The following is a 57,671-nucleotide window of genomic DNA, read 5'->3' as shown; positions in this document are numbered from 1 at the left end:
AGCATGTTGCAAAGCTTGTAATACTGTTAATAATTTATCTGACTGCTTAGTTGAGATCCAAGCTAACAAGTTTGCACTGATAATACTGTTTTTAGGGCTGTCTGCGAAACGTATATACTCTTGTGAAAAAGGTACATCACTTTCTTTTTCAACAGATTTAATCGCGTTAAAACCAACACTACTACCACCATCATAGTTAGCGCAATGCCAAGCATGCACTTCCATTTCAGGAAAAGCGTCATCTAAAGCAACCACTAATGGTGTTGCAGCATAACTCCATGGGCAATGAGAGTCGTAAATAAAATATAATTCTGAGCTCATAAAACCTACCTTGTCGACGCTTTAAACGTCGAGTTCTAAATTAATTTGGGTACAACCTTTGGTACATTGCACGCCACTTTCGCCTTCACTTAATACCGTTAACGTTAACGCTTGTTGGCATTGATCACAAAGCACTTTTTGGCCCTTTGCAAGGCGTTTAATAACATTACGCTGTTGATTAAAAGAGTCAGCAGCGGTTTTATTTATTTGAGAAAAATCTATTTTAGTCATCTTAGCTATGCCAATCTGTTTTAGTTTCAATTTAACTTAACGTTCATTTAATGAATACGTTCACTTATAAAGTAGAGCCTTATAGATCCGTTCTTTATAGGCCTATTCTTTATAAATTTGTTCTTTAAAGATCTAAGTTAGCTAAACGTTTTGGTGCAACCAGACCATCATCATTCATTTGTCCAACGCCGATAAACGTTCGTTGTTCGCCAACAGTAATTCTAACAATGGTATTGTCTGGTGCGCCGAAGACTTGTACCGGTTGACCGTGCAATACGTAAGCACCCATTTCATCAGAAATGTTTACTTCAGGATAGTTTTTAACCGCTGTATCCATCTCTAGTAACAATGGATCTAATAAATCATAAGGGCTGACGTCTTCTTCTTTCGCTTTTTCTATTAATGCTTCTAGCTCATCGATAGTGATCATACGTTCGTAAGGGTAATCAGCAACCTGTGTACGGCGTAACATCGAGACATGTGCACCACAACCTAATAATTCGCCCAAATCATCAACAATAGTACGAATATAAGTCCCTTTACTCACATGGATATCTAAATCAATTTCATTGTCTTCAAAACGTAATTGGTTGATTTCATAAACTGTAATAGGACGCGCTGGACGATCAATTGTAATCCCTTCACGTGCATATTTATAAAGTGGCTTACCTTCAAATTTTAAGGCTGAATACATAGAGGGAACTTGTTCGATTTCACCACGAAAAGTATCAAGGGCAATATCAAGCTGTTCTTGAGTCACTGAAACAGGTTTCTCGCAAACCACATCACCTTGAGAATCACTGGTATCAGTTCTAACACCTAAAGTAGCGGTTACGGTATAACGCTTATCTGAGTCTAATAGAAATTGAGAGAACTTAGTCGCTTCACCTAAACAAACAGGTAACATACCAGTGGCTAATGGATCTAAAGCGCCGGTATGCCCTGCTTTTTGAGCAAAGAAAATTCGTTTTACACGTTGTAAGGCATGATTGGAACTGATGTCCGTAGGTTTATCTAATAGTACGATGCCATTAATCGGGCGACCCTTTCCACGTTTTGCCATTACTTCGCTTCCTCTTCTTCTGTTGCTTCTAGCGCTTCTTCTTCACGGCCAGCTTCTTTTAATTTAACTTTGTCATTTTTTACTGCGCCACTTACTAACTCTGAAATACGTAAACCTTCAGTCAGTGTTTCGTCAAAGCAAAAACGTACTTCAGGAACGATACGTAATTTCATTGCTTTACCCAGTAAACGACGGACGTAACCAGCAGCAGCATTTAAGCCTTTTAATGATTCATCATTTGTCTGTTCACCAACAGTAAAAAAGGTCACATATACCGTTGCATAAGCAAGGTCACGTGTAATATCAACGCCAGAAATGGTTACCATTCCAATACGTGGGTCTTTAACTTCTTGTTGTAAGATTCGAGCAAGTTCTTTTTGTACTTGCTGAGAAACTCGAGAAGCACGGCTATATTCTTTTGCCATTTGTAACTCCTAATCAGCGCAGGTTAAGCGCTGTTTTAAATGAGAATGGAGGCATAAGCCCCCATTCTTAATAGTTATTAAGATTTAAAATTAAAGAGTACGTTTTACTTCAATAATTTCAAATACTTCTATTTGGTCACCTACGCGTACGTCGTTGTAGTTCTTAACGCCGATACCACACTCAACACCGTTACGAACTTCAGTTGCGTCATCTTTAAAGCGACGTAGAGACTCAAGCACACCTTCGTAAATAACCACGTTTTCACGTAGAACACGAATTGGGTTGTTACGTTTGATAGTACCTTCAGTCACCATACAACCAGCGATTGCGCCGATCTTAGGAGATTTAAATACTTCACGTACGTCAGCAATACCTGTAATTTCTTGTTTGAATTCAGGTGCTAATAAACCACTCATTGCAGCACGAACTTCATCGATTAGATCGTAGATGATGCTGTAGTAACGTAATTCAACTGCTTCGTTATCAATTAATTTACGTGCACTTGCGTCAGCACGAACATTAAAGCCGATAACCAATGCGCCAGAAGCAGAAGCTAATGATGCGTCAGTCTCAGTAATACCACCAACACCACGACCGATGATGTTAACTTTAACTTCATCTGTAGATAGTTTGTTTAGTGAATCACAAATCGCTTCAAGTGAACCTTGTACATCAGACTTAAGTACAACATTAAGTTCAGATACTTCGCCTGCTTCCATGTTAGAGAACATGTTTTCAAGTTTAGCTTTCTGTTGACGAGCTAGTTTAATATCGCGGAATTTACCTTGACGGTATAATGCAACTTCACGTGCTTTCTTCTCATCTTTAACAACAGTCGCTTCATCACCGGCTTGTGGTACACCAGATAAACCCAATACTTCAACAGGGATAGAAGGACCAGCAGATTCAATTGGCTTACCGTTTTCGTCACGCATTGCACGAACACGTCCGTACTCAAGACCACAAAGTACGATGTCACCTTGTTTCAATTCACCTTGCTGTACTAGGATAGAAGCAACTGGACCACGACCTTTATCAAGACGAGATTCAATAACAACACCTGATGCAGGACCTGTTGAAACAGCTTCTAAATCTAACATTTCAGCTTGTAGTAAGATGCTATCTAATAATGCATCAACACCAGTACCTACTTTTGCAGATACGAATGAGAAGATGTTTTCACCACCCCATTCTTCTGAAATAACATCGTGTTGTGAAAGTTCAGTTTTAACACGGTCAAAATCTGCACCTTCTTTATCGATTTTATTCACAGCAACCATTAGCGGAACGCCAGCAGCTTTAGCATGTTGAATAGCTTCGATTGTTTGTGGCATAACACCATCATCAGCAGCAACAACTAGTACAACGATATCTGTCGCTTTAGCACCACGAGAACGCATTGACGTAAACGCCGCATGTCCAGGAGTATCTAGGAACGAGATCATACCTTTGTCAGTGTCTACATGGTAAGCACCGATATGTTGAGTAATACCACCGGCTTCACCGTCAGCAACTTTTGCACGACGAATGTAATCTAGTAATGAAGTTTTACCGTGGTCAACGTGACCCATGATAGTAACAACAGGTGCACGAGATGTTTTAGCGCCGCCTTGTTGTGCTTCTGCCATTACAGATTCTTCTAACTCATTTTCTTTCGTTAGAATTACTTTATGGCCCATTTCTTCAGCAACAATAGAGGCTGTTTCTTGGTCGATAACTTGGTTGATAGTTGCCATAGCACCCATCTTCATCATCGCTTTGATTACTTCAGTTGCTTTAACAGCCATTTTGTTAGCTAGTTCTGCTACTGAAATAGTTTCACCAATTTTAACGTCACGCTCAACTTTAGCAGCTGGTTTTTCAAATGCTTGTTGAAGTGCATGAGGCGTTGCTGTTGAACCTTTTTTACCACGACGGTTGTTACCGCGACGGTTATAAACAGTTTCAAGTGGCTTAGCCGCAGGTGCTTTTTTCTTTTTCTTACGGTGTGTTGGACCTTCCGCTTTTGTATCAACAGCATCTTCTGCTGCACGAGCTTCTGTTGATGTAGTTACATGGTAATCTGCACCTTCAGCTGCTTTACGGTCAGCTTCTTCTTTTGCCCAACGAGCTGCATTTTCTTCTGCTAATTTCTTAGCTAGTTCAGCTTGCTCAACAGCATCTTTCTCTGCTTTTGCTAACGCTTCAGTTTCTGCTTTTTTCAACAAATCAGCTTGTTCTTTTTCTAATTGAATTTGTTCATCTGTTTTAACAGATTTAGTCGTCGCTTGTTTTTGCTTATTAGCGGCTGCTGCTAATTTTGCTTTTTCTTCAGCTTCTTTCTTAGCTTCTAATTTTTCAGCTAGTACTTTTTCAGCTTGCGCTTTTTTAGCATCTAATTCAGCTTGAATTTTAGCTTCTTCAGCTTCTTTTACAGCTTGTTCTGCTGCTTTTTCTGCTTGAATCTCTTCATCAGAGCGCTTAACAAAAGTACGTTTTTTACGAACTTCAACATTAACAGCGTTTGATTGGCCTTTAACGTTTAACGTTGTTTTTGTTTTACGTTGTAAAGTCATTTTTTGTTTTTGCTCGCCACCATGTTGCTTTTGCAAATAAGTAGTTAGCTTTTCTTTTTCTTCAACGCTTACTTTGTCGCTAGCTTTTTTAGTAATACCTGCATCAGCAAACTGCTGAACTAACACATCTTCAGATTTGTTTAAGTCTTTAGCGAGGTCTTTTAATAGAATTTCTGACATTATTTATTTCTCCATACTGACGCTATTACGCATCTTCACTAAACCAGCAGATGTTACGAGCAGCCATAATTAATTCCGCTGCTTTTTCTGCATCTAGTTTTTCATCAATCTCTAGTAGATCATCAACAGCTTGTTCTGCTAAGTCTTCTAATGTAATCACACCTTTACTTGCTAATACAAATGCAAGGTGTGCCTCTAAGCCTTCAAGTGCTAATAGATCATCAGCAGGTTTTGCACCTTCAAGACTTTCTTCTTCAGCAAGGGCTTTTGTAGCTAGTACGTCTTTAGCACGAGTACGTAGCTCTTCAACCATATCTTCGTCAAAACCGTCAATCGCTAATAACTCTTCAGCAGGAACGTAAGCAATTTCTTCTAAAGAACTAAAACCTTCTTCCACTAATACACTAGCGAAGTCTTCATCAACTTCTAACGCAGACGTGAATAATGAAACGACACCATCAGCCTCAGCTTGATGCTTAGTTTTTAATTCAGCCACTGTCATTACATTTAATACCCAACCAGTTAGTTGAGATGCTAAACGAATGTTTTGACCGTTACGACCAATTGCTTGTGCTAAGTTTTCATCTTCTACAGCAATATCCATGCTGTGCGAATCTTCATCAACAACAATTGAAGCAACTTCAGCAGGTGCCATTGCATTAATTGCAAATTGCGCTGGATTCTCATCCCAAAGGATAATATCAACACGCTCACCGCCTAGTTCATTTGAAACAGCTTGAACACGAGCACCACGCATACCAACACAAGCACCGATTGGGTCAATACGTTGGTCGTTTGATTTCACCGCGATTTTAGCACGAGAACCTGGGTCACGAGCAGCACCCATTAAGTCAATCATCTCTTCAGCGATTTCAGGCACTTCTAGGCGGAATAACTCAACTAGTACTTCAGGTTGTGTACGCGTCATGAACAATTGTGCGCCACGAGCTTCAGGACGTACAGCAAATAATAAACCACGTAGACGATCGCCTGGACGGAAATTTTCACGAGGTAACATTTCGTCACGGAAAATAACCGCTTCAGCGTTGTTACCTAAGTCTAATAAAATGCTATCACGTGTCATACGTTTAACAACACCAGTGATTAACTCACCTTCTTTTTCTGCATACTGAGCAACAACTTGTGCACGTTCAGCTTCACGTACTTTTTGTACGATAACTTGTTTTGCAGTTTGTGTTGTGATTCGGTCAAATGTAACTGAATCGATTTCGTCTTCAATATATTCGCCAACTTTAATTTCAGGGCTATCGTATTGTGCAGCTTCAAACGTCATTTCTTTTGCAGGGTTTTCCATTTCTGAATCAACTTCTAATACTAACCAACGACGGAAAGTATCAAAGTGGCCCGTTTCACGGTCGATATCAACACGAACTTCAATTTCTAATTCATATTTCTTTTTAGTTGCAATAGACAGTGCACTTTCCAATGCTTCAAAAATTGCTTCTCTTGGTAAGCCTTTTTCATTTGAAACAGCTTCAACAACCAATAAAATTTCTTTATTATTCATTTTTAACGCCTTAATTAATCAAATTTTGGAACTATGTTCGCTTTCTGGATATTACTCAGCGCAAAGCGCTCTTCTTTACCCTCAACAGAAACGGAAATAATCTCACCGTCTACACTACTAATAACACCTTTCCATCTGCGGCGATTTTGAATCGGCATACGCAGTTGTATTTTTACTTCTTCGCCTATAAACGCGGCATATTGTGCTGCGTTAAATAACGGTCTTTCCATACCTGGAGACGATACTTCAAGTGTGTACTCGTTAGTGATTGGATCTTCAACATCCATAATAGCACTGACTTGACGACTCACTGCAGCACAGTCATCAACCAAAATACCTTCTTCTTGGTCAATATAAACACGTAATGTTGAGTGTTTACCTGCACGTACGTATTCAACTCCAACTAATTCATAGCCAAGGTCTTCCACACTTGGCGCTAACATTTCAGTTAGACGCTCTTCTAAACTTGCCAAATCTATCCCCTTTCAGAAACAAAAAAAGGGCATATAGCCCTATTTAAATAACAACTTATGTTTATTTTTGATAAACATAAGTTGTCAGTAAAACGTATTTAAAATCAAAACCAAATACGCAAATAACAAAAAAGCCCCAATAAATTGGAGCTTCATTCGTTTTGTTTGATTAAATCAAACAGATATTGCGATAGGAAACGACAATATCGAATGTGGTAAGGAGATAATGTTTCATCTCTTAAACTTACCTATAAAGTAATCAAAATCACTTTATAAACGGGTTGCGAGAGCAGGATTAAAAAACTTCCTACCTTCGCCTGTTTATTAAGAGCTGAGCCCGACGAGCTAAAAGCTCTATTAACAAACATAATGTGGTTGCGAGAGCAGGATTTGAACCTACGACCTTCGGGTTATGAGCCCGACGAGCTACCAGACTGCTCCATCTCGCGACTGTACTGCTATGTTTAAACATTAAATTCCACTAAAAAAATCAATACTCAAACTAAAATTTTTATCCATAAGTGCTATGCACTTGTTGCGAGAGCAGGATTTGAACCTACGGCCTTCGCCTTTTATCTACAAGAAGGAGCCCGTCGATTTACTTTACTAGACTGGCTCGATCTCGCGTCTGAACTATACGTTTAAATATTTAAATTAAACTTGCAATAAACATCTAAACTAAATCTTATCCAGGTGTAACAAACAATATTGAGGCTATCTATCTATTGTAACATTACACTTAGAGCGACTTTTTAATTGCTCTGATAACTGCAGCATTATAGCTAAAGTGTGATCTGAGCGCAATCAAAAAACCTAAATTGGTGCGGATAGAGAGACTTGAACTCTCACGGCCTAAGCCACAGCCCCCTCAAGGCTGCGTGTCTACCAATTCCACCATATCCGCTTTTTAAAAATATTACTCTGGGATTTGAGTAGAGGTATCAACTTCTACTGGAACTTCAGTAGTTTGTTCAATCGCTAAGTTTGAGAAATCTTCATTTACTGACACTTTATGTGTAGAAAGGTTACCTAGCACTAAACTCAGCACAAAAAATGCTAATGCTAAAATACCAGTAGTACGTGTCATGAAGTTACCAGAACCGCCTGCACCAAATACTGTGTTAGAAGCGCCAGAGCCAAATGATGCACCCATACCTGCTCCTTTACCTTGTTGGATTAAAACAAAACCAACTAAAATAATTGAAACAATTAAATAAACAACTAACAGCATCTCATACATATTTATATACCTAATTTAACTTGTTAAAACTTCATTTGCTCCCACAAAGAAGCGGACGAATACTACCCAATGCCAGTGCGGATCACAAGTTAATATTAAGACAATTTAGCCGCATCGACAGCTTCTTTACAAAACAGTATAAAAAACCATCAACCTACTGCGTTATATCGTCCTAATATTAATTGTTTCACTTTATATCATTGATTTTATAGTTTGCTTTAAGCAAACAATTATACTTTTACTTTACTCGCTAAAGACTTAGCGTAAGCAATTACTTTTTCTTCGCTTTCATCTGCTTCAACCATCACTCGGAAAACCGGCTCTGTCCCTGATTTTCTTAATAACACACGGCCACGGTCACCTAATAATGCTTCAATACGAGCTAATTCTGCCAATACATCTTCATCTTGCAAAGGATCAATTTCATTATTATAACGAATGCTTTCTAATATTTGAGGGTATTTACGCATGCCTTGACGTAAGTCATGTAAATTCATGCGACTCCCCTGCATTGCACTCATCACTTGTAAACCAGAAACAATACCGTCACCCGTTGCTAAATGATCAGCACAAATAACGTGTCCTGAATTTTCAGCACCAATACTCCATCCATTTTTCTTCATTAGTTCCATTACATGACGGTCACCAACATCTGAACGATCAAAAGGAATACCTAATGTTTTCAATGCTTGCTCTAACCCAAGGTTAGACATTTTAGTGCCAACAGCACCACCATTTAATGTGCCTTTACGTAACTTATCACGGGCAATGATATATAAAAGCTCATCACCATCAAGTACATAACCAGTATGGTCGACCATCATTACGCGGTCACCATCACCATCAAAAGCAATACCGAAATCAGCTTTTTCTTCTAAAACGCGAGCGGCAATAGCATCCATACTAGTTGCACCACAGTTTAAGTTGATGTTAATACCATTAGGCTCAACACCCATTGCAATAACTTCAGCACCTAGCTCACTAATAACAGAAGGCGCAATGTGGTAAGTCGCGCCATTAGCACAATCAACCACTATTTTCAGTCCTGTTAAATCATATTGTGATGGAAATGTACTCTTACAAAATTCAATGTAACGACCAGCAGCATCATTAACACGATAAGCTTTCCCCATCTCACTACTATCAACACATTTTAGTTCTTTATCAATTTCAGCTTCGATTTCTAGTTCTACTTTTTCAGACAATTTAATGCCTTCATCTGAGAAAAATTTAATACCGTTATCATAATATGGGTTATGCGATGCACTGATAACAATACCAGCAGTTGCACGGAAGGTATGAGTTAGATATGCAATCGCAGGCGTCGGCATTGGCCCCATTAATACAGGAATAACACCTGCTGAGGTTAACCCAGCTTGAAGAGCAGCTTCAAGCATGTAACCAGAAATACGAGGATCTTTACCGATTAACACTTTTTTATTACCTGACTTTGCTAATACACGACCCGCAGCCCAACCAAGTTTTAATGCAAACTCAGGTGTAATTAAAGACTCACCTACTTTGCCGCGAATACCATCGGTACCAAAATACTTTTTATTCATAATAAAAATCTTACCATCGTCAGAGATACCTTTTATGATTTAAAGGTATTTATTTGCTGTAATACTTTCATGACATCGACGGTTTCAGCGACATCATGAACACGAATTATTTTTGAGCCTTGCTGCATCGCAATCATTGCACCAGCTAGGCTTCCTGCTAAACGGTCATTTATATCACGATTTAGTAATTGACCAAACATTGATTTTCGAGAAACTCCGGTTAACACAGGAAAACCTAGCGATATAAATTGTTGTGTTGCATTCAATAAGTCAAAGTTATGTTGTAATGATTTACCAAACCCAAAACCTAAGTCGATAATAATATTCTCAGCTTTAATACCTGCTTTAATGCATTGCTCGGTACGTTCAATGAGAAAATGCCTTACCTCTGCAACCACATCGTGATAATCAGGCGCTGATTGCATGCTTCTCGGCTGACCTTGCATATGCATCAAACATACTGGCACATTGGCTTCAACAGCTGCATTTAATGCACCTTCTTCACGCAATGCCCTTACGTCATTAATAATATCAGCGCCTGCTTTAACGCCTTCTGTCATTACTATTTCTTTGCTGGTATCAATTGAAATCCAACAATCCAATTCATTTTTAATACGTTCAATAATAGGCACAACTCTATTGAGCTCTTCATTTAATAGAACATCCTCAGCACCGGGCCTTGTAGATTCGCCACCAATATCAATAATAGTGGCACCTTGTTCAACCATTTCTCTCGCATGTTTAAACGCATTATCTATTTGAGCATATTGCCCACCATCAGAAAACGAATCAGGCGTGACATTCAAAATTCCCATTATCTGAGGTTGATTGAGGTTAAGTGTTTTTTTTCCGCTAGTTAAAATCATTAATTTGCACTTTTATTGAATATAAATGTTCAAAATAAAGATTAAAAAAAACCTAAGCAAGCTTAGGTTTTTTTAGAGAACTAAAATAATATTTTATTTATTGTCTTTATCTTCATCAATCGAGGTTTCAGTCGTTTCCGCCACTTCTTTCACTTCAGGCTTTTCTGTCGTTTCAGTCTTTTCAGTCTTTTCAACGTCTACAACTTCTTCTGTTACCACTTTATCCGTGTTCACTTTATTTTTTTCTGGTCGAGCCATATTAATGTTAGATTTTTCTGGCTTAACCATATTGATCGCCGATTTTTTTTCTTTAAGTGACTCCATTTCTTTTTCATCATCCCAATCACTTGGAGGACGAACTGTCACACGCGCCATTAAGTCATCAACTTGATCTGCATCGATAGTTTCATATTTCATTAATGCTTCTTTCATCGCATGTAAAATATCAATATTATCCGTTAATAACTTATACGCACGTTGGTAATTATTATCGATAAAGACTTTTACTTCATCATCAATCACTTTACCGGTTTCATGCGACACAACATTAGAACGTAAACTACCTTGCTCACCAGTTAATAGAATTGGACCTAATTTTTCAGAGAAGCCCCATTCAGTTACCATTGCACGAGCAATTGCAGATGCTTGTTTAATATCCTGTGAAGCACCGGTTGATACTTTTTGAGCGCCATAAATCAGTTCTTCAGCAATACGACCGCCATAAGCAACTGAAATACTACTTTCCAACTCATCTTTGTTTTGTGAGATTTGGTCGCCTTCAGGTAAGAACTGAGTCACCCCTAATGCGCGGCCACGTGGAATAATAGTGACTTTATGAATTGGGTGATGCTGTGGTACTAATTTAGCAACAATTGCATGCCCTGCTTCATGGTAAGCCGTTGACTCTTTATCTTTAACCGTCATCACTAAGCTACGACGTTCTGAGCCCATTAATATTTTATCACGTGCTTGTTCAAAGTCTTCTTTTGATACTGTGCGTTTGTTACCACGAGCAGCAAACAATGCAGCTTCATTCACTAAGTTAGCTAAATCAGCACCTGAGAAGCCAGGTGTACCACGAGCTAATACAGTTGCTTTTACATCGTCTTCCAATGGAATTTTACGCATATGAACTTTTAATATCTGTTCACGGCCACGTACATCCGGCAGACCAACAACAACTTGGCGGTCAAAACGACCAGGACGTAATAATGCAGCATCTAATACATCAGGACGGTTAGTTGCGGCAATAACGATAATACCTTCATTACCTTCAAAACCATCCATTTCAACGAGCATTTGGTTTAACGTTTGTTCACGTTCATCATTACCGCCGCCCATACCTGCACCACGAGCACGACCTACTGCATCGATTTCATCGATAAAAATGATACAAGGCGCTGATTTTTTAGCTTGTTCGAACATATCACGAACACGAGAAGCACCAACACCAACAAACATTTCAACAAAATCAGAACCTGAAATTGAGAAGAATGGGACTTTAGCTTCACCAGCAATAGCTTTCGCTAATAATGTTTTACCGGTACCAGGAGGTCCGACCAACAAGATACCAGTTGGAATTCGACCACCTAACTTTTGGAATTTACTTGAATCTTTTAAGTATTCAACTAATTCAACAACATCCTCTTTTGCTTCGTCACAACCAGCAACATCAGCAAACGTTGTTTTGATTTGATCTTCACTCATTAATTTGGCTTTACTCTTGCCAAATGACATTGCGCCGCCTTTGCCACCGCCTTGCATATTACGCATGAAGAAGATCCAAACACCGATTAATAACAGCATTGGGAACCATGACACAAAAATAGACGCTAAGAAGCTTGTTTCTTCAGGTGGTGTACCTTCTACTTTTACGTCGTTTTTAATAAGGTAATTAACCAAATCTAAATCTGGCGCAGGAATATAAGTAACAAACGGTGTTTGATTACTTTTTAAACCTTTAATTTCTTGGCCATTAATTTGTACTTGTTGAATCAGTCCTTGGCTTACTTCTTTATTAAAACTGGTGTAGTCGATTTGTGATTTATTGGTATCGTCTGATCCAAAGCCTTGGAATAAAGACATTAAGACTACTGCGATGACTAACCACAATATCAGGTTTTTTGCCATATCGTTCAAGATGTAAACCTCATGTTAAAAATTAAAAGAATATAATGATAAAGCAGATTACTACAGTTTAAAACCAGTCGCCACTAAATAAACTTCTCGAGATCTCGCTCTTGAAGAATCTGGTTTTCTAGTTTTAACTGATTTGAATAATTTTCGTACCTCATTGATAAATGACTCATATTCAGCACCCATAAAGACTTTAACAATAAAGCTACCGTCTTTAACAAGCACATCACGACACATATCTAATGCCAACTCAACCAAATACATCGACTTAGGTTGATCAATACCAGTATTTCCGCTCATATTGGGCGCCATATCTGATAAAACAACATCGACTTTATTATCTCCAATACGTTGAAGTAATGCATTGAGGACCACTTCTTCTCGGAAATCACCTTGTAAAAAGTCAACTCCCGCAATGGAATCCATTGGTAAAATATCGCAAGCAATCACTTTGCCTTTCAATCCTACCTTGTCAACAGCCCATTGTGACCAACTCCCAGGTGCAGCGCCTAAATCGACTACCGTCATGCCTGAGCGTATTAGTTTATCTTTACCGTTTATTTCATCTAATTTAAAAACAGCACGAGAGCGTAACCCTTGTTTGTTTGCTTCTTTCACATAGAAATCATTTACATGCTCATGCATCCATCGTTTAGAACTGCCTGATGCACTTTTTTTAAGACGATTTGTACTGTCTGGTTTTGCCACAATGACTTCCTTAGTGAGCGAATATTAGGATAAATAATAATCTAAATAGTAAAGGTTAATATTTAAGGGTAGAATGAACTGTTTTCAACCCTTAATGAAAGATATTTGCATGAAATTATCAAACAAACAGAAACAATTTTTAAAAGGTTTAGCTCATCCCTTAAAACCAGTTGTATTACTGGGACAAAATGGCTTAACCGAAGGCGTATTAGCTGAGATCGAAAATGCTATTAGCTACCATGAATTAATTAAAGTAAAAATTGCGACCGATGATCGTGAAACTAAACAACTTATCATTGATGCAATTGTACGTGAAACTGAAGCGTTAGCGATTGCAAAAATTGGCCATATTGTTGTTCTGTATCGTCCAAGTGAAGCTAAAAAAATAGAATTACCACGTAAGTAACTTTACGTTTTAATCTTGTTTTACTAATAAAAAGCCCAGTTTATCTGGGCTTTTTATTACCTTTATTTTACTTCAACAAATAACAACTATTGAAGTAACGTAAGGATTTAATCAAATTAACAGGTATATTCTACTTTAATGATATCGTAATCAATAACGCCACCTGGTGTTGTAATTGAAATTTCATCATCTAATTTTTTGCCAATTAAGCCACGCGCAATCGGTGAATTAATTGAAATAAGATTCTTTTTAATATCAGATTCATCATCACCTACAATTTGGTAACTCACTTCTTCATCTGTTTCAGCATTAACAATCGTTACCGTTGAACCAAAGATTACTTTACCGTTATTTGCAATTTTGCTGACATCGATAATTTGTGCATTTGATAATTTTGCTTCGATATCTTGAATTCGACCTTCACAAAATCCTTGTTGTTCACGGGCTGCATGGTATTCAGCATTTTCTTTTAAATCACCATGTTCACGAGCTTCTGCAATAGCATGTACAATCTCAGGACGTTTTACTGTTTTTAACTGCTCTAATTCAGCACGTAAAATACCAGCGCCTTTTGCTGTCATTGGATATTGAGTCATTAACCATCACCTTATTCTGGAAACAATGTTTCACTAACTGTATTTACAAAAGCCGCTATTTTACGCTAGTTACTAAGATTAGTCATTGATTATAGAAAAAATGCTTTTTGTATTTGTATAAATTTGTTGTGCCACTACTTCCGAAGATTCTTTTCTTATTTGACACAATGCATCAAAAATAGTTTTTAAATGTAGAGGTGAGTTATTAGGTGTTAATTGCTGATAAACAGGCATATCTGGCGCATCTGTTTCTAATACAATACTTGTTAAAGGTAATCGGCTGACTGCGTTACGTGTTTTGTTAGCATTCGGATAAGTAATCACACCACCAATGCCTAATTTAAAACCTAATTTAATAAATTCATTGGCAATTTCTTCACTTCCTGAAAAAGCATGATAAACCCCACCGTAACTAAACTTGGTTTCTTTTAGTAATTGTAAAATGCGAGATTGCGTTTTAACCACATGTAAAATGACAGGTAATTGTAAGTCTTCGGCTATTGCTAATTGTGCTAAAAAAACACTTTCTTGGATCGCTAAATCTGTTTCAATTAACTTATCTAGCCCAATTTCCCCCAATGCCACACATCGCTTATCGTTCTGTTTAAGTGACTTAACCAACAACTCTTTTAATTGGCTTAAATGATCGCTTTCAAAATCAGTTAAGAAATGAGGATGAACACCTAACGCAAAATAAAGTTTATTTTTATGCTCTTTTAATTCAGTTTTCTTCTCTATGAGGTCGATTATTTCTGGCCAACGCTTAGCATCGGTTCCAGGAATGATCAGTTTATTAATGTTTACATCACTAAGCACTAAAAGTAAATTATCTTGCTCTGCTTTAAAGCAATCAAAATTAAAATGACAGTGACTATCAATAAACATATATAACCTCTTACTAAAAACGAATGAAATTGAATTTATAGGATCATTCTAAAACAATTCTCAGAAACAACTCAGAGTCTCAACATTATTTGCTAAGAGTTATTTACTAAGCGCTATTAATTCAAGAAAAGAGACGAGCAACATTTAGACTAAATAATAGCAATAAAAAAAGCGTCCGTAGACGCTTTAATATCCGTTTAAATATGCCTTTTAATTAGACAAAACGGGTATGACCTAACAAACAGTCGCTATTAATGTTCACGTGTTTTACGGAAACGAACATCAGGGTAACGCTCGATAGCTAAGTTTAAGTTAACCATAGTAGGCGCAACATACGTCAAGTTATTACTACCGTCTAATGCTAGGTTATCAAAGGCTTTTTTCTCGAATTCAGCCATTTTAATAGGATTTTCACAATCTACCCATAAAGCAGTTGCTACGCTGATACCTTCGTAAATAGCATCTACTTTATATTCAGATTTCAAGCGCTGTACAACCACTTCAAACTGAAGCACGCCAACGGCACCAACAATTAAATCATTGCTACGTAATGGGCGGAACACTTGTACAGCCCCCTCTTCAGATAGCTGCATTAACCCTTTTAACAATTGTTTTTGTTTTAGAGGATCTTTCAAACGAATACGACGGAACATTTCAGGTGCAAAGTTTGGAATCCCTGTAAACTTAAGCTCTTCACCTGTAGTAAAGGTATCACCGATCTGAATCGTACCGTGGTTATGTAAGCCAATAATATCACCAGAAAATGATTCTTCAGAAGCAGTACGGTCACCCGCCATAAAGGTAACAGCATCAGAAATACTAACCAGTTTACCAGTACGAACATGATGCATTTTCATGCCTTTTTCATACTTACCTGAGCACACTCGCATAAAGGCAATACGGTCACGATGTTTTGGATCCATATTAGCTTGAATTTTAAAAATGAAACCAGAGAATGTTTCTTCCGTTGGTTCAACAACACGTTGTACTGTTGCTCTTGGAAGCGGTTTTGGTGCCCATTCAACTAAACCATCTAATACATGGTCAACACCAAAGTTGCCTAACGCGGTACCAAAATAAACCGGCGTTAATTCACCCGCTAAAAATAACTCTTGGTCAAATTCATTAGAAGCGCCTAACACCAACTCCATTTCTTCACGTAAATCATCAGCGTGATTGGGCAGTGCTTTATCGACTTCAGGGTTATCTAACCCTTTAATGATGCGCACGTCTTGAATCGTATGTCCTTGACCTGATTCGTATAGAATCACTTCATCACGCAAGAGATGATAAACACCTTTAAACTCTTTACCCATGCCGATTGGCCAAGTAATTGGAGCACAAGCAATGTTCAGTACGTCTTCCACTTCATCCATTAAATCAACTGGATCACGTGTATCACGGTCACATTTATTCATGAAGGTAATAATAGGAGTATCACGTAAACGTGTTACTTCCATTAATTTAATAGTACGTTGCTCTACACCTTTTGCAGCGTCAATAACCATTAAGCATGAGTCAACAGCTGTTAACGTACGATAAGTATCTTCCGAGAAGTCTTCATGTCCTGGTGTATCTAACAGATTGACCAAACCATGTTTATAAGGAAATTGCATAACGGAAGTCGTGATAGAAATACCACGATCTTTTTCCATTTCCATCCAGTCAGATTTTGCATGTTGACCCGATTTTTTACCTTTTACAGTACCGGCTTTTTGTAATGCGTTTCCGAATAAAAGTACTTTTTCAGTAATCGTTGTTTTACCCGCATCAGGGTGAGATATGATTGCGAATGTACGTCTAGAGTTGACTGCTTCTAGGAATTTAGCGTCTGCCATATTTAGTTTTCTCTTTATATGTACACAAATATGCACACAATAGTTTTTCTACGAAATGAATGATTTATAAATTTGGCAGAACTATAGCAAATTGAGTTAATTAATTCATTTCCTATTATAAACTTCTGCTTCAATAAAGTTTAAATGAAGTATTAATTTAAACGCTAAGCTGTTACTAAGCCGCGCTCGCTAAAGCAAGTTTAACGGCAAAGCCAACAAATCCAATACCAACGCTTCCCCCTGAGATTGCACTCACTTTTTTACGCTTTTTAAAGCTTTCAGCCAAGGTTGAACCTGCATAAATTAATACAGCTAAATAAATTAAACTAAATGCTTGTATGGTTAGGGCCAAAATAAAAAATGGGATAGCAGGTTGAGGGTAGCTTGGGTCAACAAACTGAGCAAAAAAAGAAAGGAAAAATAAAATCGCTTTTGGATTTAATAAACTCACTAACAATGCTTTTCGAAAAGCTTGTACGCCCGTTGTTGTTTTTATTGCTACAGCTGCTTGTAAGTTTTTATCATCTAACTCGCGCCATGACTTAATTGCACCAGTAATTAAGTTATAACCAATGTAAATAAGATAGCCAGCTCCAGCGTATTTTATAAACATAAAAATGGCGGGATAAGTCGTAAGAATAGTAACCGCGCCTAAGGCCGTTGCTAAAATCAATAATGAATCGCCAATTAATACGGCAGCAACAGCAGCCCAACCAACACGGCGACCTTCCTGCGCAGAGAGAGCTAATACATATAATGAATTAGGACCTGGCAATAAGATAACGAATAAAGCCCCTATAAAATAGGTAACGTAATTAATAACACCAAAAGCTTCCATAATCCCTCTGCATTGTTGATTTAAGATAACTCTTTATCTAAATTTTCTATTTAAAGTAACTGTTTATTTAAAGTGGCCGTGTATTTAAAGTAGTCGTGTATTTAAAATAGTCGTGTATTTAACATTCAAATTACCCCATTCGCTTTTTATTTTCCAAACAGTTTTTTAAAGGTTTGAGCTTTATAGGTTTGAGCTTTTTAGGTTTTGGTTTTTTAGGCGCTAAAGTATCAGTGAAATTAATACAAATGTTTAACCAATTAGCCAGGTCTTGATCGCTATCAAATCCATTAGGCATGACATACACCATGGTTTTAATCGGTTTACCGGTAAAGCTCATTTCAGTAACATAAGGTTTAGCTAGACAGGAAGTATAATTTACAGCACCCACACGCGCTAACAATTTATCTCCAATAATGACACAACACATATTACCTGAAAGTAAAAAGCACAAACCACCGAACATTTTCTTTACAGTAAGATCATGTCGTTCAATGAAGTGTTCATACAGCCTCTCTTCCAACCCTCTATCATATGCCATAATGCTATTTCTCTACTTAACTTTTAAATAAACATTGGGTTGATGTAGTTCCATGAAAAGATCTGGAGAGTTTAAAGGTGTAAAGCCGAATTGTTGATAAAGACCATGCGCATCACTAGTCGCAAGCAACATTCTTCTTAGTCCTTGCAAATCAGGATACTCTATAATCGTTTTCACCAACCATTTACTTATCCCTTTGCCCCTATGCTTTTCCAAAACAAACACATCTGCTAAATAGGCAAAAGTAGCATAATCAGTGATCATACGAACAAAAGCAACTTGCTCCCCCGTACTTGTAAACACACCAAAAAATAATGAATTTTTTACTGCTTTTTCCATTACATCCCATGGTATACCTTTAGCCCAATATGAATTAGAAAGGTAACCATGTATTACAGATAAATCCATCTTTTTTGGATTGGAACTAATGCTATAACCTGAAACCATAATAGATCCTTAACAATATAAACAAGAGAAATATACAATCTAAGCTGTCAACTTATCGATGTAAAACATTACTCGCTGTTATTCATCATTACTTCCCTTTTATATCGCTTAAATTAGATTTACTTAAAAGGGATTGATTGTATGAGTTTACTTACTAACCCCCTCTATCCTTTAACACTATCGCTCCTTTAAAACTATCTACCCCACAACATTAAAATTTTATCTATTCCTATTTATCATCAATGTTATATTGTAAAAGTTACATTATAAAATGGTTACATTATAAAATCGGTTCAAAAAATCAGATTGTAAAGTTAGCTGTAAAAGTGACTGTAAAACATATCGCAAAATTAGACTTTCTAAAAACGCACTTAAATACGAGGCTAACAACATACTATGTTACTTGAAGGCATTGAAACTTTACTGGCACTTAGCCATGAAAAAACCATGAGCAAAGTCGGTAGCCAACTTTATATTAGTCAGTCAGCAGTCAGTAAACGTATTGCATTATTAGAAAAGAAACTAGGTAAAAAACTCATAATGCCTGAAGGACGCCATGTTCGTTTGACGCCAGCGGCAAATGAACTCATCGCCAACATTGGCCCTACTTTTCAAGAATTACAGGGGCAAATTTATGAACAACATGCTTTATTAGATAAGACTATTATCACACTTAATTGTTCAGAAACCTTAGTCGCAGGATACCTTGCAACTATGATGGGAGACTACTTTAAACATGATAGCGCGATTAGAATTAGTACAGATCATACGCCAAGAATTATAGAAAAAGTACAATCAGGTAAAGCCACTATTGGCTTTTGTGCTGGTCATTTACCGTCCCACCATGGGCTCAAGGCAATTTTTCTCTGGAAAGAACCTTTTGTATTAGTCAGCCAATCACCATTACAGATATTGCCAACGCAAGTCTTAACCAATGATTTATCAAACCCAGCTAACCGATATCAATTAGATATTTTATCTCAACTGGGTATTGAACCTTTAATGGAACTTGACTCTTACACTGCATCAGCTCAATTAGCACTAGGTGGAGTCGCTGCTGCATTAGTGCCACTTTCAATTGTTAAAGCATTAAAAATAGAAGAGCAATATTGCTTTAGTTTTGAACAGTTAAAACCTTTATTTCGTTCTGTTCATTTATGTTTACGCCCTAATACTTTTCATCATGAACGTGTTAAAAGATTGCTTGCAGCCATTGAGAGTGCTGTTCCCAAAGAAGTTTAGTCGCCATTGTCATCGACATAACAATCACTAACGGGCGAATAATTTTTTGACCATTACCTAATACGACTTTTGCACCCATACGTGCGCCAATAAATCCACCTACAGCCATCGTTAAGCCTAGTTCCCAAATAGGCAACCCAGCGAAAATAAAGAAAGTCAGTGCCGCAATATTAGAAGTAAAATTTAATACTTTCGTTCGAGCGGTTGCTGCCACTAAACCATAACGGCCTAATGCAACGAAACACACAGTGAAAATAGATCCTGTGCCTGGGCCTAAAAAACCATCGTAAAAACCAACACTTCCACCGATGATAAAAGCAAATGCAGCTTCTGACAGCTTAGGTTTATCATCCGGATGCGGTGTAATTGATGAAGAAAAAAGAAAATAACTTGAAATCGCAATCAAAATAACCGGAATAATACTCATTAAAATATCTGGATTGACATGCTGTACGACTTCAGCCCCGATTGCAGCACCAACAAAAGTACAAGCAATCGATAGCCACATTGTTTTTAATTGTACGGTTCCTGTTCGGATAAAATACCAACTAGCTGAAAAACTACCAAACGAGCTTTGTAATTTATTAGTGGCTAAAGCTTGTGCCGGTGGAATCCCTGCCGCTAATAATGCGGGTACTGTTAACAAACCTCCCCCGCCAGCCATAGCATCAATAAACCCAGCTAATGTTGCAACAACAACCAATAACGCCATGATCTCAAATGAGATTTCCATTCTTTTTCCTTAATAATAATGAATGGCGTGAATATAGCATTGCTATCATTTTGTCATGAGCAAAAGAAAGGAAATCAATATATTCCATATTTTCATGAATAATAAAAGAAACGATTCTTTTTGTTCATGAATTTGTTCTTCATTTTATATATTTGAACTTAGGTATTTATTAATTCGTTACGCTTTAAACAGCAATCGATTTCACTTCCTGTTAAAATAACCAAAATTATTTAATTAAGTGAGTTCCAATGAAATTATTAGTACGCAACCTTGCAAAAGCAACCACAGAAGAAAAGTTACTGACTTTATTTAAAGAGCACGGCAACGTTCAATCTTGTAACCTTGTTTTAGATAAAGATACAGGTACATCAAAAGGTTTTGCATTTGTTGAAATGCCAAAAGTAGGCGAAGCAAAAGCAGCCATTAAACAACTAAATGGTTACAAATTAGCAGGTAATTTAATACGTGTTAAAAAAGCAGAAGCTAAAAAAGGAGCTGAAGAAACAACAGAAGCAGTAGCAGAAGCTAAACCAGTTATTAAAGAGAAAAAAGCAGCTAAGAAAGCGCCAGTAAAAACTGAAGAAACATCTGAAATGGCTGATCCTGCAGTTGTTTGGGGTAAGGTAGAAGATTAATAAGTTGGATTTAGACTCAGTTTTAAAAAGGGATTATTCTAACTCAGACTTTTCTAGCTTGGTTTTTTCTAACTGAGCTTTCTCTAATTTAGTCGCTAATCTAGTAGTATAGTACTGGCGAGAAACTGAATCGAATCGATTTAAACAGAGCTGGTAGAAACCAGCACTGTTTACTTTCTTAAGGATCGATAATGCTTTATCGTATTCACTTTCAATGATTTCAACTTGTAGCTGCTTATCAGCTTGGCTACCTAACGTTGTCTCAGTGATCGTTAGTCGATGCATTTCATCATAATAATACGCCATTACTTTATCACCTGATTGGGTTGCTAGCGACTTGCAAACATCATAATTCGCTAATGCATTGCCCTTCGCTTTTAGTTCGATGTTATTTTTAACATCATCAAGAACCTCTGCGTACGTAGAAGTACACAAACAAAAAAGAATAAAGATAGTTAGGTATTTATGCATGATGATAAAGAAAAAGAGACTTCTAGCCTCTTTTTCTACTCCTCAACATTAAGCTAAGGCTTGTTCGAAATCTGCAATCAAATCAGCAGTATTTTCGATGCCAATTGAACAACGGATCATATTTTCGCTAATCCCCATTTCTTGACGCAACTGTAACCCCATTTCAAAATAAATCGTGGGAGCAACAGGCAATGCTAAAGTACGGTTATCACCTAAATGCGTTGCACTGATCACTAGGTTTAACTTATTCAAAAACTCACAGCAATCGATACCTTCGATTAAATCAAAGCTTAGCAATGCACCAAAACCACTGAAAAGCTGCTTAGCTCGCTCATGTTGAGGGTGTGCAGCTAAACCAGGATAATAAACTTTCGCTATTTTAGGGTGCCCTTGTAGCAATTCAGCTAATGCCATTGTATTAACGGCCTGGCGTTCCATACGTAATTCCATTGTTTCACTACCAACAGAGATAAGGTGTGCACCTTGAGAGCTTAAACACGCCCCCATATCACGTAAGCCTTTTTTCTTAATTTGGCTAATGCCCCATAAATTACTATCGCCTTTACGATAAGCAGGGAAGATATTTGAGTAGTTCTCCCAATCAAATAAACCTGTATCAGTAACAGAGCCTCCCATTGCGTTACCATGACCAGCAACATATTTAGATAATGAAGTCACAATTAAACTTGCTTTAACAGTATTAGCATCAAATAAGTAGCTTGAAGTAATTGTGTTATCAATAACATACACAAGGCCCTCTGCTTCACAGAAATCTCCGATTTCAGCTAACGCACTCACTTGTGTTACTGGATTCGCGATAGTTTCTACAAAGACCATTTTAGTATTGCTATTAAGTGCAGCGGTAACATCATTAATATCAGTCGCATCAACAAGTGTTACGTCAATACCATAGCCTTGTAAGGTTCCTAAAAGTGATGTCGTATTACCGAATAAGAATCGACTACAAATAAGGTGATCACCAGATTTTAAAAGCGTTAAAAAAGTGGCCACGATAGCGGACATACCACAGGAGAAAACAGCCGTTGCAACACCGTTATCCATTTTTTGAATTTTTTTACATAACGCATCTAAAGTCGGCGTAGAAGAACGTGCATAAGCATGCCCTGTCTGACCTTGAAATACATCAATCAGACCTTGTACATCTTCGAAGCCAAATGGCACTGAATTATGGATTGGTGCATGGACAGCACCAGCTTCTAGACCAAGTTTATGATCTGAATGCACTATTTTTGTCGTAAAACCTAACGCTGTCATTTAAATTCCCTGCTTTTATTCTCAATAATGATCGCTTTGATCTAAAATGTCGTAAATTTAACGTATTATGCCTAATCTGGATGGATTTAGCATTAGGTGTATTAAGGAAATAAATTGAAATCAAATATTTATAGTGTTTTGGTTTTTGCAATTGGATTAACTGTTTCATATTTAATTTCAGTTCAATTAACTCAAGAAGAAAAAATACTACAGCAAGAGCAGATTAAAACTGAAGGTAAAACGATCAGTTTTAATATTAGGCATAGTATCGAAAGTAACGCAGAACAAATCCAGTTATTAGTTAATCGTTGGCAGTCTATTGATGATATTAATAAAAATTGGCAAAGTGATACCGATGCATTAATGCGCATAAATCAATTTATAAAAACCATAAAGTTATTTCCTTTGATAGAAGAAATACAGTTTGATTTGCCAGATAATACTTTAATAAAATCGCACAGTAATATCGAAAGAAAAAGGCAGCTACGTGCTCGTCATCATTTACCAATGGATAGAGATGAAGTTATTTCTAGCTTTGTTTATGCTAGCCGAGCCTCTTATTCGCCAGATAATGAATTGGAAATGGAATTAAATTTACAATTCCCAATTATAATAGACAACATATTAGTGGCTTATGTAGAAGTGCCTTTAAATATAGGCAAACTATTACGTAACAAGCTCGATACTTATCAAATAACCAGCCATTTTTCATTATCTGAAAATGGTATTCCTCTGTTTAACTTTTTACCTGAAAAAATACATATTAATAAAATCACAGAGCAATTTACCTTAGCTATCTACGGTCAAGATTGGGAGTTAATGATTTGGTCTGAGACTTCACCTCATGAAAAGAATTTATTTATTATTTTAACTATTTTAATTTCTTTTCTTGCGGCTATATCAGTCAAACTATTAACTTTAAATATCATTTTGTATAAAAAAGATATCGACAATAATGACCAACTAAAACGTGTCGATGATGAATGTAAAAGTAGCCAAGCTAAACTCATTCAATCTAATAAGTTAGCTTCACTGGGAGAGATTGCAGCCGGTATTGCACATGAAATAAACCAACCGTTACAAGTTATTTGTATCCATACCGACATGTGCATGGATAATATTAATAACGGAAACTACCATTTAGTAGAAAATAGCTTTAAAGCCATCATGACTCAAAGTGAACGTATTGAAAGAATTGTTAAACAAGTAGGAAGTTTTGGACGAGATAGTGAGCTTGATAATTACCAACAAGAAGAACCAAATGACATTTTCAAAAATGTTATTTCAATCGTAATGAACCAATATAAACAAGATCAAGTTGAATTAAGACAAGTAATTCCACCTTCTCTCCCATCTCTATTTTGTAATAAAACACAAATAGAACAAGTACTCATTAACCTCTTAATTAATGCGAGAGATTCAGTAGAAACCTCTGAGAATAAAGTCGTCTTCTTTAAAGCTCACGTACAAGATCATAATTTATATATTCAGGTTTCAGACTCAGGTACAGGGATAGACCCAAACAAAGTTAATGACATTTTTACGCCTTTTTACACCACTAAACCATTAGGTAAAGGAACAGGATTAGGCTTATCTATTAGCTATTCGATTATTCATCAGCACAAAGGTGAAATTAAAGTATCTAGTGAAATTGGTCATGGCAGTATATTTACAGTGATACTCCCCTTTGAAAAACGTACAGTAGCGCGCATTTAAGCTTTTCTGATTCACGTTTAATACCTGTGCGAGCTTTGTATATATTTAGTATCCTTACCGTTCAAGGTGCTTTCTTTAGTCGTTAGCTTGGATTCCATCTATATCAAGGTGCAACATGTAATTTACGACGTCATCAGTATAAATTGCTTTAATCTCGTGCAAAGCATAAAAGCCCTTTAAAATGTCTTATACCGATTACACTAAATATGTTATCTAAATTTTGCACTGGAAAAACAGTTCAATTCAAGGCATAAATTGAGCCTTTCAAAGAATTAGCCAAAAAATGTTAATTATTTAATGGCTATTCCCTTTACGAAATTTACAACAAGGAAGTGGTCTGTTTTAACAAGTAGAATAGATAAGCTACTTATTGTGATTGGTATTAATAAGAGAACTAAAAATAATTTAAAACAGAGTCGCTTCTTTTTATGTATAAAGAAAGCTGTATCAATAAATAAAAAATAAAAGAGTTTTAATAAAAACACGTAATAACGTAAATACAGACAGAAGAGGCCATGAAGAATGAATAAAGGTTTTGTATTATTGCGTAGGTTTAACAGCGAAGCTGACTTGCAGTAAATATATTGTATATTTAAATTTTCTTTCAGGTATAAAAAAAGGCAAGTCAGTAACCTACCTTTTTTTCAATCAGAATGAGCAATAAATGCTCATCGAAGCAATATTAAAGAGCTACGATGTTTTCTGCTTGAGGACCTTTTTGACCTTGAGTAACAGTAAACTGTACTTTTTGGCCTTCAGCAAGAGTTTTAAAACCAGTGCTTGCGATAGCAGAGAAATGTGCGAAAACATCAGGACCGTTTTCTTGCTCGATGAAACCAAAACCTTTAGATTCGTTGAACCATTTAACTGTACCAGTAGTAGTAGACATGTTTATATCCTAATAAATTGAGTAATTAACCTTAAAAATTAAGGCAGTTGGCTAGAAGTGTTGCTATTACTTATGATGTATAGGATTCGGTACATTAATACGGAACAAAGTACATAAATATAAAACGAACTTTCAAGCTAAAAAATATTATATATAGGTTTAAAAAGGTGTCAACAGCTATTTAACTTAAATATAAAAAAAATATTAAATATATTAGTAAGTTAAAAATAACCTATTACTTATCATGCAGTTAAAATATAAATTTAATTTAATGATTAATAAATAAGTTGTTTTTTGCTATATTTAGACTTTAAAATGATGAGGTTAATATGAAGATTTGGATAGATGCAGATGCTTGTCCTGTAGCAGTAAGAGAGATGGTATTAAGAGCAAGTATGAGAACAAAAACCGAACTTATTTTTGTGGCTAACTCCCCTCTTCCGGTCAAAAGAACAACACTTGTTAAAACAGTTCAGGTCTCTCAAGGGTTTGATGTTGCTGACAATTACATTAGCCAACATGTTGAATTAACTGATCTTGTTATTACTCAAGATATTCCACTTGCTGCTGAACTTGTTGAGAAAGGTGTCATTGCACTTAATCCTCGTGGAGAACTATATACAGCGGACAATGTAAGGCAACGTTTAGCAATGCGAAATTTAGCAGAAGAATTACGAAGTGTAGGGCAAATAAGCGGAGGGCCGAACAAGTTTTCAGATAAAGATAAACAAAATTTTGCTAACTCTTTAGATAAGTGGCTGCAGAAAGCAAAAAGGTAGGCTTTAAGCCTACCTTTGGTTACTAGCTGACTGAGAGTTATATAATTCGCGTTTCAGCTTGTAGCTTCTGAGAGCGCGCTTCTTCAGCTTCTTTTTTCTTACGAGTATCACAAGGATCTGGACAATCACATTCTTTGTCTATCCCGACTGAAGCAAGTCCGCCACAGCTTCCGCCAATAGTTTTTTGGTTAACGATGTAACCAATGGCCATTGCAACAATAACTAATAAAAAAACAACAAACGTAGCTATAAAATAAATCATCACTTTTCCTCTGCAAAAAATTCTTCAAACTCAGGAGTGAAAGACTCAATAAATCCATCATCTTTTTTGGTCAACAAAAAGACCGGTTGATTAAGCTTAGTTGCAAATTCTAACCCATTTTCAGGTCCTAATACAGTAATTGCAGTCGCTAATGCATCTGCGACCATGCTGCTTTTATCAATAACCGTCACAGACACTAGTTTGTGATTGATTGGACGACCTGTTTGTGGGTCAATCGTATGTGAGTAACGAATACCTTCAGATTCAAAGTAATTACGATAATCACCTGATGTAGCAATTGCATTATTACCAATATGTAATAAGCGTTGTACATTTTGACCAAACTCAGGACGCTCTATCGCCAATGTCCAAGGGGCTTTATCTAGCTTAGTACCATTGGCACTTAATTCTCCACCAATATCCACTAAGTAGTTAGTAATGCCTTTATCATTTAAAAAACCAGCAATAACATCAACACCATAACCTTTCGCAATAGAAGATAAATCGACATATAACTCAGGTTTAGTTTTGATTAAACGATTACCTTCGACCGACAAATATTGACTGCCAATACGTTGCTTAGTACTTTCAATTAATGCAGCATCAGGTATTTTATTTGGTTTTTTATCTGGACCAAACCCCCATAGATTAACCAATGGTCCGACCGTTATATCGAAGGCACCATCGCTTTGCTGATAGACTTCAAGCGCTTTTGTAACCACTTTAATAGTGGCATCGGAGACAGCTAAAGAGTCTTTACTTTTATTAAATAAAGATAATTCAGAATTTGGACGGTAAGTAGACATTTGGTCATTAACTAACTCTAATTCTTGATCAATTAGAACTTGTAATGATTCGACTGATAGATCTTTGTTTTTAGACTGTTCACTAGACAACACATAAGTAACTTGATAATAAGTCCCCATGGTTTGTCCCTGAATTTGAAGTAGCTTCGATTCAGGTTTAGCGCACGATGAAATAAAAAAGGCTAGCCCTATTAAGGCTAGCCATTTAATTGATGATTTAATCATCAGGATTAACCACCGAAGTCATCAAGTAAGATGTTTTCGTCTTCTACGCCTAATTCTTTAAGCATAGCGATAACCGCTGCATTCATCACTGGAGGACCACACATGTAGAACTCACAATCTTCTGGTGCGTCATGATCTTTAAGGTAATTTTCAAATAATACATTATGAATAAAACCAGTGTAACCATCCCAATTGTCTTCCGCTTGTGGGTCACTTAATGCAACATGCCATTCGAAGTTTTCATTTTCAGCTGCAATCGCATCAAAATCTTCAACGTAGAACATTTCACGCTTAGATCGTGCACCGTACCAGAAACTCGCTTTACGCGTTGTTTTCAAACGACGGAATTGATCAAAGATATGTGAACGCATTGGCGCCATACCAGCACCACCACCAACAAATACCATTTCATTTTCAGTTTCTTTAGCAAAAAACTCACCAAATGGACCAGAAATAGTTACTTTATCACCAGCTTTTAAGCTAAAGATAAATGATGACATTTTACCACAAGGCAATGATAGGTCACGTGGAGGCGGCGTAGCAATACGCACGTTCAACATAATGATACCTTCTTCACCAGGATAGTTAGCCATTGAGTATGCACGAATAGTTTCTTCGTCAACTTTAGATTCTAAATCAAAGAATTTAAAGTGTTCCCAATCGCCACGATACTGTGCTTCAATATCAAAATCTTTATATTTGATATGGTGAGCAGGTGCTTCAATTTGAATGTAACCACCGGCTTTAAACGGTACAGATTCACCATCTGGGATTTGTAATTTAAGCTCTTTAATAAAAGTAGCTTCGTTACCATTAGAGATAACTTCACATTCCCATTTTTTAACGCCAAAGATTTCTTCTGGTAATTCAATCACCATGTCTTCTTTAACATTAACCTGACATGATAAACGTTCGCCTTCTTTTGCTTCACGTTTAGTAATGTGGTCAAGCTCAGTAGGTAGAATATCACCACCACCTGATTTGATTTTCACACGACACTGGCCACAAGTACCACCACCGCCACATGCAGAAGAAACAAATACACCAGCATTCGCTAATGCACCTAATAACTTACCACCTGCTTGGGTATTGATGCTTTTGTCTGCATCGTCATTAATAGAAATTGTAATATCACCCGTGCTTACAAGTTTTGCTTTTGCCGATAAAATAATAACGACTAACGCTAAAACGATAATTGTAAACATGGCAACGCCGAGAAAGATTTCCATCGACTTTTTCCTTGTTTTGAGAGGGAATAAATTCCCCCGAATTCATCTACGCTAAAACAGCAACGATTACAGTTGGATACCAGAAAATGACATAAAACCTAATGCCATTAGACCCGCTGTGATAAATGTAATACCTAAACCACGTAAACCATCTGGCACGTCAGAGTATTTCATTTTTTCGCGGATACCTGCTAATGCAACAATCGCTAGCGTCCAACCAATACCACTACCTACACCATAAACCGCTGACTCAAGTAAGTTATACTCACGTTGAACCATAAACGATACACCACCAAAGATGGCACAGTTAACAGTAATAAGTGGTAGGAATATACCAAGTGCTTGATACAAGGCAGGGAAATATTTATCTAATATCATTTCCAAAATTTGTACCAACGCAGCAATAACACCGATAAAGGTGATAAAGCCTAAGAAGCTTAAATCAGCGTCAGGAAAACCTGCCCAATCAAGCGCACCAGGTGCTAATAGGTTAAAGTAGATAATTTGGTTAGCAGGTACTGAAATACCTAATACCACGATTACCGCTACACCTAGACCCATTGATGTTTTAACTTTCTTAGAAACAGCAAGGAAAGTACACATGCCTAAGAAGAAAGCCAGTGCCATATTTTCAATGAAAATAGAACGCACAAATAAACTAAGATAATGTTCCATTCAAATTACTCCTTAGGCTCGACTTGTTCTGGTCTAATTGTTCGAATTGCCCAGATAACGCCACCAATAATAAAGAAGGCACTAGGAGGAAGTAATAATAAGCCATTACTTTGATACCAACCGCCATTTGAGATCAACGGTAAGATTTCAATGCCAAATAGAGCACCTGAACCAAACAATTCACGAACAGCACCCACTAAAACAAGTATCAGGCCGTAACCTAAACCATTACCTATGCCATCCATAAAGCTTGGAAAAGGTTTGTTTTTCATTGCAAATGCTTCAGCACGTCCCATTACGATACAGTTTGTAATGATCAGACCAACATAAACAGATAACTGTTTAGAGATGCCAAAAGCAAATGCTTTTAGTGCTTGGTCTACTACGATTACTAACGATGCAATAATAGCCATCTGTACGATGATACGTACGCTGTTAGGAATATAGTTACGTATTGACGAAATAAATAAGTTAGAGAACGCAGTAACAAACAATACCGCTAACGTCATTACCACTGCATTTTGTAGTGTCGCTGTTACTGCTAATGCAGAACAGACACCTAAAATTTGCAGCGCAATTGGGTTATTGCTAACTACCGGAGAAGTTAATACTTCTTTTAATTCACTTGATTTAGCCATTGTTTAGCGCTCCTTCACGAACTTTGCTAAGAAATGGACCAAACCCTTGCTCACCTAACCAGAAAGTGAAGGTATGTTCTACGCCAACACTTGTTAGTGTAGCGCCAGATAGACCATCAATTTCATGTTTAGAACCAGCAGTAGCTTGTCCTTTAACAATTTTAATAGCAGGGTTGCCGTCAGCATCAAATAACTCTTTACCAACAAACAGTCCACGCCAGCGAGGATTTTCAACTTCACCACCTAGTCCAGGTGTTTCACCCTGCTCATAGTAAGTAATTGCATCAATCGTATTACCATCTGGTTGTACAGCAACAAATGCATACATTGTTGACCATAAACCTGCACCATGAATCGGCAAAATGATACGTTGTAATTCACCGTTATCATCAGAGACTAAGTAAATCGTTGCCAAATTAGCACGACGTCCAATTTTAGCGACATTTTGCTCAGGTGTTAATTTAACACTTGTTTCTGGATCTTTAGACGCTTTACGTTGGTCGTATTTAGCAACTTCACTTTCACTAAGGTTGGTTACAAATTCACCCGTGTCTAAATCAACTAATTTAGTTTGAATGTTAGATGCAAAAACCTCTGCCGTTGTTTTATCAGTCGTTAAACCAGCAACCGCAAGAATGTTACTTTGCTTATCAATTTCTTTATTAGCAATTTGCATTGGACGCAAGCCAACGGCTGCTCCTGCAACGATGATTGAACAGACTAGACAAACCGCCAGTACAACAATCATTGTTTTGCCGAATGTTTCCTGTTGATTAGACATTACGCGCTAACCTCCGTTTAATATTGCCTTGTACCACAAAGTAATCGAATAACGGTGCAAATAAGTTAGCGAATAAAATAGCTAACATCATACCTTCAGGGAAAGCAGGATTCACAACACGAATCAATACCACCATCAAACCAATCAAACCACCGTAATACCATTTACCTTTATTGGTAAATGAAGCTGATACGGGGTCAGTTGCCATGAAGATCATACCAAAGGCAAAACCACCCATTACTAAATGCCAATACCAAGGTAGTTGGAACATGTGGTTCGTATCACTACCAATCACATTAAATAGTAACGATGTTGCAACCATACCAATCATTACACCGGCAATAATTCGCCATGACGCGATTCCCGTAATAACAATAAAGGCACCACCAATCAAAATAGCTAGCGTAGAAACTTCACCCACACTACCTTGCATGTTACCAATGAAAGCATCGAACCAAGATAAGTTAGCTTGTACAGCGTCTAGACCACCTTGAGACATAACACTTAACGATGTTGCGCCAGAAAAACCATCAACGGCAGTCCACACAGCATCACCAGAAATATCAGTAGGGTAAGCAAAGAATAAGAAAGCACGACCAGCTAATGCAGGGTTTAAGAAGTTACGACCAGTACCACCAAAGATTTCTTTAGCAACAACAACACCAAACGTAATACCTAAAGCAACTTGCCATAGAGGAATAGTAGCCGGTACGATTAATGCGAACAGTACAGAAGAAACAAAGAAACCTTCATTTACTTCATGTTTACGTACACTCGCAAACAATACTTCCCAGAAACCACCAACAACAAAAGTCACTGCATAGATAGGCAAGAAGTAAGCTGCACCAAATAACAAGTTATCAAAGATACCTGCACCTGAGCCTAGCGTTACACCTAACATGTCTAATAACGCAACACGCCAATCTTCTAATGCAGAATAACCCGCAACGATTGCATCATTAGCTTGTACACCTGTGTTATACATACCGTAAAACATAGCTGGGAACGTTGCTAACCAAACAAAAATCATCATGCGTTTAAGGTCAATACTATCGCGAACGTGAGTAATTCCTTTGGTCACATAACCAGGAGTATAGAAAAATGTCGCCGCTGCTTCATACAGAGCGTACCATTTTTCATAACGGCCCCCTGATTCGAAATGCGGTTCCATTTTTTCAATTAAGTTCTTAAGACTCATTATTAGCCTTCCTTCTCAATTTTACTTAGACATTCGCGCAAGATTGAACCGTATTCATATTTGCCAGGGCAAGCATAAGTACATAGTGCTAAATCTTCTTCATCTAATTCTAGGCAACCTAACGTTTGTGCACCATCTGTATCACCTACGATCAAATCACGTAATAATACAGTTGGTAAAATATCTAAAGGCATAACACGTTCATATTGACCGATTGGCACCATCGCACGCTTACTACCGCCAGTAGTGGTAGTGAACGCAAATTTTTTCGCACGATTTAACGCAGATAAAAAGACACGAGAAACAGAGTGTTTATTTAACCCAGGCGCACCCCAGCCAAATAACTCTTTCTCATAACCTTCAATTAGTGCTGACACTTGGTTATGGTAGCGACCTAAGTATGCGTGTGGGCCGGCAGCCGTTACACCACATAATACTGATCCAGAAATCACACGGACTTGCCCTGCGATTAATTCACCAGTGGTTAACTGTGTTATTGAAGCACCAATTTTAGTACGCACTAAACGCGGTTTTGAAACAGCAGGTCCTGCGATAGAAATAACTTTATCGTTATACACTTCACCCGTTGTGAATAATTGACCAAATGCAATCACATCTTGGTAATTAATCGACCAAACTTGTTTCGTTGCAGAAACAGGATCAACAAAGTGAATATGTGTACCGGCTAAACCAGCTGGATGGATACCAGCGAAGATTTTTTCTTCAACACTTGCTACATCTGAAGTCGGTAATGCAGATTGTCCTTTACAGACATAAACTTTACCTTCTGTTAACTGTGATAGCACCGCTAACCCATCAGTAAAAGCTTGCTTATTTTCATTGATGATAACCGTTGCATCTGCCGCTAATGGATTTGTATCCATCGCTGTCACAAAAATAGAAGCAGGTATTGCATCAATTGCTGGTACTTTACTAAATGGACGCGTACGTAATGCAGTCCAAGCACCTGATTCAAGCAAGTTTTCAACAACTTTACTTCGCTCAAGGCTTGCTAATTGTTTACTCTCATACTTAGCAAATTGCACACTATCATTGCCTTGCACTGAGATAACAACTGATTGCAGCACACGTTTAGCACCACGGTTTATTTCTTTAACTACACCAGTCGCTGGAGCGGTAAAATGCACACCTTCATTTTTCTTATCAGAAAATAGAACTTGGCCTTTTTTTACGCTATCGCCGACTTTAACAGCCATTGATGGACGCATTCCAACGTATTCTTCACCCAGTATAGCAACTTCAGAAATGGCGGGACCATTTTGAATGACTTGCTCTGGCGCTCCTGAGATGGGGAGATCCAGTCCTTTTTTTATAGTAATCATATTCTCTTGCACTATAGTTACGGGAGGAAAGTTAAATGCCTTTCGGCAATAAAACATTGCATGTAATAAATCGCTATTAACAATTAATTAACATGTACACTAAAAAATTCTGACAAATATTAACATTAGAGAGGGGTTAATTGCTATATCAAATGAAAAGCTAACCGAAGTAAGTTCAAATTTAGTAAAAAATAAAACAAAGCTCACAAATGCAATTAGCATTTTAAAATACTCTGCGTTACTTTGAATCTTTCCCTCTAAAAAAACTAACCTTTACCACCACCTAAACATTTTGCTGAATCAGGAGAGATCTGATTTTTTTCAGCCCATTGAGTTGGCGTATAAGTATGCATAGCTAATGCATGTACAGGACCAGCGAGTTCTTCGGCAAGCAAATCATTAATTAAACGATGACGCATAATTAAACGTAAACCTTCGAACTCATCACAAACAACGGTCACTTTAAAATGTGTTTCAGAATTTGCAGGGACAGAATGGTTATGACTTTCATTTTCTACAGTTAAAAAATCAGTTTTGAAACGTTGCTTTAGTTTATCTTGGATAGTTTGTTGAACAATCATATTGCCTCAAATTAAGATAGGAATTAATAATCAAAAATTGGTTAAACGAAGTTAAAAGCGACCAATGAATCATTAGCAGCCAAACACTGAAAGAGAATACTTAATACAGTGTTGTTAATTTATATTTACAATAACAAAGCAATGAATTTTACGATACACTCTTTTAAAGATTGTTTCCATGCGACAGCATGTAACAAAACGGTTAAATAATATCACTTTTATCAACAAAAAGGTTATTCGTGTCCAATTCATCCGAACTGAGTGTTGGCCTCACGGCAGCTTTTCCTTGTTCTTATTTAGAAGATAAAGAAGAACAGTTAATCATGTTAGTCGATCCTGACGATAATGCACAAAAAAATTACCCTGCATTAATGTCGATAGGGTTTAGACGCAGCGGCGATCAAGTGTATCGACCACATTGCCCTGACTGTAATAGTTGTGAATCATTACGAATTAAAAGTGCTCACTTTAGTTTATCTAAAAGTCAAAAACGTTTATTAAATAAAAATAAACATTTTACGACAGTAAAAAGTACAATAGCTAAAGCTAACTATTACTCGCTTTATGAGCGTTACATTAATCAAATACATAAAGATGGCGTCATGTACCCTGCTCGCTTAGAACAGTTTGAGTCGTTTATTGCCTGTAGCTGGGGCGATATTATTTTTATCGAAGTGTATGATAATGAGAAATTAATATCTGTTAGTGTCACTGATCAGTTAAAAACAGAGACATCATCAGCGTGGAGTGCTTTTTATTGCTTTTATGACCCTGATTACCAAGCTCATTCATTAGGGAAATATGCCGTTTTACAGCAGCTTCATTTAGCTAAACAAGAAAAAATAGAATTTTTATATTTAGGTTATTACATTCATAATTGTCAAAAAATGAATTACAAAAACCAATTTAATCCACATCAACGCTTTATAAACCAGCAATGGGCGGCATTTGATTAGCTTTTTAGTTTGATTAATGAGCAACAATCCTTTACCACTTCCAATTATTCTGGCATTATGCGCCGATTGAAACTAGCACTACTTACCTATACAAAGGATCCATCGCCAATGGCAAAAGAAGACAGTATTGAAATGCAAGGCACTATCTTAGATACGTTGCCTAATACAATGTTCCGTGTGGAATTAGAAAACGGTCACGTTGTTACTGCACATATCTCAGGAAAAATGCGTAAAAACTATATCCGTATTCTAACTGGCGATAAAGTGACAGTTCAGCTTACACCTTACGACTTATCAAAAGGTCGTATTGTTTTCCGTGCTCGTTAATTAGCCGGTAACAAAAAATTCGGCTTTTATTAGCCATAAAAAAACCAGCAACTAAGCTGGTTTTTTTATACCCATTTTTTAAGGGTCTTTATTAGAAATAAGACCATTTTATATAAAATCATTTGGTATAAAGTTTTAGCGCTAATCCTTTAACAATAGCACTTGAAACCCAAAACTTTAGATCTAGAATATGGCCCTTTAACAGAGCCAAATACTAACGACTCATTTCTAATTTTTTCTCATACTTAAAATCAATACCATCGCCAGCAGCATTCAACAGTACGCTAACACTACCGCCATTCTGTAAACCGCCAAATAATATTTCATTCGCTAATGGTTTTTTCAATTTTTCTTGAATCAAACGTCCCATTGGTCGAGCGCCCATTGCTTTATCGTAACCATGCTCAGCTAACCAGTCACGCGCTTTACTATCCACTTCTAATGACACTTGTTTTTTATCTAACTGCACTTGTAACTGCACAATAAACTTATCGACCACTTGGCTAATCACTTTTAAGTCCAAATGATTAAACCAAATAATATTATCAAGACGGTTTCTAAATTCAGGAGAGAATATTTTATTAATCTCATCCATCGCTTTAGCGCCCTCTTTTTGCTCTTTAAAGCCGATACTTTGTTTTACCGTTTCTTGTACACCAGCATTAGTTGTCATCACTAAAATAACATTTCTGAAGTCAACTTTACGGCCATTACTATCGGTTAATGTCGCATGATCCATCACTTGTAGCAGGATATTATAAACATCAGAATGTGCTTTTTCGATTTCATCTAACAACACAACAGAGTATGGGTGTTTAACAACAGCATCGGTTAATAAGCCAGCTTGTTCATAACCAACGTAACCAGGTGGTGCACCAATTAAACGAGAAACCGTATGTTTTTCCATGTATTCCGACATATCAAAACGTAATAACTCCACTCCTAATGCTTTAGCTAATTGTTGAGTTACTTCTGTTTTACCAACCCCCGTTGGGCCTGCAAACAAAAATGAACCAACAGGTTTTAGTTCGTCAGATAATCCTGAACGATTTAAATGTATTGCATCCGTTAACGCATCAATAGCAGAATCTTGACCAAAGACTGTCATTTTCAAACGTTGATGTAATTTAGCAAGCGCATCTTTATCGGTATTAGAAACTGATTTTTCAGGAATACGTGCAATTTTAGCAATAATGCTTTCAATTTCAGAGACACCAATGGTTTTCTTACGTTTACTAACAGGTAACAAACGCATTTGCGAACCGGCTTCATCAATTACATCAATCGCTTTATCTGGCAAGTGGCGATCATTAATGTATTTAGCACTTAATTCAGCTGCTGCCATCAATGCTTTATTGGTATAACGAATATTATGGTGTTCTTCATAACGAGAACGTAAGCCTAAAAGAATCTGGCTTGTTTCTTTTACTGAAGGTTCCAACACGTCTATTTTTTGGAAGCGTCGAGCTAATGCATGCTCTTTCTCGAAGACTTGTCCAAATTCTTTATAAGTAGTCGAACCAATGCATCGTAACTCGCCACCCGTTAATAAGGGTTTTAATAAATTAGCTGCATCTAATTGACCGCCTGTTGCCGCACCAGCACCGATGATGGTATGGATCTCATCAATAAATAAAATCGCATTTTTCTGTTCTTTTAATTTATTGAGTACCGTTTTAAAGCGTTGTTCAAATTCACCGCGATACTTTGTGCCAGCTAATAGTGCGCCCATATCTAGAGAGTAAATAATATTATCTTCAATCACATCTGGCACATTATTATTAACGATTTGATAAGCTAACCCTTCAGCAATCGCAGTTTTACCAACACCAGACTCCCCGACTAACAGAGGGTTATTTTTACGACGACGACATAAGATTTGCACGCAACGTTCAAGTTCTTTTTCTCGTCCAATGAGAGGATCAATTTTTCCTGCTATAACCTGTTCATTAAGGTTGATAGTAAACGGCATTTCATCACTTTCTTCGACTTTAGCTTCAACAGGTTCTTGCTCATGGAAAGTGATCGAGTCAGGGTGTTTTTCCATCCCATGAGAAATATAATTAACAACATCTAAACGTGACAGACTAGATTTTTTCAAAAAGTAAGCGGCTTGTGATTCTTGCTCACTAAAAATAGCCACCAGCACATTTGATGCACTGACTTCCGTTTTACCCGATGATTGAACATGGAATATAGCGCGCTGTAAAACACGTTCAAAAGCAATCGTTGGTTGAACCTCTAACTTCTCACTTTGAATATCAGAAAGGCTAGGATTAGTATCTAAAAACTCACTTAATTCGATATGTAGAGACACAATATCCACAGAGCAAGCCAATAGAATGTTCTTTATTTCATCATTCTCTAACAATGCTAATAACAGATGTTCTAATGTCATAAATTCATTGCTTTTTTCGTAGGCAATGCGGAAGGCTAAATCAAGACTATGTTCTAAAGGTTTATCTAGCATGGAGACTCCTTATGAGAGTAAAAATAAAATCACGTGGATATGGTTAACTCTCTTTTTCCATCGTACATTTTAATGGATGTTCATTTTCTTTTGCATATTGAATGACTTGCATCACTTTAGTTTCAGCTATTTCTGCACTAAATGTACCGCAAACACCGACACCTTTATAGTGCACATTTAACATGACTTCAGTGGCTGCTTCTTGATCTAGTCGAAAAAAACGTTGCAGCACATCAATAACAAAATCCATTGGAGAATAATCATCATTATGTAATAAAACATTATACATAGGTGGCGGTACTAATTTCGTTTCTTGAGATTCAATCGTTTCCGATTCATTTCCCGTTTTTGGAGAATTTTGATTACTCATTTTTTAGTTTAGTCTTCATTATTAAAGTTACTGAAATTGTTCGTATAATGTTCTTATTATGTGATTAGCATTATAAAAGCATAATGTTAGCCACATTTTTAAAAAGTAAAACTAGTCATTTAAGCATCGTAAATAACCGTTAGACTCAATCCTAGAGTAAAGCTTAACTTTACAATGTGCAATCCACTGCAACAAAAAAGCCATCAGGGTGTGAGACAATCATGAAACTGCCTAACGAATTGCTCATTAAACGTACGATAGTCTTCATCTCCCTCATTAACCTTAAGTATGACTCATAATGAACGGCTTATAATTAATGCCTTATTTATTAAGTAATTCGCTTGTTGCATTCAATCACCCTATATCGACATAATTAATTTAACTTATAAATTAAAATCAATTATCTGACCTTTTATAACGGCAGATAACATCATAGATAAGCGTTGTATTTTAATGTTAGATAGTTGCCTGTAATCAAAATAAGGGCAAACAATCACGCCTTGTTGCATATCCACAGCAAACTCTTCATCTAACCACAATAATTCAGTGGCTAACTTCCCTTCGTTAATTAATTGTTTGGCATAAGTTCTACCACAAATAATATGTAAGGTTTTAACCGCACCCGTATTTGAATGCTTTGTTTTTAAAGGATTTGGTATTGGCGTTTTTAATGCTTTCAAAATAGGAGGGCTAAAAACTAATGCTGTACCGCTATTCGCTTGCAATAAATACTGGTCGCGATATTGCTGCCAAGTCGACGCTAAAGTCGCAAATTTAAAATCATTCTTATCTAAGGCATACAATAGCTTCGCATAAACATTAAACACCTTACGCCAACCATTACCACAAGCTTGGCCGATGGCATGAAGTTCACCATGTTGAAGCGATTTCAACTGCGTTAATGACTGATATTCAGGCATAGCAGGTTGATTTGCGATATACACAGCGAATGAAAACTGACTATCGCCTAACCCGAATGCTTCATTACCATTCACCTGTTCCACATCATCAATGACCATCAACATTTACGCCCTTAATATAAAAAGTAAGACTTTAACATGTCATTTTGTTTTACCTAAAATAGTCACTAGTCATATACATCACTTAGGATAAACACTATCATCCGACTAACTCTATAGGGGTAAAAAACAAACAAATTAATATTCCTTATAAAATGTTAGCGTATCACACAGAGAGAACATAAAAATGCACATGACTTGTTACTTAAATTCAATCTCTTACATGGAGAACAACAATGTATCTTAATTTCAAAGGACGCATTGTATCTGCTGCGATAGTGTTATTAACCATCTCAATGGCAACACTGGCTTACATTTCATATCAACAACAATCTTCTCTTACGATCAATAGCGTTGATAGATACTCAATGCTTCGCGTGTCTAATAACAGCGATAAAATCTTCGAGTTTGTAGATAAGATAACAAGAGGTATTAGCACAACAGCTGATTTATTCTCTCTCAACGAAAACGAATCAAGCATCATTACCGAACTTAAATTAATTAAACGTACTTCTGAAGCATCAGCCGTGATTGTTGGTTACGAAGACGGTTTAGCTTATAACAGTAACAAAGGTAAATATGCATCAAGCTATGACCCTCGTTCACGTGGTTGGTATAAACAAGCTAAAAATAAACGCTCAACTATTATTACAGACATTTACACCGGCAGTAGTACTGGTAAATTAATGATCAGTATTTCAGCACCTTTCTACCGAGATAATCAACTAGCAGGTGTATTACTAGCAGACGTAGAACTAGACGGCCTTCAAGCAATGGTTGATGACACTGTATTTGATGGTGCAATAGCAACCCTATATGAAGGTTCAGGGTTAACATTAGCCTCAACCAACAGCAAAGATATTGCAGGTAAAACACGTCTATCGGATACACCTGAATTGTCTAAACTGAAAGATGATATTTACAGTAAAGATCAAGGCAGCTTGTCTTATACCTTAGCAGGAAAGCATAAGGTTGCGTATTTCGAAACCATTAAACTGAACGACTCCACTAACTGGCACTTACTCGTCTCATTAGATGAATCAGTTATTTATAGTAAAGTTCAAAAATCATTAATGACTGTTTTAATGACAACCGTCGTTTTAGTTTCTATTTGTTCATTCCTCATATTCTTATTACTTAGCTACACCTATAGACCCGTTCTTGCCCTAAAGAAAACAGTACAAGAATTATCAAATGGTAATGGCGACTTAACACAACGTCTTCCTGTCACTAGTCGTGATGATTTAGGACAAATATCAGAAAACATTAATACTTTCATCGCACACTTACAGAATATGATGTTAGATATTACAACCGCATCTAACCGTATTGGTTCAAGTATTACTGGGTTACAAGGTTTAACAGAAGAGAACAAAACAACGTTAAATCATCATAAATCTGAAACAGAGCAAGCCGTAACAGCCTTAGAAGAAATGAGTGCAACCTCTCATGATGTAGCAAGAAACACTACTGAAGCCGTTGAATTTACAGGTAGAACCACTACACAAGCAGAGCAATCAAAAGAAGTTGTTAGAGGCGCAACTGAAACCGTTGGCCAATTAGTCACCAGTGTCGATAATGTGTCACAAAACATTAATGAAATGGGATTACAAATATCTGAAATTGCTAAAGTACTGAGTGTTATTGGGTCAATAGCCGATCAGACGAATCTACTCGCTCTGAACGCTGCTATTGAAGCAGCAAGAGCCGGTGAACATGGTAGAGGTTTTGCCGTGGTAGCAGATGAAGTGAGAGCGCTGGCTTTTAGAACACAAGAAAGCACCACTGAAATCCAACATACCATTAACAGACTAACAGCAAGTGGCGCTAACGTAGCCAGTACAATGGAAGGCACCAAAGCAAGTTGTGAAGAAGCTTCTTCTCAAATTAACTTAGTGGTAACCGACCTAGATAACATTAGTTTATCAGTAGAAGAAATTAACGGCATCAATGTACAAATCGCGACGGCTGCAGAAGAGCAAAGCGCCGTGGCAGAAGAAATAAACAGAAACATGGCTAAAATCAGTGAAATGGTTGAATTGATTGCCACCAGCGGTGAAGATGTAAACCATGAAGCAATAAGCCTTGCTAATGCAAACGCTCAGTTAACAGATGTAGTTAAACAGTTCAAACTTAAGTAGTTAACTTGCTAACGGAAAATTAATAGAGAGAGCTTAATAGAAGTACTTAACGAAAAGCTAAATAAAAAACAGCGCAGTTTAGAGATTAATAACATAATTAACTTCTATACAGTGCTGTTATTCAAAGCTAGCTTAAAAAATAAATAACGACCTTTACCTCTAATTTATATCTAACTCTCTCTCTATCGTGTCACCATCAATATCAGCAGTGACTTTTAAAGTATCACCAGCAACCATCTGATCATTAAACTCAACATCAGAATTAAAAGTCAATTGTGTCGATATACCAGAGAAAACCCCAGCAAGATTAGAAATGTCTGCTACAGGTATATATTGACTGCCTGTATCTTCAGCTATCTCTCTCATTCTATTTTCACTATCAGAGCTAAAACCAACAGCAACGACAGTAATAGGCACATTTGCACTTAATGCTTTTTCAATTATATCTTGGTAGCCAATGCTAGAGCGATTATCTTCCCCATCAGTTAATGCAATAACCTTAGGATTACTCGTTTGATCTGAAAATTGGTCAATAGCAACGTCTAAACTGTCATAGAAAGCCGTACCGCCTGAAAAAGGGTAATAACCAGCACTGCTAATAGTATCAGTTCTCGCTTCATGTCTTGTTACATATGAACTATAGTTATAGATGTACATTTCAGAATATGGGTTATAAAGGTCAATCAAGGTATGCAATGTAGCACTTTCTTTAATAAAGCCATTTTCACTTCCTGTTGTAAAAATAACTTCATCACCATTTTCATCTTGTAAATCAAGCTTATTAGCAACCACTTCGTCCGTCATTGGAAAAACATCGCTAGAAAAAAGTAATACAGATAATTCTGAATCAGCCTCATTATTTTTTGTCATATCTATTAATTGGTGCGCAGAAGCAGCAGCAATTGTATAACGGTTTTGTCTATTGCCTTCACTGTCTAAAACTAGTGAATAATTTTCATCATAAACAGTTGTGTCCATTGAACCACTTGCATCAATAGAAAGAACCACTGATGATGCGTTGTCTTCCACATTTTGTGCGCTTGTAATAGTAAAACCGCTAACCGGAACATCATTTAATGTAAAAGTAAATTGATCAGAAGCCAAGCCAATAACCGCTTTATTAGAAACCGTATCAGTAACAATTAAATTCACTGTATTATCAGAAGATTGTTTGAGCCCGGATATTTCATAAGATGCTTGTTCTGAAATAGTTGAAGCCACTTTTAACAAGCTCCCACTTAAAAAGTTATTAATATCAGAAAATAGCACTTTAAAGCCTTCTTTTTCTGCTCTGACTTGTATTGCATCCGTGACAACATCATCAGAAACTTCAAACTCAAACGTACCACAACTATCAGTAGTTACACTCTCAGTAACAGTTCCTCCAGATGCATCTTTAAGCTCCACAACGGCATTACTTAATGGCTCATAACCTTCAGGAACATCAGGGCATTCAGCAGATTTTGTTAATAATGATTTTATTGCAGTTGAACTTCTCGTGCTTGCTTCTAAACCTTGTGGAGAAACTAAACTTCCCGTAATACTTACCAACTGACTATCACTGGTATCTTCCGTTACGTTTGTTGTATTGTCGCTATCACAAGCAACTAACAAACCTGAAAGTGTAATTGCTATTGCAACTTTTGAGTGTTTAAACATTGCTACCATTCCTTGTTAATCAAATTAAAGTATAAAATTTATTAAAAAGATATTGTAGCAAATAAAAATCAATCATAAGTATTTAATTAATTGTTTATTAATTTTAGTTTTAATGAAAATTATAAAAATAAGAAGATATAAAAACAATTGAGGTGATGATATTAAATCAACAATAAAATTAAATAATAGTTAAATAACAATAAAATAAGAAGTTTACATAGTTAATTTATAATCAACACATCGCTAATTAATGGTTATTCTATTTAATAGATTACAGCTACCTTAAGTTTAAGATATTTATTTGATGTAAGAAGTTTTTGTTAATTTTAATGTACTCTATAAAACGAAGTACTAATGATTGAATGATGTCATATCTAAATATAGATCTATTATTTAAAAATAATAGATGACTTGATTTGAGCTTCCTCGCCAAGCCAATGAAGGGTCAGCAAGATCTTTTTCAAACTTACCATCGATCAACACATCCACCAGCTCAATAATCTGTTTTTGTTTAACATTCAAATCAGCCAACAAATATCCAGTCCACATCCATATATCTTTAGCAACACATTCAGTTTTAACCCGTTTTACCAGCTTCAATACTTCGGCGACATTAGCAGGATGTAAAGGGTCACCGCCAGACAAGGTGAGCCCTTGTTTTTTAATACGTTGATCATTGAGATCTTTAATTATTTGATCCGCAAGTTGTTCAGTAAACAACTCTCCCGCATCAGGAGACCAAGTAGATTGGTTATAACAACCTTTGCAGTTATGAATACAACCAGAAACGAATAAGATACAGCGGGTACCTTCTCCGTTTAATACATCAATTGGATAATATTTTGAGTAGTTCATATGTTTACTTACTAAGCGCTGATTTAACGATAGTTAAACCAATCAGGCCTAAGATAACGCCAGTACATTTATCAATGTAATAAGCTAACTTAGAGAATTTTCGACGGACTTTATCTCTAGATAACACGTAAATCACAGAGAGATCCCATAGAAACACAACTGACGTCATCCAAATGCCCAATGCAATTTTAAAACCTAAACTAACATCATTAGTTAATACCACAGTGAATAAACTTAAGTAGAATAAAAGATTTTTAGGATTAAAAATCCCAGACATAAAGCCAGTAAAGAATTCTTTGGTAAAGGTTGTTTCTTTTCCAGTTGTCACCTCTGCAGCTGCAATATCTTGATAATCTTCTTTCTTAGCAAGCAAAGCCATTACCGCTAAATAAATCAGGAATAAACCACCCGCTATTTTAAGTGCAATCATGATCATCACAGATGTCGCTAGTAAAGATCCCACACCAATTAAACAAAGCGTAATATATAAAGCATTGGCACTGGCAATACCACCAGCAACCCCAATCGATTTTTTAGGTCCGTTATTAATCGCACTTTTAACCACCAGCACAAAATCAGGCCCAGGGCTTAATAATGCTAAGAAGTGTGCAATGGCAACGGTGATGAAGATACTAAACAGAGCCCAATCCATATTTTTTCCTTTAAGTTTTTACACATACAAATACATTTATAACTCGTTTTTCTCACTGAAGTTACTGCACCGATGTTGGCTATGCTTCACCCTACCGTATATAGACTGAAGAAACGAAATAGAAGAAAATTTAGGAACTTAATTTCCGTTTATTCAAACTAATTTAGATTAAAAAATATTAAGGTGTACCAATCATCATGACAACAAGCCCTGCTAACTTAACCAAAACAGGATCCCTCTCGACCTTCCAATGCATAATCGTAAATACAACTCCCAATGGATATATAAAAATACAAGCAATTCCCCAAGCCACACTTGTTCGAAATACTTCGACAATAAAAAAGATAATTCCAACAACAAAAATTAAAATTCCAATCTTAAAAACAATATCCAACTTCAAGCTTCCTTTTTAATATTAATTACTTTTTAACGCTAACTTTCTTGCCAAAAGAATAACTAAACGACTCTACGACCACTCCCCGTTGAGTTTTTCTGGATTAATGGATGCCATTGCTGGTTCAGCTCGCCACAGGGATGTGGCGTCTGAACGGTGCGTTAAGAAGGTAGTCATTAACTCAGATTAAAAAACGAATTGGGGCGATTTTCTTTTGCTTCTGTTTTCTTTGTTCGTACAAAGAATCTTACTTTTTCAGACTGCGAAACTACGTTTCGGTTCTTCAATCGAGACAGCCTTAAGGACGAAAATCAAAGAAAGAAATAACTTACAGCTTCGATGAGCGCAGACGAATCATTTTAAATTAAGATACTTTATAAACAATTTCTTTACAAAATAAATATAATTAAAATCAATCTAATATAAAAAACAAAAAAACTACAAATGCTTAACCCTGCGTTTCACTTCCTCTTGTTTCCCTTCATTAAACGGCCGAGCATCAGGACTCCCCAAATACCCACAAACCCTGCGGGTCACTGCTACCTTTTCAGGATCAGAATTACCACAACTCGGGCATACAAACCCCTTACTGGTACAATCAAACTCGCCTGTAAAATGACATTCATAACATTCATCAATCGGTGTATTAGTACCGTAATAAGGAACGCGCGTGTAACTGTAATCCCAAACGTTTTCTAAGGCTTTAAGGTTATGCTGCATGTTGGGATATTCGCCGTAACAAATGAAACCACCACTTGCGATTGGTGGGTAGGCCATTTCAAAGTCTAATTTATCGTAAGGATTGACTGCTTTTTCTACGTCTAAATGAAAAGAGTTGGTGTAATAACCTTTGTCTGTCACCCCGTCTAATACACCAAATTGTTTGGCATCTAAACGGCAGAAGCGATCGCATAAGTTTTCTGATGGCGTTGAATACAGACTAAAAGCATAACCTGATTGTTGTGACCATTGCTCAGTTGCTTGTTTTAAACGCGTAATGATTTGTAATGCTTTTTGTTGTTTTATTTTACTGTCAAAAATGTGTGAATCGGTGCCGTATAATGCATTGATGGTTTCATGTAATCCGATATAGCCTAATGAAATGGAAGCTCGACCGTTTTTAAAGATTTCAGCAACGCAATCATCAGCTTTTAAACGAACGCCACAAGCACCTTCCATATATAAAATAGGTGCAACACTGGCTTTAACTTCACTCAGTCTTTCAATTCGCGTGTCTAATGCTTTTTTAGCTAATGTTAAGCGAGCCTCTAACAAAGTATAAAAGCGTAATTCACTTCCCTCTGCCTCTAAAGCAATGCGCGGTAGGTTGATACTGACTACGCCAAGGTTATTACGACCATCATGGATTAACTCGTCTTCTGCATTATGGCTGTTTTGTTCGTTATCTGTTTTATTGCTACTTACTTTATCACTGTCTGTTGTGTTGTTAGTTTTTTCGACATAGCGATCTAAGAAACTACGGCAACCCATTGGTGTTTTAAAAGAACCAGTCACTTCCACTACTTTGTCGTAATTTAAAATATCTGGGTACATGCGTTTCGATGCGCATTCTAAGGCAAGTTGTTTAATATCGTAGTTTTGATCATCTTCTTTATGGTTTAAACCATCTTTAATCGCAAACACCAGTTTAGGGAAAATAGCAGTTTTACGATTTTTTCCTAACCCCGCAATACGATTTTTTAAAATAGATTGCTGAATTAAACGCGACTGCCAATCAGCCCCCAAACCAAAACCAAAAGTGACAAAAGGGGTTTGTCCGTTAGCCGTATGTAGTGTGTTAACTTCATACTCTAATGATTGAAAAGCGTTATAACATTCGACTTCTGTTTGCTCTGTTGCATAGGCATGCGCGTCAGTAATGTTCCACTGTTGTGCTGTTTTTAAATGCTTTTCAAAACTTTTAGTCACATAAGGAGCTAATATTGTATCTATGCCATTAATAGTGGTGCCACCATAAATATGGCTAGCCACTTGAGCAATGATTTGTGCCGTTACTGCCGTTGCTGTTGAGATTGATTTTGGCTGCTCAATTTCAGCATTCCCCATTTTAAACCCTTGGGTAAACATACCTTTAATATCAATTAACATGCAGTTGAACATCGGGAAAAACGGCGCGTAATCTAAATCATGATAATGAATTTCTCCTCGTTCATGCGCTTTCACTACATCACGAGATAAAATATAAGATTTAGCATAATGTTTAGCGACAATACCTGCTAATAGGTCGCGCTGTGTTGGGATCACTTTGCCGTCTTTATTAGCGTTTTCATTTAACAGTAATGCGTTACTTTGTTGGATTAAGCCTTCAATTTCGTTGTTTAAATGACTCTTACGTTCTCGCACAATATCTCTATCGTGACGATACTCTATATAAATACGTGCTAGTTCAATATGGCCATGTGTCATTAAACAAGTTTCTACTGCATCTTGAATATGGTGAATATCAACTTGTTCTTGCCCTTTTAGGCCTTCTTCAATTTCTGCTGCAATCCCAAAGGCATCAACGTCTTTACAGCGAGCGGCACCAGAGGCTTTCAAAATGGCCTCACTAATACGCAGAGCATTAAAAGGTACTTGGCTACCATCTCGCTTTATAACGACAGGCTTTACAATAACAGGCTTCATACATCACTCCAAAACAACAAAAACACAATATATAGTGAGACAGAACTATACTAGACACTACATATAGATCATTGATGTGAATCAATTTTAAAAAAATCATTTAATTAATGAACAGAAATAGATAAAATTAAGCAAGACGACATTGAATAAAAAATATTAATAAAAAAATGATGGCGACTTGGTTATTCATTTACGAGTGTCATTTTTAGTTAAATAAAATGCGTGATGAGTTAATTATTAGATGTGATTTTTCATTGACCTTGCATTCAAATGGTCAATGCATAAATAGCTAAAAAATGATCTCATTTTTCCACTGAACTTGTGCGCTTTTGTTGTTACAATACCGATCCTTTTCCAGCTTAAATCACCTACTTTAGTAGTGGAATTATTATTTATGAGCGATTATTTTTTACTCTTTTTTGGCACAGTGTTAGTCAATAACTTTGTGTTAGTGAAGTTCTTAGGTTTATGTCCGTTTATGGGCGTTTCAAATAAAATTGAAACGGCTGTTGGGATGTCACTGGCGACGACGTTTGTATTAACGTTAACAGCTGCGCTTTCGTATATCGTTAATACGTATTTATTGGTGCCATTAGGTTTACAGTACCTACAAACCTTAAGCTTCATTTTAGTCATCGCTGTGGTGGTGCAATTTACTGAAATGGTAATGCACAAAACGAGCCCTACTCTGTATCGTTTATTAGGTATTTTTTTACCACTGATCACAACCAACTGTGCCATTCTTGGTTTAGCGCTATTAAATCTGACAGAACAGCATAATTTTACACAATCAGTTATCTATGGCTTTGGTGCGGGTGTTGGTTTCTCTTTAGTATTGGTTTTATTCTCTTCGATTCGTGAACGTTTAAGTGCGGCTGACGTTCCAGTTCCTTTTAAAGGCGCTTCTATCGCGATGATCACAGCAGGGTTAATGTCGTTAGCATTCATGGGTTTCACTGGGTTAATTAAATGATCATTAGTATTATTATTGCGATATTAACTCTCGGAGTTTTAGGGCTTATTTTTGGCTCTTTATTAGGTTACTCATCGATTAAATTTAAAGTTAAAGAAGATCCAATCGTTGAAGAATTAGATGCAATGTTGCCACAAACTCAATGTGGGCAATGTGGTTACCCTGGTTGTAAACCTTATGCAAAAGCGATTGCTGATGGTGATGACATCAATAAGTGTCCTCCCGGTGGCGAAGCGGTTATGTTACAGCTTGCTGAACGTATGGGTATTGAACCTAAAAAATTAGATGGTGAAGAGAAACCAAAACTAATTGCTTTTATCCGTGAAGACGAATGTATTGGCTGTACTAAGTGTATCCAAGCTTGCCCTGTTGACGCAATTTTAGGCGCAACAAGACAAATGCATACGGTGATCACCGATGAATGTACCGGTTGTGAATTATGTGTAGCACCTTGTCCAACTGACTGTATTGATATGTTACCGATTCAAATTACCACTCAAAACTGGCAGTGGAACTTACAAACAATCCCAACAAAAACTATCTCAACTGACCGTAATGACGAGCCGTAACATGACACAGCCTAGTAATTTATTAAGTGACGAAAAATTAGAACAAATTGCAGCGGGGAAAATGTGGGATTTTCATGGCGGTGTTCACCCGGTACAAAATAAGCAGCAAAGTAATCAGACAGCAATAACGGATGCAGGTATTCCAGACGAGTTAATTATTGCGGTTGAACAAAAAGGCCACATTCCTCAGTTATTAGTTGAAGTCGGCGATAGCGTTTTAAAAGGCCAACCTTTAACCAAAGTATACGGCGCTTTGGTAGTACAGCATGCGAGTAGTTCAGGTACGGTTAAAGCGATTGAACCTCGAACAGATTGCCACCCTTCAGGTTTACCTGTGCTGTCTGTTGTTATTGAAACTGACGGTTTAGATAGGCCTTTTCCTTCTCAAGGCTTTGAGGATTACCGCAAAGAAATACCAGCAACGTTAATAGAAGCAGTACAACAAGCCGGTGTTGTAGGATTAGGTGGAGCAGGCTTTGCAACTCACTTAAAATTAGCACATAGCGAAAACCGCTTGTTGATCGTCAATGCTATTGAGTGCGAACCTTACATAACGTCTGATGATCGTTTAATACAAGAACATGCCGATGAAATCATCGAAGGCATGAAGATAATGCATCATATTTTGAAACCTAAGCTTATGTCCTTTGCTATTGAAGATAATAAGCCTGAAGCAATTGAAGCATTTAAAAAGTCACTACAGGCATTACCTGAAGCGGAAAGAGACAATATCGTTTTAAGTATTGTCGCAACTCGTTACCCTTCAGGGAGTGCGAAACAACTTATCGAAGTATTAACGGGAGAGCAAACTCCAATCGGTAAGCATTCGTCAGAGCTTGGCATTGTCATGCTTAATGTGGGAACTGTATTTGCTGTAAAAGAAGCCGTTATTAACGGTAAGTCTCTTGTCTCTCGTATTGTCACTATCACAGGTGATGCTTTTGCACGTAAAGGCAATGCCAGTGTACGCATCGGTACCCCGATACAATACTTATTAGATAAGTATTGGCTAAACGCCCTTCACCACCAAAAGTTAGTGATCGGTGGTCCAATGATGGGATTTAGCGTAACTGATACCGCCATGCCAGTGAGTAAAATATGTAACTGCATTTTAGCGCCAACGGATAAAGAACTTGCGCCTCCAGAAGAAGAGATGAATTGTATTCGTTGTAGTGAATGTGCTGAAGCCTGCCCTGTGGAGTTATTACCACAACAGTTGCTTTGGTACTCTCAAAGTGAAGACCATAAAAAGCTAGAAGAGTACGATTTATCCGCTTGTATTGAATGTGGCGCTTGTGCGTATGTTTGTCCGAGCCATATTCCTTTAGTTGAATATTATCGCGTCTCTAAAGCGCAAATCAAAACAGCTAATGAAGAGGCAGATAAAGCAGCGATTGCACGTCAACGCCATGAAGATAGAGAGTTACGTTTAGAGACTGAAAAACAACAGCGCCTGTTAAAACATAAACTGGCCGCTGAAAAACGTAAACAACAAATGAAAAGTGATAATGGTGGCGAAGATCTTGTTGCTGCTGCACTTGCGCGAGCGAAAGCTAAAAAGCAGGAAAATACAGAAACAGAAGCTAAACCAACAGGTCAAAATAGCCAAGTAGCTGCAGCTATCGCAAGAGCGAAAGCCAAAAAACTAGCGAATGCTTCTACTGAAAAGAATGAAGTTGACACCAGCGAAACAGATAAAACTTCGGAAGTTGATCCTAAAAAAGCAGCTGTCGCGGCTGCTATCGCAAGAGCGAAAGCCAAAAAGCTAGCGAATACATCTATTGAAAAGAATGAAGCTGACACCAGCGAAACAGATAAAACTTTGGAAGTTGATCCTAAAAAAGCGGCCGTCTCTGCAGCTATCGCAAGGGCGAAAGCCAAAAAGCTAGCGAATGCATCTATTGAAAAGAATGAAGCTGACACCAGCGAAATAGATAAAACTTCGGAAGTTGATCCTAAAAAAGCGGCCGTCGCGGCTGCTATCGCAAGAGCGAAAGCCAAAAAGCTAGCGAATGCATCTATTGAAAAAAATGAAGCTGACACCAGCGAAACAGATAAAACTTCGGAAGTTGATCCTAAAAAAGCGGCCGTCGCGGCTGCTATTGCAAGAGCGAAAGCCAAAAAACTAGCCAAAGCGGCTGCAGAAGATTCATCAGTTGAAAGCGTTTCTGTTGACCGCTCTTCTGTTAAACAAAATGACATTGAAAAAGATGACGTTGAAAAAGATGACGTTGAAACAACGCCTGAAGTCGATCCTAAAAAAGCGGCAATTGCTGCCGCTGTAGCACGAGCGAAAGCTAAAAAACTAGCAAAATCGACTGCTGAGAATACGCTAGTTGAAACGAATGACGTTGAAGCAACGTCTGAAGTCGATCCTAAAAAAGCAGCGATTGCTGCCGCAGTAGCACGCGCTAAAGCTAAAAAACTAGCAGCCCAGAACGTGAGTGTCGAGCAAAAAGTAACAACAGACGTTTTAGCTGAGCCAGATAATAGCGAAGTCATTAAACAACGCGAATTACGCAAAGAACAAGCGCGTTTACACAAACAAAAATTAGCAGAACAAGCTAATAGTGAATCTAATGAGAATAATGATATAAAAGCAAATGAAGATGCTCGTCATCAAGCAGTGAACGGCATGACAGAAAACGGTCAAAAAAATACGACCAAAGAAACTAAGAAAGAAATAGGTAACGCATCACATGAAAATGTACCTGTTGATGATAAAAAAGCAAAAATAGCGGCAGTTATTGCCAAAGCAAAAGCCAAAAAACTGGCACAGAAGGATCAATAACCCATGGCATTTTTTAGTTCTACATCGCCACACCAACAAACAAAACGCCGTACACCTGAAATAATGAAGATGGTTGTGTTTGCATTACTGCCTGGCATCATTGTTCATAGTTATTTATTTGGTTTAGCGATTTATGTGCAAATAGCACTCGCAGTTATTACGGCATTATTAGCGGAAGCAGCTTTTTTAGCGTTACGTAAACGTTCGATATTAAAAAGTATTAAAGATTATACGGCAGTCGTTACCGCTGTTTTATTAGCAATCTCTATCCCCTCTCTTGCGCCATGGTGGGTCATCGTCATTGGTACTTTATTTTCTATTATTATCGTTAAACACTTATACGGCGGTTTAGGGCAAAATATTTTTAACCCTGCAATGGCAGGATATGTTTTATTACTAATCTCTTTTCCTGTGCAAATGACTGCTTGGTTACCAGTACAGTCAATGCAAGCATTTTCAGTGTCTTTTAGTGACATTTTAAGTTTGATTTTTACTGGTTTTAGCATTGACGGTTATAGCGTCACACAAGTAAAAACATCAATTGATGGTTTTACTTTAGCGACGCCTTTGGAAACAATTCGTAATGCGATCCATTCTGGTGAAACGATTTCAGAAACGCTCAAGACAACACTATTTAGTTCAGATTCATTGCAAGGGAGCCAATGGGTTAATTTAGCTTTTTTAGCCGGCGGTCTTTTATTATTAAAAAAACAAATCATCCTCTGGTATATCCCTATTAGTTTTCTAGCAGGTGTGATTGTTTTCTCGTTTATTCCTTTTGCTAGCGATCCAGATCTTTATTCCTCACCGCTATACCATTTATTTTCAGGTGCAACGATGCTAGGAGCTTTCTTTATATTAACTGACCCTGTGACTGCGAGTACCACTGTAAAAGGTCGAATTTTTTATGGTTTATTATGCGCGTTATTAGTCGTGGTGATACGTAACGTTGGCGGTTACCCAGATGCAGTGGCCTTTGCCGTCTTACTTGCCAATATGTGTGTTCCATTAATTGATTATTACAGTAAACCTAAGGTTTATGGGAGAAGACGTAAATGATGATGTTCCCTGCAATTAGTCGAAATGCTTTGTTACTCGCTGGCTTTGCCATTGTTTGTACTGGTGCCATTGCGTTAATCAGTGTATTAACTCGCCCAATTATTTTAGAACAAGAGCAAATAGCATTACAAAACAATATCAATGAATTGATTAAGCCTGATCGTTACGATAATAATATTATCAATACCTGCTTTACAGTGGTAGATAGTGAATTATTAGGTGATGAAATACCAAAACAAGTATTTATTGCAACCAAATATAACAAACCGGTCGCCGCGTTAATTCAATCGAGCACCTTTAAAGGTTACTCAGGCGAGATAAAACTACTTGTTGGTATTTATACCGATGGAACAATTGCTGGTGTTCGTATTAATAGTCACACAGAAACACCTGGTTTAGGTGATAAAATACAAACCAATAAGTCTGATTGGATACTGTCTTTTGATGGAAAAAAATACCAAGAATCGACTGAAGATAAGTGGGAAGTTAAAAAAGACGGTGGAAGCTTCGATGCATTTACAGGAGCAACGATCACCCCTCGTTCAGTAGTACATGCAGTGAGAGATGCCCTTATCTATTTTGAACAAAATAAAACACAATTATTTAATACGCCTGCCAATTGTGGAGATAAATAATGCCCCAAGAAACCGGACATAACACAGCAAAAGATATGGACATGAATGAAGAAATTGCAGCTGAAGAAATTGTAACAGAACCCGTTAATGATTCCGCTGTTTATAAAGAGCTAAGCCTACAAGGTTTATGGAAAAATAACCCAGGTATCGTTCAACTCTTGGGCTTATGCCCTTTATTAGCGGTAACGAATACGCTGACCAATGCATTAGGCCTAGGGTTAGCAACGCTATTCGTTGTTATTTCTTCAAATATTCTTATCTCTTTGATTCGACATCATGTCCCTAAAGCAATTCGTATCCCTGTTTTCGTCATGATCATTGCTTCATTAGTAAGTTGTATCCAATTATTAATGAATGCTTATACGTATCAACTTTATTTATCGCTCGGCATTTTTATTCCGTTGATTGTAACCAACTGTATGATCATTGGGCGCGCAGAAGCATTTGCCTCTAAAAATAATGTGAAACATTCTGCTTTCGATGGATTAATGATGGGATTAGGTTTCACAGCAGTATTAGTATTGTTAGGTGCAAGCAGAGAGATATTAGCGCAAGGTACCTTATTTGATGGTATAGAAACGCTATTAGGTGATTGGGCTAGTTTTATGACCGTAACACTTTATAACACTGACACGAGCTTTTTACTTGCGGCATTACCGCCAGGCGCTTTCATTATCATGGGACTCATTATTGCCCTAAAAAATATCATCGACAATAAGATAACAAACAAATGAATACACTAAAACGTAGAGAGATTTTAACCCGATTGAGAGATAATAATCCTCACCCTGAAACCGAGTTAAATTTCAGTTCCCCTTTTGAATTATTAGTCGCTGTAACACTCTCTGCACAAGCAACAGATGTTAGTGTCAATAAAGCGACGGATAAATTATTCCCCGTTGCCAATACCCCAGAAGCTATTTATGCTTTGGGTGTTGATGGACTTAAAACGTATATAAAAACCATTGGTTTATATAATAGTAAAGCTGAAAACGTCAACAAAGCCTGCAAGATGTTAATCGACCTACATAATAGTGAAGTCCCTGAAAACAGAGAAGCACTGGTGGCTCTACCCGGAGTCGGTAGAAAAACAGCAAATGTAGTATTGAATACTGCTTTTGGCTGGCCAACGATTGCTGTTGATACGCATATATTTCGTGTTGCTAACCGAACTAAGTTAGCAATGGGTAAGAATGTAGATGATGTAGAGCAAAAGCTTTTAAAAGTAGTACCTGCGGAGTTTAAGGTCGATGTCCATCATTGGTTGATTCTGCATGGTCGCTATACTTGTATTGCTAGAAAACCTCGTTGCGGTTCATGCTTAATAGAAGATCTTTGTGAATTTAAAGATAAAACAGAACATTAATTTCATTCTTAATGTTAATGTTCTAACCATAACACCTCAGTTCACCTACAAATAAAAGCGAAAAAAAAACCGAGTTAATGAGCTCGGTTTCTTATTAACTATAAAAGTAGTTAATGTTTATTCAGCTTCAACAGCATCAGTACTTGGTGTTGTACCACGGAATTGCACTGTAATGCCGTCGATAAAACGACGTAATAATTGGTCACCACACGGTTTGAAGTTACGGTGATCCGCTTTTCTGAATAAAGCTGATAATTCGCCTTTAGATACCGGAAAATTAGCTAATTTTAATGCGTTAAGCATATCTTCATCTTTAAAGTTTAATGCTATACGTAACTTACGAAGAATATCATTGTTAGATAATACCGCTTTAGCAGGCAATACGGCAGGAACAGCACCTTCTTTACGTCCACGCTTTTCATAAATTAAACCGTCAAGAAATAACGACAGTACGCTATCACGACAGAACACATAACCTTCAGCTTCTTCTTTAGCCATAATGCTATGCAAGAAATCTTCATTCATTTCATTATCAACAGAAGCAAAAATAGCTAGCATCTTCGTATCGTTTAATTGCAGTGCATAACGTACACGGCGTAAAACATCATTAGTAATCATATATTCTCAATTTTTTGAGTGAAAATAAGCACTGAATAAAACAGTACTTAACATAAAACGCTTACGCGTTACCTTGTACTTTTAACTGTTGCTCTGCAGCAAAGTCTAACATTCTATCTAAAGAAACTAATGCGCCTTTAGCAACATTAGGATCCACATCAATCTCGTGCCCGGAAGCATCAACCAATGCGTTGTATATTGATTTTAAGCCATTCATAGCCATCCAAGGGCAATGAGCACAACTACGACAAGTTGCGCCGTTTCCTGCAGTAGGAGCTGCCATCATTTCCTTATCTGGACAAGCTTGTTGCATTTTGTAAAAAATACCCGTGTCTGTAGCAACAATAAGTTTTTTATTTGGTAATGTTTGCGCAGCCTTAATTAATTGACTCGTAGAACCAACCGCATCAGCTAATTGCACAACACTCTCTGGAGATTCAGGATGCACTAAAACAGCAGCATCTGGATGGACGGCTTTCATATCACGTAAAGCACTTGCTTTAAATTCGTCGTGTACAATACAGTCGCCCTGCCACATGATCATATCAGCTTTCGTTTTACGCTCAATATAACTACCTAAATGGCGATCTGGTCCCCAAATTATTTTCTTACCTTCGCTATCAAGATGCTCTACTATTTCTAATGCTATGCTTGAAGTCACAACCCAATCAGCACGCGCTTTAACTGCTGCTGACGTATTTGCATAGACAACCACGACTCTGTCAGGGTGTTGGTCACAAAAGGCTGAGAACTCATCAACAGGGCAACCAACATCAAGAGAGCAAGTCGCTTCAAGTTCAGGCATTAAAACGGTTTTATGTGGAGTTAAAATTTTTGCAGTTTCCCCCATAAAACGAACACCAGCAATAATCAGTGTTTTAGCTTCATGGTCTCGACCAAAACGAGCCATCTCTAACGAGTCAGCAACATAGCCACCTGTCTCTTCGGCTAAAGCTTGGATTTCAGGATCAGTATAATAATGAGCAACAAGTACCGCATCTTTTTCGATAAGCAGATTTTTTATTTTAGCTTTATAATCGATTTGTTCCTGAACGGATAATTGGACGGGTTTACCAGGAAAAGGGTAAGCGGATCCAACAAGCGGAGATAACTGGCTCATTCTTAACTCTTAGATATAGAAAAATGGGTGCAAATTATAGCAATTTGAATAGCAAATTGTAATGAAATATTTTAAAGGATTTACAACAAAGGATATATAGAAGAAGTGGTGGGCCGTGAAGGATTTGAACCTTCGACAAATGGATTAAAAGTCCACTGCTCTACCAACTGAGCTAACGGCCCATATCGTAAAGATATGATTTGGTTTTAATTTCTAATTCACTTTTAAATTAAAAGTGAATCAATAGCTCTACCAACTGAACTAATTCATATAACACTTAAAAAAAAGTGGTGGGCCGTGAAGGATTTGAACCTTCGACAAATGGATTAAAAGTCCACTGCTCTACCAACTGAGCTAACGGCCCATATATAAATCATATGGTTTGGTTTTAAACTCTACCAACTGAGCTAATTCATATAACACTTTAAAAAAGTGGTGGGCCGTGAAGGATTTGAACCTTCGACAAATGGATTAAAAGTCCACTGCTCTACCAACTGAGCTAACGGCCCATATATAAATCATATGGTTTGGTTTTTATTTTCAATTCACTTTTAAATTAAAAGTGCATCAATAGCTCTACCAACTGAACTAATACTCCATATATAAACTATATGGTTTGGTTTTAAACTCTACCAACTGAGCTAATTCATATAACACTTTAAAAAAGTGGTGGGCCGTGAAGGATTTGAACCTTCGACAAATGGATTAAAAGTCCACTGCTCTACCAACTGAGCTA

56 protein-coding genes and 6 tRNA genes (1 of these 62 only partly in view) are annotated in these 57,671 nt (G+C 37.1%); 15 read left to right on the top strand and 47 right to left on the bottom strand.

The features are described 5' to 3' along the window. The 14 genes from SP041_RS08805 to rlmE all read right to left on the bottom strand — a co-directional run. Positions 1–321, bottom strand: partial view of a protein-disulfide isomerase gene (locus tag SP041_RS08805; RefSeq protein WP_137297582.1) — the 5' portion only. It extends 282 nt beyond the left edge of the window; the window shows 321 of its 603 coding nt (coding positions 1–321); the start codon lies at positions 319–321; its stop codon lies off the left edge, out of view. Between the two features lie 21 nt (positions 322–342). After that, complete coding sequence (locus SP041_RS08800) at positions 343–552, bottom strand: hypothetical protein (RefSeq protein WP_137297581.1); 210 nt, start codon at positions 550–552, stop codon at positions 343–345. Between the two features lie 124 nt (positions 553–676). After that, the gene (gene truB / locus SP041_RS08795; protein WP_137297580.1) at positions 677–1,615 is read right to left on the bottom strand and encodes a tRNA pseudouridine(55) synthase TruB; all 939 of its coding nucleotides are present in this window, start codon (positions 1,613–1,615) and stop codon (positions 677–679) included. Beyond that, positions 1,615–2,040, bottom strand: coding sequence for a 30S ribosome-binding factor RbfA (gene rbfA, locus SP041_RS08790; protein WP_137297579.1), 426 nt, complete (start codon positions 2,038–2,040; stop codon positions 1,615–1,617). Before rbfA ends, truB begins: the two co-directional genes overlap by 1 nt. A gap of 90 nt (positions 2,041–2,130) precedes the next feature. After that, the gene (gene infB / locus SP041_RS08785) at positions 2,131–4,776 is read right to left on the bottom strand and encodes a translation initiation factor IF-2 (protein WP_137297578.1); all 2,646 of its coding nucleotides are present in this window, start codon (positions 4,774–4,776) and stop codon (positions 2,131–2,133) included. A gap of 25 nt (positions 4,777–4,801) precedes the next feature. Further along, on the bottom strand, positions 4,802–6,304 hold the full coding sequence (gene nusA, locus SP041_RS08780) for a transcription termination factor NusA (protein ID WP_137297577.1): 1,503 nt from the start codon (positions 6,302–6,304) through the stop codon (positions 4,802–4,804). Positions 6,305–6,318: 14 nt separating this feature from the next. Next, positions 6,319–6,777 (bottom strand): ribosome maturation factor RimP, encoded by a 459-nt coding sequence (rimP, locus tag SP041_RS08775; RefSeq protein ID WP_137297576.1) that lies wholly within the window; start codon positions 6,775–6,777, stop codon positions 6,319–6,321. 372 nt (positions 6,778–7,149) lie between these two features. Continuing rightward, positions 7,150–7,226 (bottom strand) — tRNA-Met (locus SP041_RS08770). A 370-nt stretch (positions 7,227–7,596) separates the two neighbouring features. Continuing rightward, a tRNA-Leu gene (locus SP041_RS08765) sits at positions 7,597–7,681 on the bottom strand. 12 nt (positions 7,682–7,693) lie between these two features. Further along, positions 7,694–8,017 (bottom strand): preprotein translocase subunit SecG, encoded by a 324-nt coding sequence (secG, locus tag SP041_RS08760; protein ID WP_137297575.1) that lies wholly within the window; start codon positions 8,015–8,017, stop codon positions 7,694–7,696. A gap of 230 nt (positions 8,018–8,247) precedes the next feature. Beyond that, a complete protein-coding gene (gene glmM, locus SP041_RS08755) occupies positions 8,248–9,579 on the bottom strand; it encodes a phosphoglucosamine mutase (RefSeq protein WP_025562777.1) in 1,332 nt (443 codons plus the stop codon). Positions 9,580–9,611: 32 nt separating this feature from the next. Next, positions 9,612–10,445: a dihydropteroate synthase gene (folP, locus tag SP041_RS08750; RefSeq protein ID WP_025562776.1), complete on the bottom strand. Its 834-nt coding sequence runs from the start codon at positions 10,443–10,445 to the stop codon at positions 9,612–9,614. A gap of 93 nt (positions 10,446–10,538) precedes the next feature. After that, complete coding sequence (gene ftsH / locus SP041_RS08745) at positions 10,539–12,584, bottom strand: ATP-dependent zinc metalloprotease FtsH (protein WP_025562775.1); 2,046 nt, start codon at positions 12,582–12,584, stop codon at positions 10,539–10,541. 51 nt (positions 12,585–12,635) lie between these two features. After that, the gene (gene rlmE / locus SP041_RS08740; protein ID WP_025562774.1) at positions 12,636–13,289 is read right to left on the bottom strand and encodes a 23S rRNA (uridine(2552)-2'-O)-methyltransferase RlmE; all 654 of its coding nucleotides are present in this window, start codon (positions 13,287–13,289) and stop codon (positions 12,636–12,638) included. Between the two features lie 109 nt (positions 13,290–13,398). Here rlmE and yhbY point away from each other — a divergent pair, with 109 nt between their 5' ends. Beyond that, positions 13,399–13,695, top strand: coding sequence for a ribosome assembly RNA-binding protein YhbY (yhbY, locus tag SP041_RS08735; RefSeq protein WP_025562773.1), 297 nt, complete (start codon positions 13,399–13,401; stop codon positions 13,693–13,695). 116 nt (positions 13,696–13,811) lie between these two features. Here the strand turns inward: yhbY and greA are convergent, their stop codons facing one another. From greA to SP041_RS08705, 6 genes are all read right to left on the bottom strand, one after another. Continuing rightward, positions 13,812–14,291, bottom strand: coding sequence for a transcription elongation factor GreA (greA, locus tag SP041_RS08730; RefSeq protein ID WP_025562772.1), 480 nt, complete (start codon positions 14,289–14,291; stop codon positions 13,812–13,814). Positions 14,292–14,369: 78 nt separating this feature from the next. Further along, positions 14,370–15,176 carry a TatD family hydrolase gene (locus SP041_RS08725; RefSeq protein ID WP_025562771.1) on the bottom strand — a complete coding sequence of 269 codons (807 nt, stop codon included), beginning with the start codon at positions 15,174–15,176 and terminating at the stop codon, positions 14,370–14,372. Between the two features lie 251 nt (positions 15,177–15,427). Beyond that, a complete protein-coding gene (prfC, locus tag SP041_RS08720; protein WP_025562770.1) occupies positions 15,428–17,014 on the bottom strand; it encodes a peptide chain release factor 3 in 1,587 nt (528 codons plus the stop codon). Positions 17,015–17,189: 175 nt separating this feature from the next. Continuing rightward, positions 17,190–17,852, bottom strand: a complete 663-nt coding sequence (gene leuE / locus SP041_RS08715) for a leucine efflux protein LeuE (protein WP_025562769.1) — start codon at positions 17,850–17,852, stop codon at positions 17,190–17,192. A 130-nt stretch (positions 17,853–17,982) separates the two neighbouring features. Then, positions 17,983–18,390 (bottom strand): TfoX/Sxy family protein, encoded by a 408-nt coding sequence (locus tag SP041_RS08710; protein ID WP_025562768.1) that lies wholly within the window; start codon positions 18,388–18,390, stop codon positions 17,983–17,985. A gap of 12 nt (positions 18,391–18,402) precedes the next feature. After that, positions 18,403–18,837 carry a GNAT family N-acetyltransferase gene (locus tag SP041_RS08705; RefSeq protein WP_025562767.1) on the bottom strand — a complete coding sequence of 145 codons (435 nt, stop codon included), beginning with the start codon at positions 18,835–18,837 and terminating at the stop codon, positions 18,403–18,405. 396 nt (positions 18,838–19,233) lie between these two features. Here SP041_RS08705 and SP041_RS08700 point away from each other — a divergent pair, with 396 nt between their 5' ends. Beyond that, positions 19,234–20,079 (top strand): LysR family transcriptional regulator, encoded by an 846-nt coding sequence (locus SP041_RS08700; RefSeq protein ID WP_025562766.1) that lies wholly within the window; start codon positions 19,234–19,236, stop codon positions 20,077–20,079. Here the strand turns inward: SP041_RS08700 and SP041_RS08695 are convergent. Continuing rightward, on the bottom strand, positions 20,030–20,812 hold the full coding sequence (locus SP041_RS08695; RefSeq protein ID WP_025562765.1) for a TSUP family transporter: 783 nt from the start codon (positions 20,810–20,812) through the stop codon (positions 20,030–20,032). The two genes, SP041_RS08700 and SP041_RS08695, sit on opposite strands and share 50 nt — an antisense overlap. 248 nt (positions 20,813–21,060) lie before the next feature. Here SP041_RS08695 and SP041_RS21415 point away from each other — a divergent pair, with 248 nt between their 5' ends. Next, positions 21,061–21,447 carry an RNA-binding protein gene (locus tag SP041_RS21415; protein WP_025562764.1) on the top strand — a complete coding sequence of 129 codons (387 nt, stop codon included), beginning with the start codon at positions 21,061–21,063 and terminating at the stop codon, positions 21,445–21,447. Between the two features lie 33 nt (positions 21,448–21,480). Here SP041_RS21415 and SP041_RS08685 read toward each other — a convergent pair whose 3' ends face one another. Together SP041_RS08685 and SP041_RS08680 are read right to left on the bottom strand one after the other, a co-directional pair. Beyond that, positions 21,481–21,918 carry a hypothetical protein gene (locus tag SP041_RS08685; protein WP_025562763.1) on the bottom strand — a complete coding sequence of 146 codons (438 nt, stop codon included), beginning with the start codon at positions 21,916–21,918 and terminating at the stop codon, positions 21,481–21,483. Between the two features lie 48 nt (positions 21,919–21,966). Continuing rightward, positions 21,967–23,193 (bottom strand): cystathionine gamma-synthase family protein, encoded by a 1,227-nt coding sequence (locus SP041_RS08680; protein ID WP_025562762.1) that lies wholly within the window; start codon positions 23,191–23,193, stop codon positions 21,967–21,969. A 114-nt stretch (positions 23,194–23,307) separates the two neighbouring features. Here SP041_RS08680 and SP041_RS08675 point away from each other — a divergent pair, with 114 nt between their 5' ends. Further along, positions 23,308–24,909: an ATP-binding protein gene (locus SP041_RS08675; RefSeq protein ID WP_025562760.1), complete on the top strand. Its 1,602-nt coding sequence runs from the start codon at positions 23,308–23,310 to the stop codon at positions 24,907–24,909. Positions 24,910–25,591: 682 nt separating this feature from the next. Here SP041_RS08675 and SP041_RS08670 read toward each other — a convergent pair. After that, positions 25,592–25,798: a cold-shock protein gene (locus SP041_RS08670; RefSeq protein WP_019613006.1), complete on the bottom strand. Its 207-nt coding sequence runs from the start codon at positions 25,796–25,798 to the stop codon at positions 25,592–25,594. Between the two features lie 329 nt (positions 25,799–26,127). On the opposite strand from SP041_RS08670, the gene SP041_RS08665 reads away from it, so the two are divergent. Then, a complete protein-coding gene (locus tag SP041_RS08665; RefSeq protein WP_025562759.1) occupies positions 26,128–26,577 on the top strand; it encodes a YaiI/YqxD family protein in 450 nt (149 codons plus the stop codon). 37 nt (positions 26,578–26,614) lie between these two features. Here SP041_RS08665 and nqrM read toward each other — a convergent pair whose 3' ends face one another. The 9 genes from nqrM to SP041_RS08620 form a co-directional block, all read right to left on the bottom strand. Continuing rightward, positions 26,615–26,839, bottom strand: coding sequence for a (Na+)-NQR maturation NqrM (gene nqrM, locus SP041_RS08660; protein WP_025562758.1), 225 nt, complete (start codon positions 26,837–26,839; stop codon positions 26,615–26,617). Beyond that, the gene (locus SP041_RS08655; RefSeq protein ID WP_081695316.1) at positions 26,839–27,870 is read right to left on the bottom strand and encodes an FAD:protein FMN transferase; all 1,032 of its coding nucleotides are present in this window, start codon (positions 27,868–27,870) and stop codon (positions 26,839–26,841) included. Before SP041_RS08655 ends, nqrM begins: the two co-directional genes overlap by 1 nt. A 5-nt stretch (positions 27,871–27,875) precedes the next feature. Beyond that, entirely contained in the window at positions 27,876–29,099 is a 1,224-nt protein-coding gene (gene nqrF / locus SP041_RS08650) for an NADH:ubiquinone reductase (Na(+)-transporting) subunit F (RefSeq protein WP_025562756.1), read from the bottom strand. A gap of 66 nt (positions 29,100–29,165) precedes the next feature. Beyond that, positions 29,166–29,774 carry an NADH:ubiquinone reductase (Na(+)-transporting) subunit E gene (nqrE, locus tag SP041_RS08645; protein WP_025562755.1) on the bottom strand — a complete coding sequence of 203 codons (609 nt, stop codon included), beginning with the start codon at positions 29,772–29,774 and terminating at the stop codon, positions 29,166–29,168. 5 nt (positions 29,775–29,779) lie between these two features. Then, entirely contained in the window at positions 29,780–30,412 is a 633-nt protein-coding gene (locus SP041_RS08640) for an NADH:ubiquinone reductase (Na(+)-transporting) subunit D (RefSeq protein ID WP_025562754.1), read from the bottom strand. After that, positions 30,405–31,193 carry a Na(+)-translocating NADH-quinone reductase subunit C gene (locus SP041_RS08635; protein WP_025562753.1) on the bottom strand — a complete coding sequence of 263 codons (789 nt, stop codon included), beginning with the start codon at positions 31,191–31,193 and terminating at the stop codon, positions 30,405–30,407. Before SP041_RS08635 ends, SP041_RS08640 begins: the two co-directional genes overlap by 8 nt. Beyond that, complete coding sequence (locus SP041_RS08630; RefSeq protein ID WP_025562752.1) at positions 31,186–32,391, bottom strand: NADH:ubiquinone reductase (Na(+)-transporting) subunit B; 1,206 nt, start codon at positions 32,389–32,391, stop codon at positions 31,186–31,188. Before SP041_RS08630 ends, SP041_RS08635 begins: the two co-directional genes overlap by 8 nt. A gap of 2 nt (positions 32,392–32,393) precedes the next feature. Beyond that, positions 32,394–33,734, bottom strand: coding sequence for a Na(+)-translocating NADH-quinone reductase subunit A (locus SP041_RS08625; protein ID WP_025562751.1), 1,341 nt, complete (start codon positions 33,732–33,734; stop codon positions 32,394–32,396). Between the two features lie 266 nt (positions 33,735–34,000). Further along, positions 34,001–34,315, bottom strand: a complete 315-nt coding sequence (locus SP041_RS08620) for a BolA/IbaG family iron-sulfur metabolism protein (RefSeq protein WP_170968534.1) — start codon at positions 34,313–34,315, stop codon at positions 34,001–34,003. Between the two features lie 239 nt (positions 34,316–34,554). Between SP041_RS08620 and SP041_RS08615 the strand changes: the two genes are divergently transcribed. Continuing rightward, a complete protein-coding gene (locus tag SP041_RS08615; RefSeq protein ID WP_240791440.1) occupies positions 34,555–35,271 on the top strand; it encodes an arginyltransferase in 717 nt (238 codons plus the stop codon). A 108-nt stretch (positions 35,272–35,379) separates the two neighbouring features. Beyond that, positions 35,380–35,598: a translation initiation factor IF-1 gene (gene infA, locus SP041_RS08610; protein WP_007419779.1), complete on the top strand. Its 219-nt coding sequence runs from the start codon at positions 35,380–35,382 to the stop codon at positions 35,596–35,598. 214 nt (positions 35,599–35,812) lie between these two features. Here infA and clpA read toward each other — a convergent pair whose 3' ends face one another. The 3 genes from clpA to SP041_RS08595 all read right to left on the bottom strand — a co-directional run bounded on the left by clpA (position 35,813) and on the right by SP041_RS08595 (position 39,463). Then, on the bottom strand, positions 35,813–38,068 hold the full coding sequence (gene clpA, locus SP041_RS08605; RefSeq protein WP_025562747.1) for an ATP-dependent Clp protease ATP-binding subunit ClpA: 2,256 nt from the start codon (positions 38,066–38,068) through the stop codon (positions 35,813–35,815). A gap of 43 nt (positions 38,069–38,111) precedes the next feature. Continuing rightward, the gene (gene clpS, locus SP041_RS08600; protein ID WP_025562746.1) at positions 38,112–38,438 is read right to left on the bottom strand and encodes an ATP-dependent Clp protease adapter ClpS; all 327 of its coding nucleotides are present in this window, start codon (positions 38,436–38,438) and stop codon (positions 38,112–38,114) included. Between the two features lie 383 nt (positions 38,439–38,821). Beyond that, positions 38,822–39,463, bottom strand: coding sequence for a hypothetical protein (locus tag SP041_RS08595; protein ID WP_025562745.1), 642 nt, complete (start codon positions 39,461–39,463; stop codon positions 38,822–38,824). Positions 39,464–39,693: 230 nt separating this feature from the next. Here SP041_RS08595 and SP041_RS08590 point away from each other — a divergent pair, with 230 nt between their 5' ends. Continuing rightward, entirely contained in the window at positions 39,694–41,598 is a 1,905-nt protein-coding gene (locus tag SP041_RS08590) for a methyl-accepting chemotaxis protein (protein WP_137297574.1), read from the top strand. Positions 41,599–41,757: 159 nt separating this feature from the next. Here SP041_RS08590 and SP041_RS08585 read toward each other — a convergent pair whose 3' ends face one another. From SP041_RS08585 to nrdD, 5 genes are all read right to left on the bottom strand, one after another. Then, a complete protein-coding gene (locus SP041_RS08585; RefSeq protein WP_025566158.1) occupies positions 41,758–43,257 on the bottom strand; it encodes a VWA domain-containing protein in 1,500 nt (499 codons plus the stop codon). 393 nt (positions 43,258–43,650) lie between these two features. Next, complete coding sequence (gene nrdG / locus SP041_RS08580) at positions 43,651–44,112, bottom strand: anaerobic ribonucleoside-triphosphate reductase-activating protein (RefSeq protein ID WP_037050865.1); 462 nt, start codon at positions 44,110–44,112, stop codon at positions 43,651–43,653. Positions 44,113–44,116: 4 nt separating this feature from the next. Continuing rightward, positions 44,117–44,764, bottom strand: coding sequence for a LysE family transporter (locus tag SP041_RS08575; protein ID WP_025566159.1), 648 nt, complete (start codon positions 44,762–44,764; stop codon positions 44,117–44,119). 178 nt (positions 44,765–44,942) lie between these two features. After that, positions 44,943–45,158 carry a hypothetical protein gene (locus tag SP041_RS08570; RefSeq protein ID WP_025566160.1) on the bottom strand — a complete coding sequence of 72 codons (216 nt, stop codon included), beginning with the start codon at positions 45,156–45,158 and terminating at the stop codon, positions 44,943–44,945. Between the two features lie 438 nt (positions 45,159–45,596). Beyond that, positions 45,597–47,804 carry an anaerobic ribonucleoside-triphosphate reductase gene (gene nrdD, locus SP041_RS08565; protein WP_025566161.1) on the bottom strand — a complete coding sequence of 736 codons (2,208 nt, stop codon included), beginning with the start codon at positions 47,802–47,804 and terminating at the stop codon, positions 45,597–45,599. 394 nt (positions 47,805–48,198) lie between these two features. Here nrdD and rsxA point away from each other — a divergent pair, with 394 nt between their 5' ends. The 7 genes from rsxA to nth are packed head-to-tail and all read left to right on the top strand — an operon-like array spanning position 48,199 to position 55,197. Further along, complete coding sequence (gene rsxA, locus SP041_RS08560) at positions 48,199–48,777, top strand: electron transport complex subunit RsxA (RefSeq protein WP_025566162.1); 579 nt, start codon at positions 48,199–48,201, stop codon at positions 48,775–48,777. Continuing rightward, a complete protein-coding gene (gene rsxB, locus SP041_RS08555; protein WP_025566163.1) occupies positions 48,774–49,346 on the top strand; it encodes an electron transport complex subunit RsxB in 573 nt (190 codons plus the stop codon). The genes rsxA and rsxB overlap by 4 nt, the downstream gene beginning before the upstream one ends. A gap of 1 nt (position 49,347) precedes the next feature. Beyond that, positions 49,348–52,137 carry an electron transport complex subunit RsxC gene (gene rsxC, locus SP041_RS08550; RefSeq protein WP_137297573.1) on the top strand — a complete coding sequence of 930 codons (2,790 nt, stop codon included), beginning with the start codon at positions 49,348–49,350 and terminating at the stop codon, positions 52,135–52,137. A gap of 3 nt (positions 52,138–52,140) precedes the next feature. After that, a complete protein-coding gene (gene rsxD / locus SP041_RS08545; protein WP_025565783.1) occupies positions 52,141–53,196 on the top strand; it encodes an electron transport complex subunit RsxD in 1,056 nt (351 codons plus the stop codon). Then, positions 53,193–53,831, top strand: a complete 639-nt coding sequence (rsxG, locus tag SP041_RS08540; RefSeq protein WP_240791439.1) for an electron transport complex subunit RsxG — start codon at positions 53,193–53,195, stop codon at positions 53,829–53,831. Before rsxD ends, rsxG begins: the two co-directional genes overlap by 4 nt. A 41-nt stretch (positions 53,832–53,872) precedes the next feature. Then, a complete protein-coding gene (locus SP041_RS08535; protein ID WP_025565785.1) occupies positions 53,873–54,565 on the top strand; it encodes an electron transport complex subunit E in 693 nt (230 codons plus the stop codon). Next, positions 54,562–55,197 carry an endonuclease III gene (gene nth, locus SP041_RS08530; RefSeq protein ID WP_025565786.1) on the top strand — a complete coding sequence of 212 codons (636 nt, stop codon included), beginning with the start codon at positions 54,562–54,564 and terminating at the stop codon, positions 55,195–55,197. Before SP041_RS08535 ends, nth begins: the two co-directional genes overlap by 4 nt. Before the next feature lie 117 nt (positions 55,198–55,314). On the opposite strand, the gene SP041_RS08525 is transcribed toward nth, so the two are convergent. The 6 genes from SP041_RS08525 to SP041_RS08500 form a co-directional block, all read right to left on the bottom strand. Continuing rightward, entirely contained in the window at positions 55,315–55,815 is a 501-nt protein-coding gene (locus SP041_RS08525; protein ID WP_025565788.1) for a DUF1456 family protein, read from the bottom strand. Between the two features lie 61 nt (positions 55,816–55,876). After that, entirely contained in the window at positions 55,877–56,935 is a 1,059-nt protein-coding gene (gene nadA / locus SP041_RS08520; RefSeq protein ID WP_025565790.1) for a quinolinate synthase NadA, read from the bottom strand. Between the two features lie 106 nt (positions 56,936–57,041). Further along, a tRNA-Lys gene (locus SP041_RS08515) sits at positions 57,042–57,117 on the bottom strand. Between the two features lie 106 nt (positions 57,118–57,223). Next, positions 57,224–57,299, bottom strand: a tRNA-Lys gene (locus tag SP041_RS08510). A gap of 69 nt (positions 57,300–57,368) precedes the next feature. After that, positions 57,369–57,444 (bottom strand) — tRNA-Lys (locus SP041_RS08505). A 158-nt stretch (positions 57,445–57,602) separates the two neighbouring features. Further along, a tRNA-Lys gene (locus tag SP041_RS08500) sits at positions 57,603–57,670 on the bottom strand. Position 57,671: the final 1 nt, after the last annotated feature.

This window comes from Psychromonas sp. SP041 (genome assembly GCF_000470315.2).
In the GTDB taxonomy this organism is placed as follows: Bacteria; Pseudomonadota; Gammaproteobacteria; order Enterobacterales; family Psychromonadaceae; genus Psychromonas.
This window is presented reverse-complemented; position numbering and strand designations above follow the sequence as displayed.

Excerpts from the sequence above, each read along its gene's own strand:
- SP041_RS08800 (WP_137297581.1), bottom strand. The coding sequence starts at position 552 with ATGACTAAAATAGATTTTTCTCAAATAAATAAAACCGCTGCTGACTCT.
- truB (WP_137297580.1), bottom strand. The coding sequence starts at position 1,615 with ATGGCAAAACGTGGAAAGGGTCGCCCGATTAATGGCATCGTACTATTA.
- rbfA (WP_137297579.1), bottom strand. The coding sequence starts at position 2,040 with ATGGCAAAAGAATATAGCCGTGCTTCTCGAGTTTCTCAGCAAGTACAA.
- infB (WP_137297578.1), bottom strand. The coding sequence starts at position 4,776 with ATGTCAGAAATTCTATTAAAAGACCTCGCTAAAGACTTAAACAAATCT.
- nusA (WP_137297577.1), bottom strand. The coding sequence starts at position 6,304 with ATGAATAATAAAGAAATTTTATTGGTTGTTGAAGCTGTTTCAAATGAA.
- secG (WP_137297575.1), bottom strand. The coding sequence starts at position 8,017 with ATGTATGAGATGCTGTTAGTTGTTTATTTAATTGTTTCAATTATTTTA.
- glmM (WP_025562777.1), bottom strand. The coding sequence starts at position 9,579 with ATGAATAAAAAGTATTTTGGTACCGATGGTATTCGCGGCAAAGTAGGT.
- folP (WP_025562776.1), bottom strand. The coding sequence starts at position 10,445 with ATGATTTTAACTAGCGGAAAAAAAACACTTAACCTCAATCAACCTCAG.
- yhbY (WP_025562773.1), top strand. The coding sequence starts at position 13,399 with ATGAAATTATCAAACAAACAGAAACAATTTTTAAAAGGTTTAGCTCAT.
- greA (WP_025562772.1), bottom strand. The coding sequence starts at position 14,291 with ATGACTCAATATCCAATGACAGCAAAAGGCGCTGGTATTTTACGTGCT.
- SP041_RS08725 (WP_025562771.1), bottom strand. The coding sequence starts at position 15,176 with ATGTTTATTGATAGTCACTGTCATTTTAATTTTGATTGCTTTAAAGCA.
- prfC (WP_025562770.1), bottom strand. The coding sequence starts at position 17,014 with ATGGCAGACGCTAAATTCCTAGAAGCAGTCAACTCTAGACGTACATTC.
- leuE (WP_025562769.1), bottom strand. The coding sequence starts at position 17,852 with ATGGAAGCTTTTGGTGTTATTAATTACGTTACCTATTTTATAGGGGCT.
- SP041_RS08710 (WP_025562768.1), bottom strand. The coding sequence starts at position 18,390 with ATGGCATATGATAGAGGGTTGGAAGAGAGGCTGTATGAACACTTCATT.
- SP041_RS08705 (WP_025562767.1), bottom strand. The coding sequence starts at position 18,837 with ATGGTTTCAGGTTATAGCATTAGTTCCAATCCAAAAAAGATGGATTTA.
- SP041_RS08700 (WP_025562766.1), top strand. The coding sequence starts at position 19,234 with ATGTTACTTGAAGGCATTGAAACTTTACTGGCACTTAGCCATGAAAAA.
- SP041_RS08695 (WP_025562765.1), bottom strand. The coding sequence starts at position 20,812 with ATGGAAATCTCATTTGAGATCATGGCGTTATTGGTTGTTGTTGCAACA.
- SP041_RS21415 (WP_025562764.1), top strand. The coding sequence starts at position 21,061 with ATGAAATTATTAGTACGCAACCTTGCAAAAGCAACCACAGAAGAAAAG.
- SP041_RS08685 (WP_025562763.1), bottom strand. The coding sequence starts at position 21,918 with ATGCATAAATACCTAACTATCTTTATTCTTTTTTGTTTGTGTACTTCT.
- SP041_RS08680 (WP_025562762.1), bottom strand. The coding sequence starts at position 23,193 with ATGACAGCGTTAGGTTTTACGACAAAAATAGTGCATTCAGATCATAAA.
- SP041_RS08670 (WP_019613006.1), bottom strand. The coding sequence starts at position 25,798 with ATGTCTACTACTACTGGTACAGTTAAATGGTTCAACGAATCTAAAGGT.
- SP041_RS08665 (WP_025562759.1), top strand. The coding sequence starts at position 26,128 with ATGAAGATTTGGATAGATGCAGATGCTTGTCCTGTAGCAGTAAGAGAG.
- nqrM (WP_025562758.1), bottom strand. The coding sequence starts at position 26,839 with ATGATTTATTTTATAGCTACGTTTGTTGTTTTTTTATTAGTTATTGTT.
- SP041_RS08655 (WP_081695316.1), bottom strand. The coding sequence starts at position 27,870 with ATGATTAAATCATCAATTAAATGGCTAGCCTTAATAGGGCTAGCCTTT.
- nqrF (WP_025562756.1), bottom strand. The coding sequence starts at position 29,099 with ATGGAAATCTTTCTCGGCGTTGCCATGTTTACAATTATCGTTTTAGCG.
- nqrE (WP_025562755.1), bottom strand. The coding sequence starts at position 29,774 with ATGGAACATTATCTTAGTTTATTTGTGCGTTCTATTTTCATTGAAAAT.
- SP041_RS08640 (WP_025562754.1), bottom strand. The coding sequence starts at position 30,412 with ATGGCTAAATCAAGTGAATTAAAAGAAGTATTAACTTCTCCGGTAGTT.
- SP041_RS08635 (WP_025562753.1), bottom strand. The coding sequence starts at position 31,193 with ATGTCTAATCAACAGGAAACATTCGGCAAAACAATGATTGTTGTACTG.
- SP041_RS08630 (WP_025562752.1), bottom strand. The coding sequence starts at position 32,391 with ATGAGTCTTAAGAACTTAATTGAAAAAATGGAACCGCATTTCGAATCA.
- SP041_RS08625 (WP_025562751.1), bottom strand. The coding sequence starts at position 33,734 with ATGATTACTATAAAAAAAGGACTGGATCTCCCCATCTCAGGAGCGCCA.
- SP041_RS08620 (WP_170968534.1), bottom strand. The coding sequence starts at position 34,315 with ATGATTGTTCAACAAACTATCCAAGATAAACTAAAGCAACGTTTCAAA.
- infA (WP_007419779.1), top strand. The coding sequence starts at position 35,380 with ATGGCAAAAGAAGACAGTATTGAAATGCAAGGCACTATCTTAGATACG.
- clpA (WP_025562747.1), bottom strand. The coding sequence starts at position 38,068 with ATGCTAGATAAACCTTTAGAACATAGTCTTGATTTAGCCTTCCGCATT.
- clpS (WP_025562746.1), bottom strand. The coding sequence starts at position 38,438 with ATGAGTAATCAAAATTCTCCAAAAACGGGAAATGAATCGGAAACGATT.
- SP041_RS08595 (WP_025562745.1), bottom strand. The coding sequence starts at position 39,463 with ATGTTGATGGTCATTGATGATGTGGAACAGGTGAATGGTAATGAAGCA.
- SP041_RS08590 (WP_137297574.1), top strand. The coding sequence starts at position 39,694 with ATGTATCTTAATTTCAAAGGACGCATTGTATCTGCTGCGATAGTGTTA.
- SP041_RS08585 (WP_025566158.1), bottom strand. The coding sequence starts at position 43,257 with ATGTTTAAACACTCAAAAGTTGCAATAGCAATTACACTTTCAGGTTTG.
- nrdG (WP_037050865.1), bottom strand. The coding sequence starts at position 44,112 with ATGAACTACTCAAAATATTATCCAATTGATGTATTAAACGGAGAAGGT.
- SP041_RS08575 (WP_025566159.1), bottom strand. The coding sequence starts at position 44,764 with ATGGATTGGGCTCTGTTTAGTATCTTCATCACCGTTGCCATTGCACAC.
- nrdD (WP_025566161.1), bottom strand. The coding sequence starts at position 47,804 with ATGAAGCCTGTTATTGTAAAGCCTGTCGTTATAAAGCGAGATGGTAGC.
- rsxA (WP_025566162.1), top strand. The coding sequence starts at position 48,199 with ATGAGCGATTATTTTTTACTCTTTTTTGGCACAGTGTTAGTCAATAAC.
- rsxB (WP_025566163.1), top strand. The coding sequence starts at position 48,774 with ATGATCATTAGTATTATTATTGCGATATTAACTCTCGGAGTTTTAGGG.
- rsxC (WP_137297573.1), top strand. The coding sequence starts at position 49,348 with ATGACACAGCCTAGTAATTTATTAAGTGACGAAAAATTAGAACAAATT.
- rsxD (WP_025565783.1), top strand. The coding sequence starts at position 52,141 with ATGGCATTTTTTAGTTCTACATCGCCACACCAACAAACAAAACGCCGT.
- rsxG (WP_240791439.1), top strand. The coding sequence starts at position 53,193 with ATGATGATGTTCCCTGCAATTAGTCGAAATGCTTTGTTACTCGCTGGC.
- SP041_RS08535 (WP_025565785.1), top strand. The coding sequence starts at position 53,873 with ATGAATGAAGAAATTGCAGCTGAAGAAATTGTAACAGAACCCGTTAAT.
- nth (WP_025565786.1), top strand. The coding sequence starts at position 54,562 with ATGAATACACTAAAACGTAGAGAGATTTTAACCCGATTGAGAGATAAT.
- SP041_RS08525 (WP_025565788.1), bottom strand. The coding sequence starts at position 55,815 with ATGATTACTAATGATGTTTTACGCCGTGTACGTTATGCACTGCAATTA.
- nadA (WP_025565790.1), bottom strand. The coding sequence starts at position 56,935 with ATGAGCCAGTTATCTCCGCTTGTTGGATCCGCTTACCCTTTTCCTGGT.